The 57,315-nt window shown below is 72.5% G+C and carries 46 protein-coding genes and 6 pseudogenes (1 of these 52 running past the window's edge); 29 read left to right on the forward strand and 23 right to left on the reverse strand.

Going from position 1 to position 57,315, the window contains the following annotated elements; genetic code table 11:
- Positions 1 to 456: pseudogene (locus A6P39_RS11160) on the reverse strand (family 43 glycosylhydrolase); its annotated part reaches 428 nt to the left of the window's first position; the annotation flags it as partial.
- A 178-nt stretch (positions 457 to 634) separates the two neighbouring features.
- Between A6P39_RS11160 and mmuM the strand changes: the two are divergent.
- Complete coding sequence (gene mmuM, locus A6P39_RS11165; protein WP_067046123.1) at positions 635 to 1,564, forward strand: homocysteine S-methyltransferase; 930 nt, start codon at positions 635 to 637, stop codon at positions 1,562 to 1,564.
- Positions 1,565 to 2,001: 437 nt separating this feature from the next.
- On the opposite strand, the gene A6P39_RS11170 is transcribed toward mmuM, so the two are convergent.
- The 3 genes and pseudogenes from A6P39_RS11170 to A6P39_RS45485 form a co-directional block, all read right to left on the reverse strand.
- On the reverse strand, positions 2,002 to 3,591 hold the full coding sequence (locus tag A6P39_RS11170; RefSeq protein WP_199841042.1) for a carboxylesterase/lipase family protein: 1,590 nt from the start codon (positions 3,589 to 3,591) through the stop codon (positions 2,002 to 2,004).
- A 139-nt stretch (positions 3,592 to 3,730) separates the two neighbouring features.
- Entirely contained in the window at positions 3,731 to 4,981 is a 1,251-nt protein-coding gene (locus A6P39_RS11175) for an alginate lyase family protein (protein ID WP_067056153.1), read from the reverse strand.
- 26 nt (positions 4,982 to 5,007) lie between these two features.
- Positions 5,008 to 5,559: pseudogene (locus A6P39_RS45485) on the reverse strand (Ig family protein); the annotation flags it as partial.
- A 1,999-nt stretch (positions 5,560 to 7,558) separates the two neighbouring features.
- Here A6P39_RS45485 and A6P39_RS11185 point away from each other — a divergent pair.
- The 4 genes and pseudogenes from A6P39_RS11185 (at position 7,559) to A6P39_RS11200 (ending at position 10,857) form a co-directional block, all read left to right on the forward strand.
- Positions 7,559 to 8,575 (forward strand): hydroxyacid dehydrogenase, encoded by a 1,017-nt coding sequence (locus A6P39_RS11185; RefSeq protein ID WP_199841039.1) that lies wholly within the window; start codon positions 7,559 to 7,561, stop codon positions 8,573 to 8,575.
- A 127-nt stretch (positions 8,576 to 8,702) separates the two neighbouring features.
- Complete coding sequence (locus A6P39_RS11190) at positions 8,703 to 9,791, forward strand: LacI family DNA-binding transcriptional regulator (protein WP_067056068.1); 1,089 nt, start codon at positions 8,703 to 8,705, stop codon at positions 9,789 to 9,791.
- Positions 9,792 to 9,900: 109 nt separating this feature from the next.
- Positions 9,901 to 10,590: pseudogene (locus A6P39_RS11195) on the forward strand (substrate-binding domain-containing protein); the annotation flags it as partial.
- 63 nt (positions 10,591 to 10,653) lie between these two features.
- A complete protein-coding gene (locus A6P39_RS11200) occupies positions 10,654 to 10,857 on the forward strand; it encodes a hypothetical protein (RefSeq protein ID WP_067056072.1) in 204 nt (67 codons plus the stop codon).
- Between the two features lie 192 nt (positions 10,858 to 11,049).
- On the opposite strand, the gene A6P39_RS11205 is transcribed toward A6P39_RS11200, so the two are convergent.
- Both A6P39_RS11205 and A6P39_RS11210 read right to left on the reverse strand, forming a co-directional pair.
- The gene (locus tag A6P39_RS11205) at positions 11,050 to 11,316 is read right to left on the reverse strand and encodes a hypothetical protein (RefSeq protein WP_067056075.1); all 267 of its coding nucleotides are present in this window, start codon (positions 11,314 to 11,316) and stop codon (positions 11,050 to 11,052) included.
- A gap of 58 nt (positions 11,317 to 11,374) precedes the next feature.
- Positions 11,375 to 11,737 (reverse strand): annotated as a pseudogene (locus tag A6P39_RS11210) (isocitrate lyase/phosphoenolpyruvate mutase family protein); the annotation flags it as partial.
- Between the two features lie 225 nt (positions 11,738 to 11,962).
- Between A6P39_RS11210 and A6P39_RS11215 the strand changes: the two are divergent.
- Positions 11,963 to 12,595 carry a VOC family protein gene (locus A6P39_RS11215; protein WP_067056078.1) on the forward strand — a complete coding sequence of 211 codons (633 nt, stop codon included), beginning with the start codon at positions 11,963 to 11,965 and terminating at the stop codon, positions 12,593 to 12,595.
- A gap of 295 nt (positions 12,596 to 12,890) precedes the next feature.
- Positions 12,891 to 13,292, forward strand: a complete 402-nt coding sequence (locus tag A6P39_RS11220) for a VOC family protein (RefSeq protein WP_067056079.1) — start codon at positions 12,891 to 12,893, stop codon at positions 13,290 to 13,292.
- On the opposite strand, the gene A6P39_RS11225 is transcribed toward A6P39_RS11220, so the two are convergent.
- The gene (locus tag A6P39_RS11225) at positions 13,275 to 13,961 is read right to left on the reverse strand and encodes a helix-turn-helix domain-containing protein (protein ID WP_199841040.1); all 687 of its coding nucleotides are present in this window, start codon (positions 13,959 to 13,961) and stop codon (positions 13,275 to 13,277) included. The genes A6P39_RS11220 and A6P39_RS11225 overlap by 18 nt on opposite strands.
- A gap of 534 nt (positions 13,962 to 14,495) precedes the next feature.
- On the reverse strand, positions 14,496 to 15,674 hold the full coding sequence (locus tag A6P39_RS11230) for a YihY/virulence factor BrkB family protein (protein ID WP_067056082.1): 1,179 nt from the start codon (positions 15,672 to 15,674) through the stop codon (positions 14,496 to 14,498).
- A gap of 131 nt (positions 15,675 to 15,805) precedes the next feature.
- Here A6P39_RS11230 and A6P39_RS11235 point away from each other — a divergent pair, with 131 nt between their 5' ends.
- From A6P39_RS11235 to A6P39_RS11305, 15 genes are all read left to right on the forward strand, one after another.
- Positions 15,806 to 17,443, forward strand: a complete 1,638-nt coding sequence (locus A6P39_RS11235) for an acyl-CoA dehydrogenase family protein (protein ID WP_067056085.1) — start codon at positions 15,806 to 15,808, stop codon at positions 17,441 to 17,443.
- A gap of 310 nt (positions 17,444 to 17,753) precedes the next feature.
- Entirely contained in the window at positions 17,754 to 19,040 is a 1,287-nt protein-coding gene (locus A6P39_RS11240; RefSeq protein WP_199841043.1) for a GAF domain-containing protein, read from the forward strand.
- 177 nt (positions 19,041 to 19,217) lie between these two features.
- Positions 19,218 to 20,552 carry a hypothetical protein gene (locus tag A6P39_RS11245; protein WP_067056091.1) on the forward strand — a complete coding sequence of 445 codons (1,335 nt, stop codon included), beginning with the start codon at positions 19,218 to 19,220 and terminating at the stop codon, positions 20,550 to 20,552.
- A gap of 269 nt (positions 20,553 to 20,821) precedes the next feature.
- A complete protein-coding gene (locus A6P39_RS11250; protein ID WP_067056094.1) occupies positions 20,822 to 21,394 on the forward strand; it encodes a GNAT family N-acetyltransferase in 573 nt (190 codons plus the stop codon).
- A gap of 139 nt (positions 21,395 to 21,533) precedes the next feature.
- Complete coding sequence (locus tag A6P39_RS11255) at positions 21,534 to 21,617, forward strand: putative leader peptide (protein ID WP_309486338.1); 84 nt, start codon at positions 21,534 to 21,536, stop codon at positions 21,615 to 21,617.
- A gap of 125 nt (positions 21,618 to 21,742) precedes the next feature.
- Positions 21,743 to 23,440, forward strand: a complete 1,698-nt coding sequence (locus A6P39_RS11260; protein ID WP_067056097.1) for a nitrite/sulfite reductase — start codon at positions 21,743 to 21,745, stop codon at positions 23,438 to 23,440.
- Positions 23,437 to 23,619: a hypothetical protein gene (locus A6P39_RS11265; protein WP_067056099.1), complete on the forward strand. Its 183-nt coding sequence runs from the start codon at positions 23,437 to 23,439 to the stop codon at positions 23,617 to 23,619. Before A6P39_RS11260 ends, A6P39_RS11265 begins: the two co-directional genes overlap by 4 nt.
- Positions 23,616 to 24,335: a phosphoadenylyl-sulfate reductase gene (locus A6P39_RS11270; protein WP_067056102.1), complete on the forward strand. Its 720-nt coding sequence runs from the start codon at positions 23,616 to 23,618 to the stop codon at positions 24,333 to 24,335. Before A6P39_RS11265 ends, A6P39_RS11270 begins: the two co-directional genes overlap by 4 nt.
- Positions 24,336 to 24,418: 83 nt before the next feature.
- Complete coding sequence (cysC, locus tag A6P39_RS11275; protein WP_067056104.1) at positions 24,419 to 24,955, forward strand: adenylyl-sulfate kinase; 537 nt, start codon at positions 24,419 to 24,421, stop codon at positions 24,953 to 24,955.
- Positions 24,952 to 25,896 carry a sulfate adenylyltransferase subunit CysD gene (gene cysD, locus A6P39_RS11280; RefSeq protein ID WP_067056107.1) on the forward strand — a complete coding sequence of 315 codons (945 nt, stop codon included), beginning with the start codon at positions 24,952 to 24,954 and terminating at the stop codon, positions 25,894 to 25,896. Before cysC ends, cysD begins: the two co-directional genes overlap by 4 nt.
- 2 nt (positions 25,897 to 25,898) lie before the next feature.
- Positions 25,899 to 27,233, forward strand: coding sequence for a sulfate adenylyltransferase subunit 1 (locus A6P39_RS11285; RefSeq protein WP_067056110.1), 1,335 nt, complete (start codon positions 25,899 to 25,901; stop codon positions 27,231 to 27,233).
- A 223-nt stretch (positions 27,234 to 27,456) separates the two neighbouring features.
- Positions 27,457 to 28,566 (forward strand): aliphatic sulfonate ABC transporter substrate-binding protein, encoded by a 1,110-nt coding sequence (locus A6P39_RS11290; protein WP_067056113.1) that lies wholly within the window; start codon positions 27,457 to 27,459, stop codon positions 28,564 to 28,566.
- 12 nt (positions 28,567 to 28,578) lie between these two features.
- Complete coding sequence (locus A6P39_RS11295; RefSeq protein WP_199841041.1) at positions 28,579 to 29,382, forward strand: ABC transporter ATP-binding protein; 804 nt, start codon at positions 28,579 to 28,581, stop codon at positions 29,380 to 29,382.
- Positions 29,369 to 30,253, forward strand: a complete 885-nt coding sequence (locus A6P39_RS11300; protein ID WP_067056119.1) for an ABC transporter permease — start codon at positions 29,369 to 29,371, stop codon at positions 30,251 to 30,253. Before A6P39_RS11295 ends, A6P39_RS11300 begins: the two co-directional genes overlap by 14 nt.
- Position 30,254: 1 nt before the next feature.
- Complete coding sequence (locus A6P39_RS11305; protein ID WP_067056122.1) at positions 30,255 to 30,992, forward strand: sirohydrochlorin chelatase; 738 nt, start codon at positions 30,255 to 30,257, stop codon at positions 30,990 to 30,992.
- A gap of 58 nt (positions 30,993 to 31,050) precedes the next feature.
- Here the strand turns inward: A6P39_RS11305 and A6P39_RS11310 are convergent, their stop codons facing one another.
- The 4 genes from A6P39_RS11310 to A6P39_RS11325 all read right to left on the reverse strand — a co-directional run bounded on the left by A6P39_RS11310 (position 31,051) and on the right by A6P39_RS11325 (position 34,383).
- Positions 31,051 to 31,344 (reverse strand): hypothetical protein, encoded by a 294-nt coding sequence (locus A6P39_RS11310; protein ID WP_067056124.1) that lies wholly within the window; start codon positions 31,342 to 31,344, stop codon positions 31,051 to 31,053.
- A gap of 631 nt (positions 31,345 to 31,975) precedes the next feature.
- Positions 31,976 to 32,683, reverse strand: coding sequence for a mycothiol-dependent nitroreductase Rv2466c family protein (locus A6P39_RS11315; protein ID WP_067056127.1), 708 nt, complete (start codon positions 32,681 to 32,683; stop codon positions 31,976 to 31,978).
- A gap of 100 nt (positions 32,684 to 32,783) precedes the next feature.
- Positions 32,784 to 33,800, reverse strand: coding sequence for a ketopantoate reductase family protein (locus A6P39_RS11320; protein WP_067056130.1), 1,017 nt, complete (start codon positions 33,798 to 33,800; stop codon positions 32,784 to 32,786).
- A gap of 34 nt (positions 33,801 to 33,834) precedes the next feature.
- The gene (locus A6P39_RS11325) at positions 33,835 to 34,383 is read right to left on the reverse strand and encodes a DUF1697 domain-containing protein (RefSeq protein ID WP_067056133.1); all 549 of its coding nucleotides are present in this window, start codon (positions 34,381 to 34,383) and stop codon (positions 33,835 to 33,837) included.
- A 423-nt stretch (positions 34,384 to 34,806) separates the two neighbouring features.
- On the opposite strand from A6P39_RS11325, the gene A6P39_RS11330 reads away from it, so the two are divergent.
- Complete coding sequence (locus A6P39_RS11330; RefSeq protein WP_107304542.1) at positions 34,807 to 37,059, forward strand: MMPL family transporter; 2,253 nt, start codon at positions 34,807 to 34,809, stop codon at positions 37,057 to 37,059.
- A 207-nt stretch (positions 37,060 to 37,266) separates the two neighbouring features.
- On the opposite strand, the pseudogene mgt reads toward A6P39_RS11330, so the two are convergent.
- A pseudogene (gene mgt / locus A6P39_RS11335) lies at positions 37,267 to 38,521 on the reverse strand (macrolide-inactivating glycosyltransferase).
- 167 nt (positions 38,522 to 38,688) lie between these two features.
- On the opposite strand from mgt, the gene A6P39_RS11340 reads away from it, so the two are divergent.
- Positions 38,689 to 39,552 (forward strand): phosphotransferase enzyme family protein, encoded by an 864-nt coding sequence (locus A6P39_RS11340; RefSeq protein ID WP_067056139.1) that lies wholly within the window; start codon positions 38,689 to 38,691, stop codon positions 39,550 to 39,552.
- 61 nt (positions 39,553 to 39,613) lie between these two features.
- On the opposite strand, the gene A6P39_RS11345 is transcribed toward A6P39_RS11340, so the two are convergent.
- Entirely contained in the window at positions 39,614 to 40,363 is a 750-nt protein-coding gene (locus A6P39_RS11345; protein WP_067056141.1) for a 3'-5' exonuclease, read from the reverse strand.
- Between the two features lie 101 nt (positions 40,364 to 40,464).
- A complete protein-coding gene (locus A6P39_RS11350) occupies positions 40,465 to 41,703 on the reverse strand; it encodes an SAV2148 family HEPN domain-containing protein (RefSeq protein WP_079133834.1) in 1,239 nt (412 codons plus the stop codon).
- Between the two features lie 366 nt (positions 41,704 to 42,069).
- On the opposite strand from A6P39_RS11350, the gene glgX reads away from it, so the two are divergent.
- Entirely contained in the window at positions 42,070 to 44,190 is a 2,121-nt protein-coding gene (gene glgX / locus A6P39_RS11355; protein ID WP_275883844.1) for a glycogen debranching protein GlgX, read from the forward strand.
- Positions 44,191 to 44,380: 190 nt separating this feature from the next.
- On the opposite strand, the gene A6P39_RS11360 is transcribed toward glgX, so the two are convergent.
- Together A6P39_RS11360 and A6P39_RS11365 are read right to left on the reverse strand one after the other, a co-directional pair.
- Positions 44,381 to 44,674, reverse strand: coding sequence for a hypothetical protein (locus A6P39_RS11360; RefSeq protein WP_067047488.1), 294 nt, complete (start codon positions 44,672 to 44,674; stop codon positions 44,381 to 44,383).
- A gap of 5 nt (positions 44,675 to 44,679) precedes the next feature.
- Complete coding sequence (locus tag A6P39_RS11365; protein WP_067047491.1) at positions 44,680 to 44,880, reverse strand: hypothetical protein; 201 nt, start codon at positions 44,878 to 44,880, stop codon at positions 44,680 to 44,682.
- Between the two features lie 81 nt (positions 44,881 to 44,961).
- On the opposite strand from A6P39_RS11365, the gene treY reads away from it, so the two are divergent.
- The 3 genes and pseudogenes from treY to A6P39_RS11380 all read left to right on the forward strand — a co-directional run bounded on the left by treY (position 44,962) and on the right by A6P39_RS11380 (position 49,068).
- Positions 44,962 to 47,322, forward strand: coding sequence for a malto-oligosyltrehalose synthase (gene treY / locus A6P39_RS11370; protein WP_199840829.1), 2,361 nt, complete (start codon positions 44,962 to 44,964; stop codon positions 47,320 to 47,322).
- A gap of 166 nt (positions 47,323 to 47,488) precedes the next feature.
- Positions 47,489 to 47,680: pseudogene (locus A6P39_RS11375) on the forward strand (dihydrolipoyl dehydrogenase); the annotation flags it as partial.
- A gap of 137 nt (positions 47,681 to 47,817) precedes the next feature.
- Complete coding sequence (locus A6P39_RS11380) at positions 47,818 to 49,068, forward strand: M14 family zinc carboxypeptidase (RefSeq protein WP_067047499.1); 1,251 nt, start codon at positions 47,818 to 47,820, stop codon at positions 49,066 to 49,068.
- A gap of 71 nt (positions 49,069 to 49,139) precedes the next feature.
- Here A6P39_RS11380 and A6P39_RS11385 read toward each other — a convergent pair whose 3' ends face one another.
- Together A6P39_RS11385 and A6P39_RS11390 are read right to left on the reverse strand one after the other, a co-directional pair.
- A complete protein-coding gene (locus tag A6P39_RS11385; protein ID WP_067047502.1) occupies positions 49,140 to 49,553 on the reverse strand; it encodes an SSI family serine proteinase inhibitor in 414 nt (137 codons plus the stop codon).
- Between the two features lie 133 nt (positions 49,554 to 49,686).
- The gene (locus tag A6P39_RS11390; RefSeq protein ID WP_067047504.1) at positions 49,687 to 50,238 is read right to left on the reverse strand and encodes a DUF1707 and FHA domain-containing protein; all 552 of its coding nucleotides are present in this window, start codon (positions 50,236 to 50,238) and stop codon (positions 49,687 to 49,689) included.
- Positions 50,239 to 50,420: 182 nt separating this feature from the next.
- On the opposite strand from A6P39_RS11390, the gene treZ reads away from it, so the two are divergent.
- Positions 50,421 to 52,166: a malto-oligosyltrehalose trehalohydrolase gene (gene treZ / locus A6P39_RS11395; RefSeq protein WP_067047508.1), complete on the forward strand. Its 1,746-nt coding sequence runs from the start codon at positions 50,421 to 50,423 to the stop codon at positions 52,164 to 52,166.
- Between the two features lie 39 nt (positions 52,167 to 52,205).
- Here treZ and A6P39_RS11400 read toward each other — a convergent pair whose 3' ends face one another.
- From A6P39_RS11400 to phsA, 4 genes are all read right to left on the reverse strand, one after another.
- Positions 52,206 to 53,144 carry a phosphotransferase family protein gene (locus tag A6P39_RS11400; RefSeq protein WP_067047511.1) on the reverse strand — a complete coding sequence of 313 codons (939 nt, stop codon included), beginning with the start codon at positions 53,142 to 53,144 and terminating at the stop codon, positions 52,206 to 52,208.
- Between the two features lie 60 nt (positions 53,145 to 53,204).
- On the reverse strand, positions 53,205 to 54,332 hold the full coding sequence (locus tag A6P39_RS11405) for an aminopeptidase P family protein (protein WP_067047514.1): 1,128 nt from the start codon (positions 54,330 to 54,332) through the stop codon (positions 53,205 to 53,207).
- 277 nt (positions 54,333 to 54,609) lie between these two features.
- Positions 54,610 to 55,179 carry a PDZ domain-containing protein gene (locus tag A6P39_RS11410; RefSeq protein ID WP_067047517.1) on the reverse strand — a complete coding sequence of 190 codons (570 nt, stop codon included), beginning with the start codon at positions 55,177 to 55,179 and terminating at the stop codon, positions 54,610 to 54,612.
- Positions 55,180 to 55,325: 146 nt separating this feature from the next.
- Positions 55,326 to 57,164: an O-aminophenol oxidase PhsA gene (gene phsA / locus A6P39_RS11415; protein WP_199840840.1), complete on the reverse strand. Its 1,839-nt coding sequence runs from the start codon at positions 57,162 to 57,164 to the stop codon at positions 55,326 to 55,328.
- Positions 57,165 to 57,315: the final 151 nt, after the last annotated feature.

The raw sequence follows: 57,315 nt of genomic DNA on the forward strand, positions 1-57,315 counted from the left end.
GGTAGGTGTAGGCGCCGTCGATCGTGGAGGAGACGGCGACGGCGACGCGGGCCTGGGTGTAGTCGATGCCGTTCTCCTTGTGCATCCACATCACGAACTTGCCGGTGGCTGCGTTGTAGACGACCTTCGGGCGCTCGATGTAGGCGGTGGACAGTTCGGCGGCGGAGGACTGGGTGAGGACGTGGGCGCGGAACTCCCAGTTCTTGGGGTCGGTGGAGCGGTAGGCGTCGACGTACCGGAAGGTGTTGTCGCTGTTCCTGTCCTCGCCGAACCAGTAGTAGGCGGAGCCGGCCTTGATGGCCCCGCCGCCGTGCGCGTGCACGGGGTCGCCCGAAGTGTCCGTGAACTGCGTGCCGTTGGTGATCGTCTGCGGTGCCGCCTCGCGGGGCCGGCCGCCGTCAGGGCCGCGGCCAGCGCGCAGCACAGGGCGAGCAGGGCGGCGTACACGCGTGTCATCTCACGCACTCTCCTTCACGGTGTCGGCGACGGGCACACCGAAGTCCGGGGTGCCGTCGGGTTTCCGACACGAGGAGGGGAAAGCCCTTTCATCGGTGAGCCGGTGGTGCAGGTGGGCCGGTGGGCCGGTCGTGGAGGTGGCGGGCCATGCGGCAGCCGCGTCGACTAGCGTCGTGACATGACCAGCAGCAACACCTCTCCCCGCCTCGCCGATGCCCTCGCCGCCGGGACCGTCGTGCTCGACGGCGGCATGTCCAACCAGCTGGAGTCGGCCGGACACGACCTGAGTGACGAGCTGTGGTCGGCGCGGCTGCTCGCCGAGCGGCCGGAAGCGATCACCGAGGCGCACCTGGCCTACTTCCTGGCGGGCGCGGATGTCGCCATCACCGCCAGCTACCAGGCCACCTTCGAGGGGTTCGCCCGGCGCGGCGTCTCTCACGACGAGGCGGCGCGGCTGCTGGCACTGAGCGTGGATCTCGCGCGCAGGGCCGCCCGGCGGGCCGGGGATGCGGGCGTCGAGCGGCCGCTGTGGGTGGCGGCCTCGGTCGGGCCGTACGGGGCGATGCTCGCGGACGGCTCCGAGTACCGGGGGCGGTACGGGCTGAGTGTGGACGAGCTGGAGCGCTTCCACCGGCCGCGCATGGAGGTGCTGGCCGCGGCCGGCCCCGACGTCCTCGCGCTGGAGACGGTGCCGGACGCCGACGAGGGCGCCGCGCTGCTGACGGCGGTGCGCGGGCTGGGAGTGCCGGCGTGGCTGTCGTACACGGTCGACGGTATGCACACCCGTGCCGGTCAGCCCCTGGAGGAGGCGTTCGCCCTGGCCGCCGGCGTGGACGAGGTGATCGCGGTGGGCGTGAACTGCTGCGCACCACAGGACGTGGAGCCCGCGGTGGAGATCGCGGCGCGGGTCACCGGCAAGCCGGTCGTGGTGTATCCCAACAGCGGGGAGGCCTGGGACGCCCGTGCACGGGCCTGGACGGGACGGAGGAGATTCGGCGCCGGGCAGGTGAAGACGTGGCGGGACGCGGGTGCTCGGCTCATCGGGGGGTGCTGCCGGGTGGGGCCGGAGGCGATCGCGTCGATCAGGCAGGCGCTGGACACGGCCTGAACCCGTGCGCGGCCGGGGCCGCCCGGCGACCCCGCACCGGCACTGGCCCGCGTCCCCTGACGGACGCCAGTGCCCCAACAGGCAACGTTCGCCCCGTCGCGACGCCCGGCACGCTCCCCCAGCCTTCGGCCGGGAGGTGCCCCCACTCGCCGCACCGCCCGGAAGCCCAAGTACGTCCAGTACGAGGGCATCCGGCCGGCACACCGAGAGCACGCACCGGACGCCGCTCCTTGACGGGCAAACGTTGCCTGCCGGGGCACTAGCCTCCCGCACGGGAACCGGTTGCTGCCCTGTTGCCGCAGCTCCCGGACGGTGCGAAGGGGCGGGGACCGTAGACAGTCGGCCGGCGACTGCCGACCGTAGACGGTCCAGTTGTCGACCGACGGCCGCGGACGGTCGGCCGTGGAGGTCGACTGGCGACTGGCGGTCGTAGGCGGTCAATGCCGCCGCGTCCCCACCGACCGTCGCAGGCGTCGTATCGCCGCCGCCCACTCGGCTCCGGGGGCCCGGATTTCCGGGGTGGGGGCCGGTTGCGCGGTGGGGGCGGTCGACCAGAGGGCGATTTCCGCATCCCGGGGGCCGTATGCGGTATGCGGTTCACCGTCGCCGAAGATCCGGACCGGGTGGGACGTGTCCCAGGTCTGCCAGCCAGGGTCGCCGGTCGTCGCGAAGCGTACCCAGGCGGTGTGCATCGCCTCGCACAGTTCGTGCGGGGCGCCCTCGCCCGCCAGTTTCTTCGATTCGGGGGCGGCACCGGTGTCGAAGACGAAGCCCAGCTCCAGGGCGTGGCAGGCGCCGAGGCCGGGCAGGCGGGAGGGCCAGGCGAATTCGTAGAGGTGGGAGGTGTCGGGGCGGGCGTCGGCGAGGCGGTGCAGCGGGACGCGCAGCAGGTGGTCGGTGACCATCTGGCCGACGGTCTCGGCGGTGCCGGCGTCGGGGTGCAGGGCGCGGTAGCCGCGGGGCACCTCGTGTCCGGTGTGGCAGCGGGCCATGGCGCCGGCGAGGGCGACGGGGCCGAGGCGGTCGACGTGTTCCATGAGCCCGCCGGGCACGAGCCAGAGCCGGTATTCGTCGCGGGTCCAGCCCATGAGGAGGTCGACACCCTGGGCCGTGTCGCCGTCGATCAGGGCTTTGAGCGGGTCGCGGGGTACGAGGTCGCCGTCCACGACGATGCCGAACGCGGAGCCGCCCAGGACCGGGCTGCTGAGCCGGCCGGCCTCGGCCTGGGTGCGCAGCAGCAGGTTGCGGTCGACGGCGGCGAAGGCTTCGGCGGTGGCGGGGATCTTCAGCCGCATGGCCATGCGGCGCACCATCCGCCGTACCTTGTCGCGGTCGGAGGTCTCCGGTGATCCGCTCTGCAGCACCGCGCGCCGGATCAGTCCCCGGGTCGCGGGTGCGGCGAGCAGGGCGCCGGCGCTGATGGCGCCGGCCGACTGGCCGCACAGTGTGATGCGGTCGGGGTCGCCGCCGAAGGCGCCGATCGCGTCGTGCACCCAGTGCAGGGCGGCGAGTTGGTCGCGCAGGCCGGGGTTGGGGGGTGCGTCGGGGAACAGTCCGTAGCCCTCGACGCCGAGGCGGTAGTTGACGGAGACGCAGATGACGCCGTCGCGGGCGAAGCCGGTGCCGTCGTAGACGGGTATGGCGGAGGATCCTCTGGTCAGGGCGCCGCCGTGGAGCCAGACCAGGACGGGGAGTCGGGCGCCGGGGCCGGGCTCGGGGGTCCATATGTTGAGGTTGAGGCAGTCGTCGCCGGGGATGTCCGGGTCGGAGAGGTACTGGGCGAAGGCCTCGGAGTACGGGGGCTTCGGCGCGGTGGGTCCGAAGGTGCCGGCGTCGCGCACCCCCTCCCAGGGTTCGGGCGGCCGGGGCGGGCGGAACCGGTGGGGGCCGAAGGGCGGTGCCGCGTAGGGGATGCCCCGGAACACCGCGATGCCGTGCTCGTACCGGCCGCGTACGGTCCCGTACGGTGTTCTGACCACGGGTGCGGCCTCGGTACCGGCCTCGGGGTTCGCCTGGTCCGCCGTCATCGCCCACCAGTCCTTCGCCGCGCGCTCGTGCACCGTGCACCGTGCACCATCAGAGCACCACAGGTGCGTGCGGTATTCCGGTGCAGGGGCGCGCGGGAGGGCCGTTCGGGCTACGCCGGTACGGTGGATGACCGGGTGGTCACTTGGCGTACATCAGGGTGCCGAAGCCGAGCTGGTCGTAGCCGCCGCTGGTGGAGCCGTAGTCCCCGCCGCCGCCTTCGGGGGCGACGAGGTTGTAGTACATGGCGGAGATGTACTTGTCGTCGAGGTACAGGCGGCGGTTGTAGTGGAAGTGGAGCATCGCCCAGACGGGGCGGATCTGGCCGCGGGAGCCGGCGGCGATGACGGTCTGTGACTGCTGGGCGCAGTTCTGGCCGCTGCCCCAGGTGTAGGTGGTGTAGGGGACGTCCTGGCCGGTGTTGTACTTGGCGACGTACTGGGCGGCTTTCATGAAGCGGCGGTCGTCGTAGGAGTAGAGGTCGTCGCCCTGGTTCCAGGCCATCTCGCAGACGGCGCCCATCTGGCCCATGCCCATGACGGTGTGGCCCTGGTCGCGGCCGGACTCCTGCCATTGGCCGAGGGCGTAGCCGTCGGAGTCGGTGTACAGGTACGGCACGGCGTGGCCGATGGAGCCGTTTCCGGCGCCGGTCTTGAAGTAGGTGACGGCCTGGTCGTACGTGGCGGGGTCGTCGGTGAGGATGCCGGTGGCCATGATCGAGGCCATGTTGCACAGGTCCCAGTTCGCCCAGTAGTTGGTGATGCAGGCGTCGTTGTGGTGGGTCAGGAAGCTGTTGTTGAGCGGGTAGAAGACGTCGGTCATCATCTGCTGGAACGCGGCGAGGTCGAACCCGTCGTGGTCGCGCATGAGTTCCGCCGCGTTGGCGAATTCCCAACCGTAGATGCCGGCGGCGAGGAAGCGGTCGGCGTTGCCGGTGACCGTGGTGAGGGTGGACGACCAGGCGTTGAGGATTCTCGCGGCGCACTCGGCGTTGGCCTCGGTGCCGGCGATGTTCCAGCGCAGGGCGTTCTGGTAGGCGGCGGCGATGTCGTTGTACAGGATGCCGTAGTTCTCGCCGGTGCCGCCGCGGATGACGGTGGCCTGCGGGTTGGGTGTCCAGGTGGATGCGGAGTGGGGGTTGGCGGTCAGCCTGTTCCAGCCGGACAGCCAGGGGTCGGTGCCGGCGGCGACCCTGACTTTGGCGCGGTTGATGTCGCCGGCGTTGTGGAGCATGCCGGGGTGGGTGAAGGTGGCCGGGGCGGCGTCCGCGGTGGTGGCGGAGGTGGTGGCGCCGAGGGCGAAGGCGGCGGTGAGGCCGCCTGCGGTCTTGAGCAGACCGCGGCGGCTGACCTCGGTGTCCGGGAGACGGGTGTGGGGGGATGTGCGGCTCATCCGGTGCATCTCCGATCCTGGGGTGTCTACATGGGGGTGATGCTCACCTCGTCGAACTCGGTGGTGCTGTGGGCCAGGGCGTCCCGGGAGCAGACCACGAGGCCCGCGTGGTAGGGGGCGTCACCGAAGCCGGGGATGTCGCCCGCGGCGAGGGGGATCCAGGTGGCGCCGCCGTCGGTGGAGGCGTGCGCGGTGAAGCTGGTGCCGGTGCGTTGGAGCCGTAGCAGGCAGGGGGCGGTGACCGCCGCGCCCGTGAAGGCGGACTTCCCGGCGACGGTCGTGCGCAGCATGAGCTGGGCGCTGGTGCCGCCGGTGACGATGGCCCCGGCAGCCTGGTCGAACGGTGACAGGGACTTGGTCATGAGCAGCCCGGCCCGGTCGCCGCTCGCCCCGCCGCGGGTGACCAGCCGGGCGGTGATCTCGCAGTCACCGGTGACGGGCTGTCGTACGAACTGGCCGGTCATGCCCTGGTTGTTGACGTTCAGGTCGGTCCCGGCGCCCCGCATCACGAAGGTCCCGTCCTGGTGGGCGGTGCTGCCGGGTGTCTGTTCGGCGACCACGCCGAGCGTGCCGCTCGCCGAGGGTGGTGACGTAGCCGCCCTTGGGGTTGAGGACGATGACGTCCTCGATGCGGATGTTCTTGCTGCCTCCGCTGAGGATCGCGTGGTACGGGCTGGCGCAGAGGACTCCGCGGCCGGTGAGGGCGGCGTTTTCCACGTCCTTGAAGTGGACCTGGGCGGTCAGGACGGCACCGCCTGCCAGGTGGACGGTCTTGCCGCTGGGGACGGTGAGGACGTTGCCGGGCAGGGTGTGCACGCCGGGCCCGAAGTAGAGGACGTCGGGGTCGTCGGCTGCGGGCGGGTGGGGGTCGATGTGGTTGGTGATGAGGTGCAGGCAGTCGAAGATCTCGTCGTTGATCTGGATGAGGAGGTCATGGGGCTCGTCGAGGGTGAAGCGCAGGGTGTCGCCGCGGAGGCCGGGTTTGATCCCGAGGGCGTCGGGTCTGATCCGGGCCTTGGTGGTGCCGCCCTTGAGGTAGGTCACCTCGATCTCGACGGTGCCGCGGAAGTCGAAGTAGACCATTGAGGAGTTGTAGACCTTGCCGGAGCCGGTGGTGGGGTTGATCTCCTCGAACTGGGGTCGCCAGATGTCGAGGGTCTGCCAGTCACCGTCCGGTGCGGTGCGCACCTTGACCGTGAAGCTGGTGTTGGTGGGGAGGGTGGACGGGCGTGGGTGGGTGACCAGTCGGGGTGTGGTGCCGGCGCTGTCCGCCCGGGCCGTGCGGGCCGCGAGGCCTGACAGGCCGGCGGCGAGCACGGTGGCGCCGGCCGCCTGCAGGGCGGTGCGGCGGGAGGGGGACGGGTTCATGCGGGGCTCCTTGTGAGGGTGAAAGAGCGGTGCGGGCCGGTCGCTTGGGGCCGGTGCGGGCCGGTCGCTTGGGGCCGGTGCGGGCCGGTCGCTTGGGGCCGGTGCTGGACAGGCCGACAGCCGCGGTCAAGCTCGTCGCGGCGGGTTGGGCACGCCGTTGTGGCTGCCGTCGAAAGCGGGGGTCCGGCCGTTGTGGCTGCTGGCGAACGTGGTGCTCGACCATTGCGACTGCCGGCGAACGTGTAGCTCGACCGTTGCGTCTGCCGTCGAACGTGGTGGCTCGACCGTTGCGTCTGCCGCCGGACACGTGGTTCGGCGGCAGACGCCGGGTCGGGCGCGGGTGGTCTCCAGCCGTTCCTCGTGGTCTGTTCGGCCGGGTCCGGGGATCCGGGGAGATGCCGTCGGGCTCGACCCCGTCAAGGTGGCGGTCTCATCGCCGCCGACGCCGGTGGACGCCTGCACAGCCGACGGTCTCGCCGCCGCTGACACCGACGGACGCCTGCACAGCCGATGGTCTCGTCCCCGCTGACACCGACGGACGCCTGCACAACCGACGGTCTCGTCGCCGAGGCCGGTGGAAGCCTGCACAGTGCGGCCGCTCGGGGCCGCCCCTCCGGCCGCGGCACCGCCCGTCGAGGGGGCGGGAATCGGTGGCTCATGCGAGGCCCGGCCTGGGTGTACATGAACTACCCACTCCCTTCGGTGAGATGACGTACCCACGCCTGGGGCTGCGGGGTGCCGCTCCTTGATGTGCGAGATTTCGGCAATCGGTTTCTACGAGTGGTGCAGGGAGCTTCTTCCTGCGGGCACGGCGCGTCAAGAGGCGCGACGAACTTTCGAAAACCGTGTGGGTGCCGGGCCGGTGGCCACGCGGACCGTACGCTGCGGCTGGTCCCGGCAACCGGTTGCCGGGGCCAGGTGTTCCGTACGGCCGAGGTCGGCACCGGTCGTGACCAGGGGATCGAGCCGGTCCGGGAGCCTGCGCGGTGCGGCGGACACCAGCCGGTCCCCCGCGCCGTGCGGGACGGCCCCCCGTACGCAGCGGGTGCGGTCCTCTGCGACCAGCACGGACCGGCCCTGGGTCCGGCAGGATCCGGCCCCCCGCCTTGGCGATTGACCGTGCGTTCCCGGCAGTCATACGGTAGAAGGCGCTTTCTGAAAACGTTTCTACTTTCGTTCGTCACGCTCGTCACGTTCGTCAGGAGAGCCATGCCCCCCAGCGCCCAGCCGCCGCGGACCGTGTTCGCGATGGATCCGGTACACCTCCCGCTGCTCTTCCCCCCGCCGCTCATGACCCGGCTGGAACGCACGGCCGGCATCGACGCGGCGCTCGTCGTACGGGACTTCGCCGATCCGGCGGTGGCCGGCGCCCTGGCCCGGGCCGAGGTGCTGATCACCGGCTGGGGCTGCCCGCGCCTGGACGCCGGCGTGCTGGCCGCGGCCCCCGGGCTGCGTGCCGTCCTGCACGCCGCGGGGTCGGTCCGCTCCCTGGTCGGCGAGGCCCTGTGGAAACACGGCATCACCGTCTCCAGCGCGGTCACCGGCAACGCCGTGCCGGTGGCGGAGTACACGCTCGCGATGATCCTGCTCGCCGGCAAGGACGCCTTCGGCCACCGCGAGCGCTACCGCCGCACCCATACCCACCCGGGCCCCGCCGAGACGGCGGCCACCGGCAACCTCGGGCGCCGCGTCGGGGTGATCGGCGCCTCCCGCGTGGGGCGCCGGCTGATGGAGCTGCTGCGGCCGTTCGATCTCACGGTCCTGCTGCACGACCCCTACGTCGGCCCCGCCGACGCAGCCGCCCTCGGGGCCGAACTGCTTTCGCTGGACGACCTGTTGCGGCGCAGCGACATCGTCACCCTGCACGCCCCCGACATCCCCGAGACCCACCACATGCTCGACCGCGACCGGCTCGCCCTCCTGCGGGACGGCGGTGTGCTGATCAACACCGCGCGCGGGGCGCTGGTCGACCACGAGGCGCTGGCCGAGGAGCTGGTCTCCGGGCGCCTGCGCGCGGTCCTGGACGTCACCGAGCCCGAGCCGCTGCCCGCCGGCTCCCCGCTGTACCGGCTGCCCAACGTCTTTCTCACCCCGCACATCGCGGGCTCGCTCGGCAATGAGCTGGAGAGGCTGGGCACGATCGTGGTGGAGGAGCTGGAGCGGCTGGCCGCGGGCCTGCCGCTGCTGCACGAGGTGCGGCACGCGGACCTGCCCCGGGTCGCCTGATGGGCGTGGCGGGAGCGCCGTCCACAGGGCCACCGGACCAAAGCAGCGGTGGGATACGGCTTCCGCACCGGCGCGGGCGGGCCCCGGGCGGGCGGGAGAGGCGCCACGACGTCGAAGGAGTCCCACGGTGAGTCAGCGCAACGCGCCCAGTGGTGCCGGCCGGGCGACCATCCGCGACGTGGCGGAGCGCGCCGGTGTCTCCGTGGCGAGCGTCTCGCGGGTGCTGTCGGGCAACTACCCGGTGTCGGACGAGCTGCGCCGGCGGGTGATGAAGGTCGTCCGGGACCTGGACTACGTCACCAACGCCCACGCCCGCTCGCTGGCCGGCGGCGGCACACCGACGGTGGCGATCCTCATCAACAACATCACCGGCGCCGCGTTCGCCCACGTGGCCAAGGGTGTCGAGGGCGCGGCCACGCTGCGCGGCTGGCTGTCGCTGGTCGGCACGACCGGCGACGACCCCGAGCGGGAGCTGGCGCTGGTCAACCTCATGCGGCAGCAGGGCGTGGCCGCCGTGGTGCTGCTGGGCGGCGCGTACGACTACGACGAGTACCAGCTGCGCATGGCCCGCTTCGCCCGCTCCCTGGACGCGGCCGGTTCCCATCTCGTCCTCGTGGGCAGGCCGGCCCTGGAGGGCGAGGTGCCGGCCACCACGGTCGACTACGACAACGAGGGCGGCGCCTACGCCATGGCCAGCCACCTGCTGTCGGCCGGCCACCGGCGCGTCCTCGTGCTGCCCGGTCCGGCCGAACTCACCGCCGCGCAGGGCAGGTTGAGGGGTGCGCGGCGTGCCTTCGAGGCGTACGGCGTGCCGTTCGAGGAGTGTGCGGTCCGACACGGCCCGTACGACGACACGCACGGCTACGACGCGGTCGAGGCGGCCCTGCGCGAGACGCCGGGGTTCACCGCGGTGCTCGCCGGGACCGACGTGGTGGCCGCGGGCGCCATGCAGGCGCTGCGCGCGGCCGGGCTGCGCGTGCCGGAGGACGTCTCGATCGTGGGCTACGACGACATCCCGCTCGCCTCCCGGCTGACGCCCCAGCTGACCACGGTGCACGTGCCGTACGAGGAGATGGGCCGGGTGGCGCTGCGTGCGGTGGCCGACCGGCGCGAGGGCGGTGCGGGTCGCCGCAGGAGCGCCGACGGTGAGCACGTGGTGCTGGGCACCCATGTCGTCGTACGCAGTTCGGTGCGGCCGCCCGCTCCGCGCGGATAGTTCCGCGCTATTACGTAACCGGTTTCTTCCGCCTTCCGACGCCGTCGGTCTTTGCCCAGCGGTCTGCCGGTCCTTCGGCAGGCTGCGTCGGCAAGGCGCGCACCTGGTGACGGCGCGCGGCTCCTCGGGAGTGCTGTTCAACCTGGCGGAGCTGTCCCCGTCCCAGTACGCATGGCTGGACCACCATCGCATCCCCTACGTACTGATCGATCCCGCGCACGAGCCGCCGGCCGGTGTGGTGTCGGTCGGGGCGGCCAACTGGCAGGGCGGCGTGAGCGCGACCGAGCACCTGCTCGGGCTCGGCCACCGGCGGATCGCGGTGATCGCCGGGCGCCGGCGCGCGATGGCCGGCGGCGCCCGGGTGGCCGGCCACCGGTCCGCACTCGCCTCGGCCAGGGTGCGGTACCGCGCCGAGTACGTACGGCACGCAGGGTTCGACGAGGCCCTCGCCCGCCTGCGCACGCACGAGCTGCTGGACCTGCCCGAACCGCCGACCGCGGTGTTCGTGTGTTCGGACCGGATGGCCCTCGGGGTGTACGCGGCGCTCGCGGAGAGGGGCGTGAGGGTGCCGGACGACATCAGCGTCGTGGGCTTCGACGACCTGCCCGAGGCCCAGTGGGTGACGCCGGGTCTGACCACCGTGCGCCAGCCGCTCGGGGAGACGGCGGCGACCGCGCTGCGGCTGCTGGCGCGGATGATGCACGGCGAGCGCCCGGAGGGCACCCGCACCGAGCTGTCGACCCGGCTGGTCCCCCGCGGGAGCACCGCCGCGCCCCCCGTGGAGCGGCCAACTGCGTGACCCGGAACGCCCGTTCGGAGGCAGTGCGGTGACCGCGCCACACTCAAGATCGTTTGCCCGGGCATGATCATCACCACGCGCACCGCAGCGGCCCTGGCCGTGGCCGCAGTCGCTCTGGTCACCGCCTACGGCACGGCCCATGCCGCCTGCCGCACCCTTGCCCCCGGTCAGCACCGCACCGCCGTGGCCACGCCCGGCGACGACCACGACCCGAAGGAGGACGTCGAACTCGACGAGAACGGCCGCCCCGACCCCGACGAGGACTGAGGAACGGGCTTCGGCCCGATCCGGGCCGTGCCACGGCGCCGGCCGGGCACCTGCCGCACGAGGTGCCCGTCCGTCGTCGCCGCACGAGGTGCCCGTCCGTCGTCGCCGCACGAGGTGCCCGTCCGTCGTCGCCGCACGGTCGCACTGCAGTGACCGGATCCGGTCAGGTAACCGGCCGCCTCCCCCGGTCGCTCAGCCGTCCCAGACCTCCCTGTGGCCGTGGGCTGCGCCGACGAGGGCCTCGATCGCGTCCACGGCGCTGCCGTCGTGGTCGCTGCCGGCCGTACCCCTGCCGGTCTGGACATTGGCCGTGCGGTCGACCTCGAGCCAGGAGTCGGCGTGGGAGTTGTCGATCACGGTGATCAGGCTGTCGTTCGCGGCCGCGGGTACCGCGCCGGCGCCGAGCAGCGCCGCGGCGAGGACCGCCGCCCGCCCGAGCCGGGATGCGGTACCGCTCACACGCCCACGCCCTCGGGGGTGAGCCGCTCGCGGGCGATGTTGCGCTTCCAGCAGGCTGGTGGCGGTAGCGACGGGGCCGTTTCTGGTCCTCCAGGATCACACCGGAGGCACCGATGCGCTCCAGCCCCTCGACGACATGACAGGCGACCTCGGGGTCGACGTACCCGTCGTCGACGTCGACCAGCAGATGATGGTGCGGGAACGCGCCCCGCAGCCGCTGGACGAAGGCCACCATGTCGGGCCAGGCGATGAAGCCGATGTCCGGCAGCCCGTAGTACGACGCCGCGAATCCGAAGCCCGAGACGAACATGCCGTCGTAGTGCTTGGCCGCGATCGACGCCGAGTACATGTCGTACACACCGATCAGCGGCGTGGTCCCGGGCCCGGCGATGCGCTCGCGCAGCTGTTTACCGTAAGTCAACGTCCGGCTCCTCCTGTGGGTGGGTGACACGGAGCAAATGGGCTACCGCGCCTGACGCTCTTTACCAAAACAAGAGCGTCTCTAGAAATTCACATGACCATTCATGTACGCGAGCTTTACTCGCCCCAATGGAGGAACCGGTTCACCGCAGAAACGTTCCTGAGTCGCTCGCCTCCGGCTCAACCCGCTTGAAGCGCCGGGCCGGTGACCGTAGCCTCGCCGGGCATGAACGCCGTTCCCGCGCTCCTGGACCATCTCGTCCTCGCCACGCCCGATCTGGCCGCGACCGTCGCCGACTTCACCCGGCGCACCGGAGTGACCCCCGCGCCCGGCGGTGTCCACCTGGGGCTCGGCACCCGCAACCACCTGGTGGGGCTGGGCGGCCGGAGCTACCTGGAGATCCTCGGGCCCGACCCGGAGCAGCCGGAGCCGGCCGGGCCCCGGCCGTTCGGCGTCGACCTGCTGACCGGGCCACGCACCCTGACCTGGGCGATCAGCCCGCCCGACCTGGACACGGCGGTCACGGCGGCCCGCGCGCGGGGCTACGACCCCGGGCCCGTCCGCCCGATGAGCCGCCGCACCCCCGACGGGACCGTGCTGCGCTGGCGGCTGACCGACGGCGACTGCGCGCACCCCTCCGGTCTGGTGCCGTTCCTGATCGACTGGGGCGACTCGCGCCACCCGGCCGCCTCGGGCCTGCCCCTCACCCCGCTGCTGGAGGTGACGGCCACGGTGCCCGACCCGGAGGAAGTGCGCGGGCCGCTCGCGGCCCTGGGCACGGGCCTGACCCTCGCCGCGGGCCCGGCCGCGCTCTCCTTCACCCTGGACACCCCGAACGGCCCGGTCACCTTCGGCTGAGAAACAGCGGCCCGGGGACCAGGGAAAAGGGAGCGGGGCGGCGTCAGCGCGATCGGCTGGAGCAGGGGCAGGCAGCCGACGACCGCGCGCGGCAGGCAGTCGGCGACCGCGCGCAGGCTCGGAGCCCGGGGCTCAGGGCCCCGGGGCTCGGGGCTCGGGGCTCGGGGCTCGGGGCTCGGGGCTCGGGGCTCGGGGCTCGGGGCTCGGGGCTCGGGGCTCCGGGAGCCTCGAGGTCGCCGCCGGTGTGGCCGATTCCTTCAAGACCTGCCCTCCACCCCCCTCCTACCGTGACCTCATGACTGCACGATTCGCCGTGATCGGCGTGGTGGCCTCCGACCTGGCCGCCTCACTCGCCTTCTACCGCCGTCTCGGGCTGGCCTTCTCGCCCGGCGCCGAGGAACAGCCTCATGTCGAGGCCGAACTGCCCGGCGGACTGGTGCTCGCCCTGGACACCGAGGAGACCGTCCGCTCCTTCCACCCCGGCTGGCGGCCCCCCGAGGGCGGCGGACGCGTCGGGCTCGCCTTCCGGTGCGGCTCCCCCGCCGAGGTCGACGCCCTGTACGACGGTCTCGTGGCCGCCGGATACCACGGGGAGCTGAAGCCGTGGGACGCCTTCTGGGGGCAGCGGTACGCCACCGTCCACGACCCCGACGGCAACGGCGTCGACCTGTTCGCCCCGCTACCCGCCGCCGAGTAGCTCCCCGAGCGGCGCTCCCGCCAACTCCCGCACCTCGCGGGCGAGATGAGGCTGGTCCGCGTAGCCCGCGCGGGCCGCCGTCTCGGCGTACGGCAACCCGGAGCGGGCCAGCGCCAGCGCGCGCTGCAGGCGCAGGATCCGGGCCAGGGTCTTGGGGCCGTAGCCGAACGCGCCCAGGCACCGGCGGTGCAACGTGCGTGCGGCGACACCGAGTTCGACAGCCGTCGCGGACACCGAGCAGCCCTCGTCCAGACGCTCCACCAGCCGGCGCAGCAGCGGATCGGGGGCCGTCGCTCCCGCGGCCGTGTCCAGGGCGATGTCCTCCAGCGCCGTCGCCGGGTCGGGTGCCGCCTCCAGACGGTCGCACAGCCGGCGGACCCGGGCGGCGGGCCACAGGTCGGCCAACTCCGCACGCTGGTCGCGCAGTTCGTACGCCGGTACGCCGAGCAGGGCGGGCGCGGTGCCGGGGAAGAAGCGGATGCCCGCCCAGGTGCGGTCCGCGCCCTCGGGGTAATAGGGGCGGGTGTCGGGGCCCGCGACCAGCAGCCGGCCCTCGCTCCACAACAGGTCCATGCAGCCGTCCGGGAGGACACCCCGGCGCCCGGCCCCGGTCGGGGTCTTCGTCCACACGACAGCGCCGGCCAGCCGGGACGCCCGTTGCGTGTACACGGGGGCCAGCGTACGTCGCGCCGTGGTGCACCGCGTACGACCGGTCGACGGCGGTCGGTCCGGAGATGCGGGTCCGGCCGGGAACCGCAGTCGGCTGGACAATGCCGGGTCACCTCGGCGCTGACAGCCGGCCCGCACGACACCGGTCCGTCTCGGCGGTAGCGGCCGGGCGGGTACCCGAGGCGGGCGTCCGAGTCGAGGCGGGCGCCGGTGTGAGAGCCGGCCTGGAGGGCCCCGGTCAACAGGGCTGTCACCAGTCCACAGGGCCGACGGACCACCGGTCACCGATCCGCAACACCACCGGCCACCGGACCGCAGAACAGCCGGTCGCCGGTCGACCGTCGCCAGTCGCCAGTCGCCAGTCGCCCATCGTCCGTGATCGTCGACAGTCGTCCGTCGTCCGTCGTCCGTCGACAGTCGTCCTCCGCCAATCACGGGTCGCCGGTCGGCAGCCGCCGGTCGGCAGTCGGCAGTCGGCAGTCGGCAGTCGGCAGTCGGCAGTCGCCAGTACGCAGAACCGTGCCGCTCCGCCGCTCACTGAGCCTGCGGTGGTGTGCTCCCGTGGTCCTCGTGGGTGTCTGCGTCGGCATGGTGTGCGGGGTGGTGGTGCGGGTTCTTCGCGTGGGTGCGCAGGCGGGCCGTGACGTCTTCCGGGGGCAGGAAGCGGGACCAGCGCTCGGGGAACTCGGAGGGCATGTCCAGGTCGTCGGGGTCTGCTTCGCGGGCCGCAGCCGTCCGGGCGACGTACTCGGCGACCTGTGCCTCGCGCATCCGCTCGTTCGCCTCGCGGGCCGCGGCCGTGGCGGCGGCCGGCCAGACCCGGTCGATGGCCGCGTTCACTGCCGCGCCGACGAGGACGGCGAAGGCGGACACACCGATCCACAGCAGGACGGCGACGGACGCGGCGAGGGAGCCGTAGATCGTGGCGCCCTCGATGGTGTGCACGAGGTAGATGCGGAGCAGGAAGCTGCCGAGGACCCACATGGCGAGGGCGACGAGGGCGCCGGGGACGTCCTCGATCCACGGGGAGCGGACCGGCACGGACACGTGGTACAGGGTCGTCAGGAAGGCGATGGACAGGACGATGACGACCGGCCAGTACAGGACCTGGACCAGCGTCGCCGACCAGGGCACCACCCGCACCACCGCGTCCGGGCCCGCCACCATCAGCGGCAGCGCCACCGAACCGATCAGCAGCGCCACGATGAACAGCAGGAACGACATCATCCGCGTCTTGACGATGCCGCGGACGCCGTCGAGGCCGTACATGACGGTGATGGTGTCGATGAAGACGTTCACCGCGCGGGAGCCGGACCACAGGGCGAAGACGAAGCCGATCGAGATGACGTCGGGCCGGCCCTTCATCACGTCGTGCAGGATCGGCTCGGTGATCTCGTTCACACCCTTGTCGGACAGGACCGTCCGGGAGGCGTCGAGGATGTTGGTCTCGAGGCTGCTGATGGTGTGGGCACCGGTCCAGGTGTCGACGTACGCGAGCAGCCCGATGAGGCAGAGCAGCAGTGGTGGCACGGACAGCAGCGTGAAGAACGCCGCCTCGGCCGCCAGGCCCAGGATGCGGTACTCCATGCAGGAGTTGACGGTGTCCTTGAGCAGCAGCCAGGCCGTCCTGCGCTTGGAGACGTTCCGGTAGAGGGCTCTGGCCCGGTGGAGGCGACCGGCGGGCCGCGCGGGGGGTTCACTTGCTGGCTGCACGACCCAACGGTATCCGCAGCACCGCACCGTCCTCACCTTCCGGGGCGGGTGAGCGGGTCCGGTGCCCCGTCCCGCGCCGCTGTGCCACGCTGGAGGCCATCACCACCTCCGTCCCGGGTAGGTTCGCAATCATGGCAGGCAGCTCCACCCACACCGTGACGAACCAGCCGCCCCCGCTGGTCGGCTACGACCTCTTCACCGCCGACCGGGCGCTCGTGGACGCCGTCGAGCGGTACACCGTTCCGGGTGTGCTGGACGAGGTGCGCGCGGAGCTGTCCGCGCTGGGCCGCTCGGCCGGCTCAGCGCAGGTGCAGGAGTGGGGGGCGCGGGCGAACGAGAACCCGCCGCGGTTGCGCACCCACGACCGTTATGGTCACCGGATCGACGAGGTCGACTTCGACCCGGCCTGGCACCGGCTGCTGGGCAAGGGGGTCGGGGCGGGGCTGACCGCGGCCTGGGCGCGGCCCTGCGGGCATGTGCGCCGGGCGGCCGGGTTCCTGATCTGGACGCAGGCCGAGGCGGGCAACTGCTGTCCGCTGTCGATGACGCACGCGGCCGTGCCCGCGCTGCGGGCCGACCCGGAGCTGGCGGCGCAGTGGGAGCCGCGGCTGACGTCGACGATCTACGACCGCGCGCTGCGGCCCGCCGGACAGAAGCCCGGCGCCCTCTTCGGCATGGCCATGACGGAGAAGCAGGGCGGCAGCGACGTACGGGCGAACAGGACCGAGGCCCGGCCGCTCGCCGAGGCCGGCACGTACACGCTGACCGGGCACAAGTGGTTCTGCTCGGCGCCGATGTCCGACGGCTTCCTGGTGCTCGCCCAGGCGCCCGGCGGCCTCACCTGCTTCCTCGTCCCGCGTGTCCTCGCGGACGGCTCTCGCAACGTGTTCCTGCTCCAGCGGCTGAAGGACAAGCTGGGCAACCGGTCCAACGCCTCGGCCGAGGTCGAGTTCGACCGGACCTGGGCGCGCCGGGTGGGCGAGGAGGGGCGCGGGGTGCGGACCATCATCGAGATGGTCACCGCGACGCGGCTGGACTGCGCGCTCGGCTCGGCGGGCCTGATGCGGCAGGCGGTGGCGCAGGCCGTGCACCATTGCGCCTACCGGGAGGCGTTCGGCGGAAGACTGATCGACAAGCCGCTGATGCGCAACGTCCTCGCCGATCTCGCGCTGGAGTCCGAGGCCGCGACGGCGCTCGCGCTGCGGCTGGCGGCCGCCTACGACGACGGCGGCGAGCGGGAACGCGCCTTCCTGCGGCTCGCGGTGCCGGCCGCGAAGTACTGGATCACCAAGCGCTGTGCGCCCGTTGTGGTGGAGGCCGCGGAGTGCCTCGGCGGCAACGGCTACGTCGAGGAGTCCGGGCTGCCCCGGCTGGTACGGGAGTCGCCGCTGAACTCCGTGTGGGAGGGCGCCGGGAACGTCCAGGCGCTGGACGTGCTCCGGGCGTTGCAGCGCGGGCCCGGAGCGCTGGACGCCTGCCTGACCGAGATCGGGCAGGCGCACGGTGCCGACCACCGCCTGGACCGGGCGGTGAAGGACCTGTTCACCGAGCTGGCCGACCTTGACGGCATCGAGGGCCGCGCCCGCCGCCTGGTGGAGCGGCTCGCGCTGGTCCTCCAGGGCGCCCTGCTGGTCCGGCACGCCCCGCCGCAGGTCGCGGACGCGTTCTGCGCCTCCCGCCTGGGCGGGGATCACGGCGCGTCCTACGGCACCCTGCCGACGGGCCTGGACCTGGAAGCGGTGGTGGAACGCGCGCGCCCTGTGCTCTGAGACAGGGGGGCGGCCCCGCCGGCTCGGGGGCGCGGGGCTGTGCGGATCGGCCGGGCCCCCGGAAGGGACGGGGTGGTGCTGCGCCGACACGGCACCACCCCGGGGGGTCAAGTCTCGGCCAGTCCCGATAAGTTCACCAGGGTTGCAGGGGGTTGCAACTTGTTTGGCCTCACGTGTGCGGAGTGTGTACCTCCGCCCGGTCCGGAGCGGCAGTATGTGAGGCACAGCCGGGCCGGAAACCGCCGCCGGTGCGGCTTGACAAGTATGTTCGAAGCCCTTTTCCGGGAGGACCCCAGTGGCGAACCCGCCGATGAACGTGGCGCGCCTGGCCGCCGTGGACGCGGCGCAGGCGGCACGGGTGCTGAGCGAGGTGCGCGCGGCCACGCTCGCCGGTCAGCGTGCGCGGATCGCGCCGCGGCCGGTGATCGAGCAGTCCTGGGGGCGCATGCTGCGCAGCGGCGTGGATCCCGATCACGACTTCAGGTCGGGTCTGCTCCCGTCGGACGAGGTGCGGCGCCGGCGTGAGGAGTCACCGCTGCGCCATGTCCTGCCCGTGCTGCGCGAGGGTCTGCTTTCGGTCGCGGACGTGGCCCAGCACATCATGGTCGTCGCGGACGCCGACGGCCGCGTGCTGTGGCGGGAGGGTGCCGCGCCGGTGCTGCGCAAGGCCGACGGTCTGGGGTTCGAACTCGGCGCGGACTGGCGGGAAGAAGTCGTCGGTACCAACGGGGTGGGGACCCCGGCGGTCGTACGCCGGCCCGTACAGGTCTTCGCCGCCGAGCACTTCGTCCGCTCGCACGCCTCGTGGACCTGTACGGGCGCCCCGATCACCGATCCCAGGGACGGCCGGCTGATCGGTGTCGTGGACGTCAGCGGCCCGCTGGAGACGATGCATCCGGCGACCCTGGCCTGGGTGGACGCGGTGGCCAAGCTCGCCGAGGCGCGTCTGAGGGAGTTGCATGTGGACTCGCTCGAGCGGCTGCGGTCGGTGGCGGCGCCGGTGCTGGCCCGGCTGGAGGGGCGGGCACTGGCGGTGGACCGGGACGGCTGGTCGGCGGCCGTGTCCGGGATGCCGTACGTACGGCGGGTCGCGTTGCCCAAGTCGCTCTCGCCGGGCCTGAGATGGCTGCCGTCGCTGGGGTCGTGCGCGGTGGAGCCGCTGGCCGGGGGCTGGTTGCTGCGGGCGACGGAGGAAGTGCCGGGCGGGGCCGCCCGGGTCGTGCTGGACCTGGCCAGGGCGGCCCGCAGCACCCTGACGGTGACCGGTTCGGCGGGTTCCTGGACGCGTGAACTCAGTCCCCGCCACGCGGAGTTGATCTTCCTGCTCGCCGAGCACCGTTCGGGCCGGGGTGCGGCAGCGCTCGCCGGGGATCTGTTCGGGGATCCCTCACGCACGGTGACGGTTCGGGCCGAGATGTCGCGGATCCGACGGTATCTCGGGGAGCTTCTGCAACACCGGCCGTATCGTTTCTGCGACGATGTGGAGATCGAGGTGCTGCTCCCCGACGACCCCCGTGACCTGCTGATTTCCTCGACGGCACCGGCGATCGCGCGCCGTCGGACGGTTTCGCACGGCGACGGGAGCGGCACGGCCTGACGGTGTCTTCCGCGTATTTGCGGGGTCTTCGCCCTGCGCGGGCCGTTACTGCCGTAGCATCCCCTGAGGGCCTCCCCAGCCGTGCCACGGGTCAACATCCGGATCATCAGGCGCAGTTGGCCCGCCTCGGCCCGCTGGGCCGTCCGGAGGCGACGGAGCCCTGGAAGAGGGGACGAGATGAAGCATCGCGGCAGACACCGGCGGCGCAGACGGGGCGCCGCACTACGCGCGGTCCTGGCCGGGACCGCACTGGCCCTCACCGCGACCGCCACCCTGATCAGCGTCTCGCAGGCGGACGTCACCGACAGCCCCGGCGCGCTCAAGCCCCTCTCCTCCCCGGCGGACACCGGCCGGCTGCGGCTCCAGGAGCAGCTGGTCCCCACCCGCACGCTCGACCGGCTGTCCGCGGCGATGGGCGGCACGGTCGGCGTGGACGACGTACTGGCGAGCGCCGACCACGCGATGCGCGCGGGCGACGACTGCTCCTCCGCCGACCACGCATCCCTGCCCGTCGACCCGGCCGCCACCCGCGCCTACTGCTGGGACCCGGCGGACACCACCGCCACCGCCTGGCGGCCCGCCTCGGTCACCGGCTCCGGGGACGCCGCCGACGACGGCGCCTTGGGCACGCACCGGGTGCTGCTCGCCGGCTGGACCCACAGCACCACCGCCGGCCGAGTTGCCGAGCGCGGTCTCGCCCGGGTCGCGTTCGTGAACGCCGACGACCTCGCCCACCTCGCCTACCGCTGGGTGCTGCTGGTGGTGCCGGGCGACGGCGGCCGCGACTACCGGGGCCTGGTCTCCGGGGTTTCGGGGATGGTCTGGTACCAGGACAAGCTGCTGGTCACCGCCAGGGAGGGCAGCGCCGACGCGCTCTACGTCTACGACCTGCACCGCATCCAGCGCACCACGGTCGACGGGCCCGCGATCGGCAGGGTGTCCGGCGGATGGTCCGCGGACGGCTATCAGTACGTGATGCCCGCGGTCGGCTCGTACCGCTTCACCGCCGGCCGCTGCGCCCCCTCCGCGGCGCCCTGCCCCGGCGCGCTCGCCCTGGACCGCAGCAGCACGCCGGGCAGCCTGGTGGCCGCCGAGTGGACCGCGCCCGGCGGCGACCTGAAGGCCCGGTTGTGGCGGTACGCGTTCAGCACCGCCCCCGGGCGCGGCGGGCTGCTCGCCACGGACGCCGCAGGACAGGTGAGTGCGGTGGAGGAGTACCGGACCCGGGCCACCGGGATCCGGGGCGTGCTGTCGTACCGGGAGGCCGGTGCGGACCATCCGTCCTGGTATGTGGGACATCTGCCCGGCTCGCGGGACGGGCACGGCAGTCTGTGGCGGCAGGACGGCACCGGGGCGAAGGCGGCCCATTGCGGGGCGGACACCTCGCACCGCTGCTGGGCCGAGGCGGCGGGCTCGCTGTCGTACTGGCGGCAGACCGGCGAGGTGTGGTCGCTGTCGGACCGCATGCTGTTCGCGCTGCCGCTGACCGAACTCGACCACTCGCTGAACTGAGCCCCGCCACCGGAGCCGGACCGCTCCGCTCGCCGGACCGAGCCCGCCACCGAGCCAAGCCGTAGCCGGACCACTTTCCGAGCCGAGCCGCCACCCGGACCACTCACTGGACCGAACCGCCGCCACCCGGACCGCTCGCTGGACCGAACCGCCGCCTGCCGGACCGCTTCCTGGACCAGCCGCCGCCCCGGACCGGACCGTTCCCCGGACCGGGCCCGGGGTGGTCCGGGCGATCGACAGATTCGCGCCGGGATGGTTCTCTGGCCCGCATGAGCAGCGTCCCTGTCACCACCTGGTCCCTGGAGCAGACGTCCCCGGCCGACCTCCTGCCCGCCGCCGCGCCCGAGGGCGACGTACGGATCGTGCGCGCCGAGGTCCCCTCCCCCGAGTTCAGCCGTTTCCTCTACGCCTCGGTCGGCGGCGACATCCACTGGACCGACCGGCTGGGCTGGACGTACGCCCGGTGGCAGGAGCACCTGGAGCGGCCCGGTGTGGAGACCTGGGTGGCCTACGACCAGGGCACCCCGGCCGGCTATGCGGAGCTGGAGGCGCAGGACGAGGGCGCCGTGGAGATCGTCTACTTCGGTCTGGTCCCCGCCTTCCGCGGCCGGCGCATCGGCGGGCATCTGCTCTCGTACGGCGCGGCCCGCGCCTGGGACCTGGCCGAGCGGTGGCCGGGACGGGCCCCGACGAAGCGCGTGTGGCTGCACACGTGCAGCAAGGACGGCGAGTTCGCCATGGACAACTACCAGCGGCGGGGTTTCCGGCTGTTCGACACCAAGGTGGAGCTGGAGCCGGACACGGCGGCGCCCGGTCCGTGGCCCGGGGCGTACCCCGCCTGATACCCCGCCCGACCTGGCGGGACAAGCCTTCGGACAGCGCATGTGAGCGACGACACCCTTGTTTCACATTTCGAGACCAGGATGTCCGAATGCTGGATAAAGCTGGACTGTGTCCAGAACGCCGTGACACGCTTCCGCCATGTCTGGAACTGGAATTGCCTTGGTGAGTCGGCGGCACGTCGATCTCGGCCGCATGTCCAGCGCCATCTGTCCGGCGAGCTGAGCCCACCAGCACCGCCGCACTCCCCGCACCTGATTTCTGCCGCGCAATGATGCGCAACCATGCCCGCGTGCGCTCGTATGCGCAGGTCAGAGCAGCATTCCGCCTGTCCCGAAGGACGTAGAACCATGGCCGCCACCCCACAGAACCCCGCCGCATCCGCGCCCCGCCGCAAGGTGAGTCGTCACCGTGGTGAAGGTCAGTGGGCCGCGGGGCACTTCACCCCGCTCAACGGCAACGAGCAGGTCAAGAAGGACGACGACGGTCTCAATGTGCGGACACGCATTGAGACGATCTACTCCAAGCGCGGTTTCGACTCGATCGACCCCAGCGACCTGCGCGGACGCATGCGCTGGTGGGGTCTGTACACCCAGCGCAAGCCCGGGATCGACGGCGGCAAGACCGCGGTCCTGGAACCGGAGGAGCTGGACGACTCGTACTTCATGCTGCGCGTGCGCATCGACGGCGGTGCGCTCACCACGCGGCAGCTGCGGGTGATCGGCGAGATCTCGCAGGAGTTCGCGCGCGGCACCGCGGACATCACCGACCGGCAGAACGTCCAGTACCACTGGATCCAGATCGAGAACGTGCCCGAGATCTGGGAACGGCTGGAGGCCGTGGGCCTGTCCACCGTCACCGCCTGCGGTGACACCCCGCGTGTGATGATCGGCTCCCCGGTGGCGGGCATCGCCGAGGACGAGATCATCGACGGCACGCCGGCGCTGGAGGAGATAAAGCGCCGGGTCCTGAACAACAAGGCGTACTCGAACCTCCCCCGCAAGTTCAAGACGGCCATCTCGGGTTCGCCGCTGCTGGACGTGGTGCACGAGATCAACGACGTGGCGTTCGTCGGGGTGCGGCACCCCGAGCACGGCCCGGGCTTCGACGTGTGGGTCGGCGGCGGCCTGTCCACCAACCCCAAGCTGGGGGTGCGGCTCGGCGCCTGGGTGCCCGTCGACGAGGTGCCGGACGTCTACGAGGGCGTCATCTCGATCTTCCGTGACTACGGCTACCGCCGGCTGCGCAACCGCGCCCGGCTGAAGTTCCTCGTCGCCGACTGGGGCGCGGAGAAGTTCCGTCAGGTGCTCCAGGACGAGTACCTGAAGCGCGAGCTGGCCGACGGGCCCGCTCCCGAGCAGCCCGTGCAGCAGTGGCGCGACCACATCGGTGTGCACCGGCAGAAGGACGGCCGGTTCTACGTCGGCTTCGCCCCGCGGGTCGGCCGGGTCGACGGCGCCACGCTCACGAAGATCGCCGACCTCGCCGAGGCGCACGGTTCCGGCCGGGTGCGCACCACCGTCGAGCAGAAGATGATCGTCCTCGACGTCGCGCAGGACAAGGTCGACTCGCTGGTCGAGGGCCTGGAGGCGCTGGACCTGACCGCGCGGCCGTCCACCTTCCGGCGCGGCACCATGGCCTGCACCGGCATCGAGTTCTGCAAGCTCGCCATCGTCGAGACCAAGCAGCGCGGCTCCCAGCTGATCGACGAACTCGAGCGCCGGCTGCCGGACTTCGACGAGCCGATCACCATCAACCTCAACGGCTGCCCGAACGCCTGTGCCCGTATCCAGGTCGCCGACATCGGCCTGAAGGGCCAACTGGTCCTCGACGACCAGGGCGAGCAGGTCGAGGGCTACCAGGTGCACCTCGGCGGCGCCCTCGGCCTCGAGGCCGGCTTCGGCCGCAAGGTGCGCGGTCTGAAGGTCACCTCGCAGGAGCTGCCCGACTACATCGAGCGGGTCCTCAAGCGCTTCCAGGCGGAGCGCGAGGACGGCGAGCGGTTCGCCGCCTGGGCTTCCCGGGCCTCTGAGGAGGCTCTGTCGTGAGCGAGCGTGCCGCGCCCTTCTACTGCCCCTACTGCGGTGAGGAGGACCTGCGTCCGGGCGAGCAGGGTCACGGCGCCTGGGAATGCGGGGCGTGCAACCGCGCATTCCAGCTGAAGTTCCTCGGGCTGCTCGCCCGGGGGCTGCAGCGAGCCGACAACGGAGGGGATGAGCGGATATGACGACGGCTCAGGAACAGCGTACGGCCGAGGAGCTGAAGGCGCTCGCCGAGCAGGCGGGCCGTGAGCTGGAGGACGCCTCCGCCCTGGAGATCCTGAAGTGGGCGGTGGACACCTTCGGCACGAAGTTCTGCGTCACCTCCTCCATGGAGGACGCCGTGGTCGCCCATCTCGCCTCGCGCGTGCGCGAGGGCGGGGCCGCCGTGGACGTCGTCTTCCTCGACACCGGCTACCACTTCCCGGAGACCATCGGCACCCGGGACGCCGTCGAGGCGGTGATGGACGTCAACGTCATCACCCTCACGCCGAAGCAGACGGTCGCCGAACAGGACGCGGAGTACGGCCCCCGGCTGCACGACCGCGACCCCGACCTGTGCTGCGCCCTGCGCAAGGTCAAGCCGCTCGAAGAGGGCCTGAAGGGCTATCAGGCCTGGGCGACCGGGCTGCGCCGCGACGAGTCCCCGACCCGGGCGAACACCCCGGTCGTCGGCTGGGACGAGAAGCGGCAGAAGGTCAAGATCTCCCCGATCGCCCGCTGGACGCAGGACGACGTGGACGCCTACGTCGCCGAACACGGCGTCCTCACCAACCCGTTGCTGATGGACGGCTACGCCTCCATCGGCTGTGCCCCGTGCACCCGCCGGGTCCTCGAGGGCGAGGACGCGCGGGCCGGCCGCTGGGCGGGCCGCGCCAAGACCGAGTGCGGGCTGCACGGATGACGACGAACACAGCCGCTCACACGGCGGCCGCGGCTACGGCTGCTGCTGTGACGGAAGCGACCAATGCGACCCAGGAGAACCACGTGACGAGCGGAGCCACCGTCTGGCTCACGGGTCTGCCGAGCGCCGGCAAGACCACCATCGCGTACGAGCTGGCCGGCCGGCTGCGCGGCGAGGGCCACCGCGTCGAGGTGCTCGACGGTGACGAGATCCGCGAGTTCATCTCGGCGGGTCTCGGCTTCAGCCGCGAGGACCGGCACACCAACGTGCAGCGCATCGGCTTCGTCGCCGAACTGCTCGCCCGCAACGGCGTCAAGGCGCTGGTGCCGGTGATCGCGCCGTACGCGGACAGCCGCAGCGCGGTGCGCGAGCGGCACGCGCAGAACGCCACGCCGTACCTGGAGATCCACGTGGCGACGCCCGTCGAGGTGTGCAGCGTCCGCGATGTGAAGGGGCTGTACGCCAAGCAGGCCGCGGGCGAGCTGACCGGACTCACCGGGGTCGACGACCCGTACGAGGAGCCCCGGACCCCGGACCTGCGCATCGAGTCCCACAACCAGACCGTGCAGGAGTCCGCGGCGTCCGTGTACGCCCTGCTGAGCGAGAGGGGACTGGCATGACCACCGTCGCCGAGTCCGCGACCGGCGGCGAGGGTACGGACAGCCCGTACGCCCTGTCGCACCTGGACGCGCTGGAGTCCGAGGCCGTGCACATCTTCCGTGAGGTGGCGGGCGAGTTCGAGAACCCGGTGATCCTGTTCTCCGGGGGCAAGGACTCCATCGTCATGCTGCACCTGGCGCTGAAGGCGTTCGCGCCGTCCGCGGTCCCCTTCTCGCTGCTGCATGTGGACACGGGACACAACTTCCCCGAAGTCCTTGACTACCGGGACCGTGTGGTGGCCGCCCATGGGCTGCGCCTGCATGTGGCCTCCGTCCAGGACTACATCGACCGGGGTGTGCTCAGGGAACGTCCCGACGGCACCCGCAACCCGCTGCAGACGCTGCCGCTGACGGAGAAGATCCAGAGCGAGAGGTTCGACGCCGTCTTCGGCGGCGGCCGCCGTGACGAGGAGAAGGCCCGCGCCAAGGAGCGGGTGTTCTCGCTGCGCGACGAGTTCTCCCAGTGGGACCCGCGCCGCCAGCGCCCCGAGCTGTGGAACCTGTACAACGGCCGGCACGCCCCGGGCGAGCACGTCCGTGTCTTCCCGCTGTCGAACTGGACCGAGCTGGACGTGTGGCAGTACATCGCCCGCGAGGACATCGAGCTGCCGCAGATCTACTTCGCGCACGAGCGTGAGGTGTTCGCCCGCGGCGGCATGTGGCTGACCGCCGGCGAGTGGGGCGGCCCCAAGGACGGCGAGAGCGTGGAGAAGCGGCTCGTGCGCTACCGCACGGTCGGTGACATGTCCTGCACGGGCGCGGTGGACTCCGAGGCCACCACGCTGGACGCCGTGATCGCCGAGATCGCCGCCTCCCGGCTCACCGAGCGGGGCGCGAGCCGTGCCGACGACAAGCTGTCCGAGGCCGCGATGGAAGACCGCAAGCGCGAGGGGTACTTCTAGCCATGAGCACGACCACGACCGAGGCGCTCTCGGCCACCACGCTGCTGCGGTTCGCCACCGCCGGCTCCGTCGACGACGGCAAGTCCACGCTCGTCGGGCGGCTGCTGCACGACTCCAAGTCGGTCCTGGCCGACCAACTGGAGGCCGTGGAGCGCGCCTCGGCGAGCCGCGGGCAGGAGGCACCCGACCTCGCGCTGCTCACCGACGGCCTGCGCGCCGAGCGGGAGCAGGGCATCACCATCGACGTGGCCTACCGCTACTTCGCCACGCCCCGGCGCCGGTTCATCCTGGCCGACACGCCGGGCCATGTGCAGTACACCCGCAACATGGTCACGGGCGCCTCCACGGCCGAGCTGACCGTGATCCTGGTCGACGCCCGCAACGGCGTGGTCGAGCAGACCCGCCGGCACGCGGCCATCGCCGCGCTGCTGCGTGTCCCGCACGTGGTCCTCGCGGTCAACAAGATGGACCTCGTCGCCTACGAGGAGCGGGCCTTCGCCGCGATCGCCGAGGAGTTCACGGCGTACGCGACCGAGCTGGGCGTCCCCGAGGTCACCGCGATCCCGATCTCGGCGCTCGCCGGTGACAACGTGGTGGAGCCGTCCGCGAACATGGACTGGTACGGCGGCCCGACCGTCCTGGAGCACCTGGAGACGGTGCCGGTCAGCCACGACCTGACGCACTGCCACGCCCGGCTGCCCGTGCAGTACGTGATCCGGCCGCAGACCGCCGAGCACCCCGACTACCGGGGCTACGCGGGCCAGATCGCGGCCGGCACCTTCCGCGTCGGTGAGCCGGTCACGATCCTGCCGTCGGGCCGGACCACGAAGATCTCCGGCATCGACCTGCTGGGCGAGCCGGTCGACGTGGCATGGACGACGCAGTCGGTGACGATCCTGCTCGAGGACGACGTCGACGTCTCGCGCGGCGATCTGATCGTGCCGACGAAGGACGCGCCGGCCACCACCCAGGACGTGGAGGCGACCGTGTGCCACGTGGCCGACGCCCCGCTGACCGTCGGGCACCGCGTGCTGCTCAAGCACGGCACCCGCACGGTCAAGGCGATCGTGAAGGACATCCCGTCCCGGCTCACGCTGGCCGACCTGTCCCTGCACCCGCACCCAGGGCAGCTCGTCGCCAACGACATCGGCCGGGTGAAGATCCGTACCGCCGAGCCGCTGCCGGTCGACTCCTACGCCGACTCGCGGCGCACCGGCTCGTTCATCCTGATCGACCCCGCCGACGGCACCACGCTCACCGCGGGCATGGTCGGCGAGTCGTTCGCCGCCCCCGAGCCGGTCAAGGACGCGGCCGACGACGACGGCTGGGACTTCTGAGCATGAACCCGACCGATGTCTATTCGACGTTCGCGAAGGAGGGCGGCCGCATCGGCAGCGGCGCCCTCGGCAGCGGGCAGGGCGGAGTGGCCCGATGTGTGTGCTGACGTACGCGCACCGCTTGCGCGCCCTCACCCCCCACCGCAGTAGACGAAGACCTGCCGACCTCCCGGCCACGACCTGAAAGACCGTGACCGCCGGGCCAACGAGAGGAAGACCTCCCGTGCCTGCCATCCGCTCCAAGCTTGTGCGTCGCGGGGTAGCCGCGCTCGCCGCGCTCCCGCTGCTCACTCTCGCCGCCTGCGGTTACGGTTCCCACGCCAAGAACGACGACACCGCCAAGATCGCCTCCGGGGCCAAGAAGATCGACGGCCTCGACACCGTGAAGATCGGTTACTTCGGCAACCTGACGCACGCCACCGCGCTGGTCGGCCGTCAGCGGGGCATCTTCCAGAAGGAGCTGGGCGCCACCAAGGCGGACTACGCGACCTTCAACGCCGGTCCCTCCGAGATCGAGGCCCTGAACTCCGGCTCCATCGACATCGGCTGGATCGGGCCCTCCCCCGCGATCAACGGCTACACCAAGTCGAACGGCAAGAGCCTGAGGATCATCGGTGGTTCGGCGTCCGGCGGGGTGAAGCTGGTCGTGAACGCGAAGAAGATCACGTCCCTCAAGGACGTCAAGGGCAAGAAGATCGCCACCCCGCAGCTGGGCAACACCCAGGACGTGGCGTTCCTCAACTGGGCGGCCGAGCAGGGCTGGAAGATCGACCCGCAGAGCGGCAAGGGCGATGTCACGGTCGTCCGCAGCGACAACAAGGTGACCCCGGACGCCTTCAAGGCGGGCTCCGTCGACGGCGCCTGGGTGCCGGAGCCGACCGCGTCCAAGCTGGTCGCCGAGGGCGGCAAGGTACTGCTCGACGAGTCCTCCCTGTGGCCGGACAAGAAGTTCGTCATCACGAACATCATCGTGCGCCAGGCCTTCCTCAAGGAGCACCCGAAGGCCGTCGAGGCCGTGCTGAAGGCCTCCGTCGAGACCAACAAGTGGATCAACGCCAACCCCGGCCAGGCGAAGGCCGCGGCGAACAAGCAGCTGGCCGACGACTCCGGCAAGGCGCTGCCCGCGAAGGTCCTGGACCCGGCGTGGAAGTCCATCCAGTTCACCGACGACCCGCTGGCCGCCACCTTGAACACCGAGGCGCAGCACGCGGTCAAGGCCGGCCTGCTGGCGAAGCCGGACCTGAAGGGGATCTACGACCTGACGATCCTCGACAAGGTCCTCAAGGCCGAGGGTGCGAGCCCGGTCGACGCCGCCGGTCTCGGCACCAGCTGACGCCCCTTCCCGATGACTTCCCAGGAGGTGACGACCATGGCCACGACCCTTGCCGAGGCCGCCCCGTCGGTCGAGTACGCCGCACGCCTCGAACACGTCTCGAAGTCCTATCCGGGACCGGGCGGGCAGCAGCTCGTCCTGGACGACATCAGCCTCGATGTCGCGCCCGGCGAGTTCGTCACCCTCCTGGGGGCCTCGGGCTGCGGCAAGTCCACCCTGCTGAACCTGGTGGCCGGCCTCGATGGGCCGACCGCCGGGTCCATCACCACGGACGGCCGTCCGGCGCTGATGTTCCAGGAGCACGCCCTGTTCCCGTGGCTGACCGCGGGCAAGAACATCGAACTCGCCCTGAAACTCAGGGGGGTTGCCAAGTCCGAGCGGCGCGGCAAGGCCGAGGAGCTGCTCGAGCTCGTCCGGCTGCAGGGCGCGTACGGCAAGCGCGTGCACGAGCTGTCCGGCGGTATGCGCCAGCGCGTGGCGATGGCCCGCGCGCTCGCGCAGGAGAGCAACCTGCTGCTGATGGACGAGCCGTTCGCGGCCCTGGACGCCATCACCCGGGACGTGCTGCACGACGAGCTGACCCGTATCTGGTCCGAGACCGGGCTGTCGGTGCTGTTCGTGACGCACAACGTGCGCGAGGCGGTGCGGCTCGCGCAGCGGGTCGTGCTGCTGTCCTCCCGTCCGGGCCGGGTGGCCCGGACGTGGGAGGTCGGCATTGCGCAGCCGCGGCGCATCGAGGACGCGCCCGTGGCGGAACTGTCCCTCGAGATCACCGAAGTACTGCGTGGGGAGATCCGCCGCCATGGCCAGCACTGAGACGACGAGCGCTCCCGGGACGGGGAGCGTGGAGGCGGGCCTCGACGCCCTGGAGACCGCGCAGCAGGGCCGTACGCCGTTCCGCAAGACCTTCGTCGACAAGATCGTGCCGCCGATCACCGCGATCGTCGTGGTGCTGGTGATCTGGCAGGGCCTGATAACCCTGAAGATCGTCGACGATCCGACCAAGCTGCCCACGCCGGGCGCGGTCTGGCACGCCTTCCGCAACGACTGGCTGCAGGGCAAACTGCTCGGCTACATCTGGACGTCCGTCTCGCGCGGTCTGCTCGGCTTCTGCTTCGCGCTGGTCATCGGCACCCCGCTGGGTCTGCTGGTGGCGCGGGTGAAGTTCGTGCGCGCGGCCATCGGCCCGATCCTGTCCGGACTGCAGTCGCTGCCCTCCGTGGCGTGGGTGCCGCCGGCCGTGATCTGGCTGGGCCTGAACAACTCGATGATGTACGCGGTGATCCTGCTCGGTGCGGTTCCGTCCATCGCCAACGGCCTGGTGTCCGGCGTCGACCAGGTGCCGCCGCTGTTCCTGCGGGCGGGCCGCACGCTGGGCGCCACCGGCCTGAAGGGCACCTGGCACGTCACCCTGCCCGCCGCCCTGCCCGGCTATGTGGCGGGCATGAAGCAGGGCTGGGCGTTCTCCTGGCGCTCCCTGATGGCCGCGGAGATCATCGCCAACTTCCCCGACCTCGGCACCGGCCTCGGCCAGCTGCTGGAGAACGCCCGCACCGCCAGCGACATGGCCATGGTCTTCGAGGCGATCCTGCTCATCCTGTTCGTCGGCATCGCCATCGACCTGCTCATCTTCAGCCCGCTGGAGCGGTGGGTGCTGCGCAGCCGCGGCCTGCTGGTGAAGGGCTGACATGCGCGCCCCGGTCCTTGTCGTCATCGCCCACGGCAGCCGCGATCCGCGGCACGCGGCGACCGTGCACGCCCTCGTGGAGCGGGTGCGGTCGCTGCGGCCCGGGCTGCGCGTGGAGACCGGGTTCCTGGACTTCAACGTCCCGTCCGTGCACGGGGTGCTGGAGTCACTCGCGGCTGAGGGCGTGCGGGACGTCGTCGCCCTGCCGCTGCTGCTGACCCGCGCCTTCCATGCCAAGGCGGACATCCCCGCCGTGCTGCGGGAGGCGCCGGCGCGGCTGCGGATCCGGCAGGCGGAGGTGCTCGGTCCGTCCCCGCTGCTGCTGTCCGCGCTGGAGCGGCGGCTGTACGAGGCGGGGCTGGCCCCCGCCGACAAGCCCTCGACCGGGGTCGTGCTGGCCTCGGCGGGGTCCTCCGACCCGGAGGCGATCGCAGTGATCGCAAGAATCGCGCGGGAGTGGTGGCACACCGGTTGGTGCGCCGTGCGGCCTGCGTTCGCCTCCGCATCCCTGCCGCGCACCGAGGACGCCGTGGCCGAGCTGCGCGCGCTCGGCTGCGCGCGGGTCGCCGTCGCGCCGTACGTCCTGGCCCCCGGCTTTCTGCCGGACCGCATCACGCGGGGCGCGGCCGGGGCGGACGTACGGGCGGACGTGCTGGGACCTGCGCCCGAGGTGGCGCGGGTACTGCTGGAGCGCTACGACGCGGCCCGCCGGCCGGCGCTGGCGGCGCTGGGCGCCTGAGCGCACCGGTGCGCCGCGGAGGGTGTCCGGGGCCTGCCGACGGTGACGCTCCGGCCGGTCACAGGTCGAGGGCGTGCAGGAGCTGCCGGGTGAAGGTGAGGCTGCCGGTGCCGGCGCCCGCCACGATGGCGACCTCCTCCAGCGCGGTGCGGATCTTGCCCCGGTTGGGCGGCAGCCCGTCCTCGGTGGACTCCTCCAGCTGGCGGTGGACGGTCTCGCCGTGCACGACGAGCGCCGGGTACTCGGCCCCCAGCGCCTCGATGAGCCGGTCCGCGACGGCCATGAGGGTCTCCAGGTCCGGCGGGCCGCTGTCGATGCCCATGCGGCCGTGGTCACCGAAGTACGTGCTCATGTCCTGTCCTCGCTTCTGGCTCGAAAGGAGCCATGGGGGCTGGGGGGTGGGGTGCGGGACCGCTGACGTTACCGACCTCGCGGGGGCGCGGGTGCGGCCGTGCGGAGCGGCTGCGGGTCGCTGTGGGGCGGTTGGGGGCCCGGGCGGTCGCGATGGCGCGGAGTGGGCCGAAAATCGCCACCCATGCGGGTGATCGGCATCCGTTGACCAGGCCCCGCGGGCGCGAGCCACGCGGGCGTACGGCGCGCAGGCGTACGGCGCGGGCGCGCGCACGCGGGCGGGTGCCAGGGCTCGGGCGCGGGGCGGCCGGCCAGGCGCCGGGGCACCGTGCCCGCGCGGTGGGGCCTCAGCCCCGCCCGCGCCCTGCCTGTCCCGCTCATGCGTCCCCCTCGTCCCCCTGTACGGCCCGTCCGTGCTGTCGACCCTAGGGACAAGCGGAGGACTTTGTCGCGAGGTTCGGCGAGCCGGGCCGCCGGAGGGCGGCGGCGTGGTACAAGGCCACCGGGTCCGGCGCTCCCCTGTGACGTCGGACCCGGTGGCTCTTCGTTCTGCGCCGGGCGCGGCCGGTGTGTCACTGGGAGAACGAACTCCCGGCGCCACAGGGGCGCTTATCAGCCAATCCGGCCGCCGGTCAGTCGAAGCGGAGGGCGCCGGTGCGGGTGCGCTTGAGTTCGAAGAAGTCGGGATGACGGGCCAACACCCGGAAGCTGTCGAAGAGTTCGGCCGCCTCGGCACCGCGCGGCACGGCGCGCAGGACCGGCCCGAACCACACCGTGCCGTCGACGTGGAGGGTGGGGGTGCCGACATAGCCGCCCGTCTCCGGTTCGGCCCCGGCCGTGTGGCTGCGGCGTACGGCGTCGTCGTACGCCGGGTCGTGGGCGGCGGCCGCCAGCCCTGCGGGGAGCCCCAGTTCGGCCAGCGACTCGGCGATCACCTCGTCGAAGTCCTTGACGCCGCGTTCGTGGATCCGAGTGCCGAGCGCGGTGTAGAGGTCGCGCAGCACGCCCTCGCCGTGCTGTTCCGCCGCGGCCACGGCGACCCGTACCGGGCCGATCGAACGGTCCACCAAGTCCCGGTACCAGTCCGGGAGTTCGTTGCCGATGTTGTGCAGGTACAGGCTCATCGCCCGGAACCGGAGGTCGAGCGGGCGCAGCCGCTCGACCTCCAGCAGCCAGCGGGAGGTGATCCAGGCGAAGGGGCAGGCCGGGTCGAAGAAGAAGTCGACCCGGGTACGGCCGGCTTCCACGAAGGCGGAGGCGGACGCGGAGGGATCGGTGGAAGCAGAAACGGAAGCAGAGGTGGCGGTGGCAGGGGCAGCGGCAGAGGAACTGTGCGTCATGGCGATGACGCTAGTCGGACACCGGTACAGGATCCCGGCCCACTTGCTTCCTCTTTTTCTGGGCCAATCGGCTGGGCTTCCGGGCCGGTCCACGGGACACTCAGCCGGTCCGCCGCGCCACCGCGTCGGCCCTGCGCACCAGTTCCCCGACCGGCATCGACCCGGCGGCCCGGCCCTCGCGGGCGAACCGGTTCGCGAGCGACTGGAGGAGTTCGTTCAGCGGGGTGGCCACGCCGTGCAGCCGGCCGAGCAGGGCGATCTCGCCGTTGAGGTAGTCCGCCTCGATGGTGCCGGTGCCGCGGGCCAGGGACTGCCAGGAGGAGCCGCCGCCGCGCGGGGCACCGTCCAGCGGCACCAGGGTCACCTTGTCGCCGCGTGCCGCGCGCTGCTCCCCGGCGTCCGCGTGCGCGATACCGGCGGCGTCGAGCACGGCCTCGCCCTCGGCGCGTACGCGCGCGAGCAGGGCGTGCGCGGCGTCGTCGGCGGCGGGTCCGCACAGCGCCTCGAAGGCGGTGCCGAGGTTCCAGAGCAGCTTGGCGTACTGCCAGCGGGCCACGTCCGGCACGACCGGTGCCTCGAAGCGGGCGCCGGCCAGGTCGGCGGCGATCCGGCGGGCGGTGTCGTCGGTGCCGTGCGGCAGCCGGCCGAGGTGCAGGATGCCGGTGAGCGGGCTGCCCGCGGCGGAGACGACGCCGGGCTCCACGAAGGTCGAGGGCAGCCAGACGCAGACGCCGTACACGCGCCGGAAGCGGCGCAGTGCCAGCCGTCCGCTCTCCACGCCGTTCTGCAGGCAGACGAGCGGCAGCCGCTCCGCCGCCGTACCGCCGCCCGTCACGGGCAGCTCCGCCCAGGTCTGCAGCGCGGACACGGTGTCCTGGGTCTTCACGGCGAGGACGAGGACGTCGTCGGCGCGCAGCTCGCCGAGCGGACCGGGCCCGTCGACGGCGGGCAGCCGGTACGTCAACTCCCCTTCCGGAACCCGCAGTCGCAGACCGTGTCCGGCCAGAGCCGCCAAGTGCTTGCCGCGGGCCACGAGAACGACCTCACGTCCGGCCTGGGCGAGACGTCCGCCGACGGTCCCGCCGACCGCTCCCGCCCCGATGATGACGTAGCGCATGGGTCGAGCTTCGCACACGCGTGCCCGCGCCCCGTCACTGCTCCTCAGCCGTCAACTCCACCAGTTTGAGCACCGTGTTCCAGTTCCGGCTCGTGGCGATCAGTCCCTTGGCCGGCTGCCGGCCCAGTGTCTCGGCGAGCTTGGAGCGGCCGACGCCGTCCGGGGCGTAGAGGTACAGGCAGCGGTCGCCGAGGCGGAACTCCTCGGGCAGGTGGGCGGATCGGTCGATGCCGGCATAACGGTCCGGGGTGACGGGTGCGGAGAAGTACGTGACGTGCAGTTGCCTGGCCTGCAGGTCGGCGGCCGGGAACGGGCAGGCCTCGGCCACGGCCCGCAGATACGCGTGGTCGCGCACGAGCACGTCGACCGGGAAGCCGAAGCGCTCCTCGATCGCCCGGCTCAGCTCCGCCGCCAGCGACTCCTCGTCCCCTCGGCCGGTGCTGAAGACGGCCTGGCCGCTTTGCAGATAGGTCCGTACGCCGGTGTGACCGAGGCCGGTCAGCAGGGTCCGCAGCTCGGCCATGGGCACCTTCTTGGCGCCGCCGACATTGATTCCGCGCAACAGCGCCGCGTAGGTCGTCATCCCGCCAGCCTAGAAGGGCCGTCGTGCCCCGTGGGGGCGGGCACGACGGCCGGGCCCGCGCAGGGCGGGCTGCGCGAAACTCTGTCCGATGGGCGGGGGCCGGATCAACCTCTCCACGCAGCTGTGACTTGTTCAACAAGCTTTTGTAATCACAAACTGGCGCGCTGGCGGCGGAACGGACATCCCTCGTCCCGGCGGAAGGCCCCGACCGTAGACCGTGGCCTCGCGGCCACCCCGAGGCGTGTCCCCGAGATGCCCCGATAGGTGTAAGGGGCCGTCGTCCTCCCCAGTGCGGAGAGGCGGGACGCGCACTTCACCGGGCAGTACGACGAGACGTCTTTACCCGGCCCATACAGTCGATACGGAGCAAGGGCACAGGTGGCGGCAGGGGGCCGCCACCGCACACGAGGGGGCAGACCCGTCATGGGGAACACACAGGTGCGGGTGCGGGGGCTGGCCGCCCGCGCGGGCGGCTGGAGCGCCCGGCACCGCTGGGCGGCCGTCGGCATATGGGTGCTGTTCGTCGTTCTGGCACTGGGACTCGGCTCGGCGGCGGGCCGGGTCGACGTGAACGAGGGCGACCAGCTCAAGGGCGAGACGCACACCGCCGCGCGGATCATCGACGACGCGGGCATCAAGCAGCCGGCCGGCGAGACCGTCCTGATCCAGTCGAAGGACAGTGGCCAGACGGCGACCGGCGGCGACTTCCGGGCGGCCGTCACCGAGGTGGTGAGGGCCGTCGGAGCAACCGGCAAGGTCACCGGCGTGACCTCCCCGTACACCACGCACACCATCTCCCGGGACGGCCGCAGCGCGCTGGTGCAGTTCGACATGCGGGGCGACGCCAAGACGGCCGTCGACCGGGTCGAGCCGGTGCTGGACGCCGTCGCCGGGGTGCAGAAGCGGCACAGCGGTCTGCGGATCGAGGAGATCGGCGCCGCCAGCATGCAGAAGCAGTACAAGGACGCGTTCGGCGACGATTTCAAGCAGGCGGAGTACTCGGCGGTGCCGGTGGCCCTCGGCATCCTGCTGATCGCGTTCGGCGCGCTGGTGGCCGCGCTGCTGCCGGTCGGGCTCGCGGTCACCGCCATCATGGCGACGATGGGCCTGATGGGCGTGGTCAGTCATCTGCAGCCGATGAGCGACACCGCCAACTCCGTGATGCTGCTGGTCGGTATGGCCGTCGGCGTCGACTACTGCCTGTTCTACCTGCGCCGTGAGCGCGAGGAGCGGGCCGCCGGGCGCGACGCGGCCACCGCGCTCAGGATCGCCGCCGCCACCAGCGGCCGGGCGGTCATCGTCTCCGGGGTCACGGTGTGCGTGGCGATGGCGGGCATGCTGTTCACCGGGCTCGCCGAGTTCGAGGCCATGGGCCTGGCCTCGCTGATGGTGGTCGCGGTCGCCATGGTCGGGTCGGTCACCGTACTGCCCGCGCTCCTTTCGCTGCTCGGCGAGCGCGTGGAGAAGGGCCGGATCCCGTTCCTCGCCCGTCGGCGCCGCCGGCACGGCGCGGGCGAGGGCAGCCGGTTCTGGTCGGCCGTCCTGCGCGCCGTACTGGCCAGGCCGCTGGTCTCGGTCGCCGTGGCGGCCGGCACACTGCTGGCGATCGCAGCGCCCGCGCTCGGCATGAAGACCCAGCAGCTCACCCTGGACCAGGAGTTCGGCAAGTCGCTGCCCATCGTGCAGACCTACGACCGCGTCAACGACGCCTTCCCCGGCGGCAGCGAGCCGGCCCAGGTCGTCGTCAAGGCCAAGGACATCGGCGCCCCCGAAGTACGGCAGGCGCTGGCCGACTTCAAGCAGCGGGCGATCACCTCGGGTGCCTCACGCGGCCCGGTCGACATCCGGGTGTACGGCACGCGGAACGTGGCCCTGGTCTCCGTACCGCTGGTCGGCGGCTCCGACATGGACAAGGCGGTCGCGAGCCTCGGCATCCTGCGCGACGAGGTACGGCCCGCGACGCTCGGCAAGGTCGACGGCCTGCAGGCGCCGGTCACCGGACAGGTCGCCGGCAACCACGACTTCAACGACCAGCTGCTCGGTTCCGTCGCCCCGGTCTTCGCGTTCGTGGTCGCCTTCGCCTTCCTGCTGATGCTGCTGTCGTTCCGCTCACTGACCGTCGCGATCACCTCGATCGTGCTCAACCTGCTGTCGGTGGGCGCGGCCTACGGCATCCTCGTCGCGGTCTTCCAGCACGGCTGGGGTGCCTCGCTGGTCGGCGCGCAGGGCGTCGGCGCGATCGTGACCTGGCTGCCGTTGTTCCTGTTCGTGATCCTGTTCGGGCTGTCGATGGACTACCACGTGTTCGTCGTCTCCCGCATCCGCGAGGCCCGCACGCGCGGCCTGGACACGCGGGACGCGATCCGGCACGGCGTGGTCACCACGGCCGGCGTCGTCACCAGTGCCGCGGTCATCATGGTCGCCGTGTTCGCGATCTTCGGCACGCTGTCGATGCAGTCCATGAAGCAGATGGGCGTGGGCCTGGCCGCGGCGGTCCTCATCGACGCCACCGTCATCCGCGGGGTACTGCTGCCGGCCGTGATGGCGCTGCTCGGCGAGCGCAACTGGTACCTGCCGAAGTGGCTGCACCGGCTGCCCGACCTCACCCACGACGAGCCGCAGCAGCCGCCCGCCACGCACCCCGCACGCGAGCAGGACGAGCGCCTGCCGGTCTGATCCCGCACCACCGACGCGGGCCGGCCTGATACCGGCCCGCCGACGGGGGTTCGCCTGATACCGGATCCCGTCGGCGGGCCGTCAGATGCCGGTCCATTGAGGGACGTTCGCCTGATACCGGTCCGCCGACGGGGGACCGCCCGATCTCGTTTCAGTCAAGGGGGTCCGTCGGCACCGGGGTGTCGGCGGGCCCTCTGTCGGCTCTTCTCACTCGCGGCCGTGCCGGGGCAGCTCCGCCTCGATGAGGTCCGCCGCCCGGCGGGTGCCGCCCTCCTCGGCCATACCGGTCCGGATCGTCTTCAGGCGGCGGGCCACCTCGGGGTCGTCCACCAGGGCGAGGGCGGTCTCGCGGAGACGGTCGGCGGTGGCCTCCTCGGTGTCCAGCCGGCGGGCGACGCCGAGGCCCTCGAGCATGTCGGCGTTGCCGAACTGGTCGACGGCCTGCGGTACGGCGATCATCGGTGTGGCGGTGGCGAGGCCCTCCTGGCTGCCACCCGCGCCCGCGTGGGTGACGAACAGGTCGGCCTGCTGCAGGATCGCCAACTGCGGCACCCAGCTGTGAACTTCGACGTTGCCGGGTACGTCGCCCAACTCGGCGGCGGACACATGGCGGCCGACCTGGAGGACCAGATGCCATCCGGGCAGGTCCCCGAAGGCGCGGACACACTCGCGGTAGAACCCGGGCTGCTTGGTGAAGGCCGAACCCAGGGACACCAGCGCGACCTTGTCGGCACCGGCCGGCCGCTGCCAGCCGCCCTGATCGGCACGGTCGCCCTGACAGGCACCGACAAAGGTGTGGACGCTCTCGTCGACCCGGTCGGCGTGCGGCTGGAGGGCCTTGGGAATGAGCACGATCGAGCGGGTCGGGCCGATGAAGGAGTCCCATCGTCCGGTGATCCCGTTCTCGGCCAGCCAGGACGCGAACCGTGCCTCGTAGGCCTGCCCGCGTTCGGTCTTCCTCGGCTCGGCCCACATCGGCTCGAACACCTCCTCCTCGTACCCCTCCCAGGCGACGAGGTTCGGCGAGAGGGAGACCGCCGGGACTCCCCAGCGGTGGGCCAGCACACGGGCCGGGTAGGAGGCGATGTCGTGCAGGACGAGGTCGGGCTCGTCGCCGGTGTACGCCTCGATGAGCTGCGGCAGCGCCTGGATCGCGTCGGCCAGGAACGGCTCCACGTTGTCCAGCAGCGTGCTCCCCCACGCCTCCGGGTCCGCGTCGGGTCCGGGCAGCGTGGAGGTGTACGGCACGGGCCGGGCACCCGTGGCCGCCACCTTGTCGGCGAACACCGGCGGAATGGCGTACGTGACCCGGTGACCCCGGGCGACGAGTTCGCGGATCACCTCCAGGCTGGGGTTCACATGGCCGTGCGCGGCGATGGAGAACATGGCGATGTGGGAGCGAGTGGTCATGGCGTCCACCGTAGACGAGACGAGACGTCTCGTTCAAAGTGATATTCCGCAGCGCCCAGCGGCGGACCCACGCTGAACAGCAGGACGGGGATCAGGGCCGGCAGGGCGAGGAACCGGTTGAGGTCCATGCCTCGTCACGGACCCTCGCACACCGCCCGACCTGTGCGAATGCGAGACTGGCGGCGGGCAGATCCGAGCGCACGGAGGCACGGAGGCACGATGGACGAGGCACGGGCACGGGACGTACTGGCCGCGGCGGGAGTGCTGCCGGGACCGGCCGGCAACGCCCGGCTCCTCGCCCTCGGCGAGAACGCGGTGTTCGCCGCCGGTGACCTGGTGGTGAAGGTGGGGCGCGACGCCGAACTGCTGGAGCGGGCCCGGCGCGAGCTGGACATCGCCGGCTGGCTGGCCGGAGCGGGCGTGCCGGCGGTACGGGCGGCCGAGCCGAGACCGCGGCTGGTCGAAGGGCACCCGGTGACCGTGTGGCACCGGCTGCCGGAGCCGGTACGGCCCGCCGAGCCGCGCGATCTGGCGGAGCTGCTGCGGCTGGTGCACGCACTGCCCTCCCCTCCTTTCACATTGCCGCCCCGCGAGCTGCTGGGTGGCGTCGAGCGCTGGCTGCGGCTCGCGGGCGACGCGATCGACCCCGAGGACGCGGCCTGCCTCCGTGAGCGCCGGGACGGTTTCGCGGCGGCCGCGGCCGCGCTGACGCCCCATCTGCAGCCGGGGCCCATCCATGGCGACGCGCTGCCCCGCAATGTGCACATTGGGCCGGACGGGCCGGTCCTCGTCGACCTCGAGACCTTCTCGGCGGATCTGCGCGAGCACGACCTGGTGGTGATGGCCCTCTCCCGCGACCGGTACGGTCTGCCCGCCGAGGCGTACGACTCCTTCACCGAGGCCTACGGGTGGGACGTGCGCGAGTGGGCGGGCTGTGCGGTGCTGCGCGGCGCGCGGGAGACGGCCAGCTGCGCCTGGGTGGCCCAGCATGCGCCGAGCAATCCGAAGGCCCTGGCCGAGTTCCGGCGCCGGGTGGCGTCGTTGCGGGACGGGGACGAGACGGTGCGGTGGTATCCCTTCTGAGGGGCTCCACCGGCTTGTTCTGTGCTTGGCCCCGCCGCCCCGGCGGTACGACCGCCCGCGGCTATGCGGATCTGGCGCCCGCGGTCTGCGCGGACCCGTCCCCCGCCGGCTCCCGCATGGGCCACGTGCCGTCGACCACCGCCCCCGTGTCCCCCTTGCGGCGCAGGAACGCCTGGAAGTCCGCCGCCCAGTCCGCGTACCACTGGATCTGGCGGTGGTGCAGCTCCGCCGGGCTCAGGGACGCGATCTTCGGGTGGCGGTCGGCTATCGCGCCGGCCAGGCGCGCCGCGGCAAGGGCGTCCGACGCGGCGTCGTGGGCCGTCTCGAGGACCACGCCGTACTCGGCGCAGACCGCTTCCAGGTTCCGCTTGCCGCGGCGGTAGCGCTCGGCCCAGCGGTCGATCGTGTACGGGTCGACGACCGGGGCGGGCGGGGCGCCGCCCAGCCGGTCGGAGAGGGACGGCAGGCCGTGCCGGCGCAGCTCGGCGGAGAGCAGGGTGAGGTCGAAGGCCGCGTTGTAGGCGACGACCGGGACGCCCGCCTTCCAGTACCCGGTGAGGGTCTCGGCCAGGGCGTCGGCCACCTGGTCGGCGGGCCGGCCCTCGGCCGTCGCGCGTTCGGTGCTGATGCCGTGCACCGCGACCGCGTCCGCCGGGATCTCCACGCCCGGGTCGGCCAGCCATTCCCTGCGCCCCACGGGCTCGGCGGCCCTGACCTCTATCACCGCGCCGGTGACGATACGCGCCTCGTGCGGATCCGTGCCGGTCGTCTCCAGGTCGAAGCCGATCAGCAGCTCACGGTGCCAGCCCATGGCGGCCCCCCTTCTCGGTGGTGCTGTCCCCCAGTGGCCTCCACCCTCGCACGCGGCACTGACAATCCGAGGACGGCATTCCGCTTGCCTGGAGGGACAGTTCAGGACACGGGGCGCGAATCGGCCCAAGTCAGCTCGAATTCCTCACGATATGTCGGGAAAAGCCCGACTTCGCTCGCATCGTGCGACTTGACCAGCTTGTTGCCGTTGCGCAGCACCAGCACCGGCGATTCCATCCCCCGCGCACCACGCAGATAGGACTGGACCACGGCGATGCCGTCGGCGCCGTCGCCGTCCACCAGGTAGGCGGTGAAGCGGGGCGTCTCGTCGTACACCTGGATCTCGAAGGCTCCCGGGTCGCGCAGCCGGGAGCGCACCCGGCGCATGTGCAGGATGTTCATCTCGACCGAGCGGCTCAGCTCGCCCCGTTTCATGCCCAGTTCCCGCTCACGGCGCTTGACCGCGCTGGAGGCCGGGTTGAGGAACAGCAGCCGTACCCGGCAGCCGGACTCGGCCAGGCGCATCAGGCGGCGGCCGGAGAAGTTCTGCACCAGCAGGTTGAGGCCGATGCCGATGGCGTCGAGGCGCCGGGCACCGGCGAAGAGGTCCTCGGCCGGGAACTGGCGCATGAGCCGCACCCGGTCGGGGTGGACGGCGACCACGTCGGCGTACCGGTCGCCGACCAGGTCCTCGACCGCGTCGACGGGCAGCCGGCGCGCGGAGGGGACGTCACCGCCCGCGCCGAGCATCTCCAGGAGTCGCGCCGAGGCCCGCTCGGCCTGGCTGAGGACCGCCTCGGACAGGGCGCGGTTGCGGGAGACGACGTTGCGGGTCACCTCCAGCTCGTCCAGGGCCAGCTCGAGATCGCGTCGCTCGTCGAAGTACGGTTCGAAGCACGGCCAGTGCTGCACCATCAGCTCGCGCAGCTGGGGCAGTGTCAGGAAGCTGAGCACGTTGTCGTCGGCCGGGTCGAGCAAGTAGCCCTTGCGGCGGCTCACTTCGCGTACGGCGACCGCGCGCTGCACCCACTCCTGCCCGGCCGGGCCGGCCGCGGCGACCACCCAGTCGTCCCCGTGGACGGGTTCGTAGATGGGGCGCAGGACGGCGGCCACGACCGTGCGCAGCCGCTGCTCGACGAGGTTCAGCCAGATGTAGGCCCGGCCGGCCCGCTGGGCGCGGGTGCGCACCTCGCGCCAGGCGTCGGCGTCCCAGTCCAGCTCCGGCCCGATGGACCCCGCGTCCATCGGCCGGGCCAGGGACACCGCGCCGGGCGGGACGTCTGTGGAGTTCCCCTCGTGACCCTCGTCACCAGGGGGCAGCTCCAGCCCTCCCGAGCCCACCCGTGCACCGCCTTCCGCCCCCGGGGCCTTCACTGTCTCAACGATCAAGGAAGGGTACTCCGGGAGCGGTCGGCGGTGCAGCAGGATGGACAGGTCGGTTGTCCAACTGTTTTCCTCAACTCGGCCCGTGTCCGCGGCGGTTTCGCGTGGCCGGATCACGCGGAGTGAGCGGATTCATAGCGCCCGCGGTCCATGGGGTGCCGGCCGGTTCCCGCCGACGGTCCGTCAGGGCTGGTGAGCGGCGCCTCGGCAGGTGCCGGCTGGAGGCGGGGACCGCTCCCGGGGCCGGGGAGGTTTCGTCACTTTCGGGAGACTCGGTGGCCGAGGCGGCCCCGGGCGGGCGGCGCACCTGTCAGAGTCGTCTCCATGCAGGTCTGGCCTGGAGAGGCGTATCCGCTCGGCGCCACCTACGACGGCGCCGGAACCAACTTCGCGGTCTTCACGGAGGCCGCGGACCGAGTAGAGCTGTGTCTGCTGCACGACGACGGCTCGGAGACGGCGGTGGAACTGCGCGAGAGCGACGCGTTCGTGCGGCACGCGTACGTGCCGGGCGTGATGCCGGGGCAGCGCTACGGATTCCGGGTGCACGGTCCGTACGACCCCGCGCGCGGACTGCGCTGCAACTCCGCGAAGCTGCTGCTCGACCCGTACGCGAAGGCGGTCAGCGGCTCGGTCCGGTGGGGCGAGGAGGTGTACGGCTACCACTTCGGCGCCCCGGAACGGCGCAACGACCTGGACTCGGCGCCGCACACCATGACGTCGGTGGTGATCAACCCGTACTTCGACTGGGCCGACGACCGGCCGCCGCGCACCGAGTACCACCACACGGTCATCTACGAGGCCCACGTCAAGGGTCTCACCATGCGTCACCCGGAGCTGCCGGAGGAGCTGCGCGGCACGTACGCGGCGCTCGCGCACCCCGTCATCATCGAGCACCTGACCGAGCTGGGCGTCACGGCCCTGGAGCTGATGCCCGTCCACCAGTTCGTCAACGACCACCGGCTGGTCGACCTGGGCCTGAACAACTACTGGGGCTACAACACCATCGGCTTCTTCGCCCCGCACAACGCGTACGCCTCCTGGGGCGACCGCGGCCAGCAGGTCCTGGAGTTCAAGTCGGCGGTCCGGGCGCTGCACGAGGCCGGGATCGAGGTCATCCTGGACGTCGTCTACAACCACACGGCCGAGGGCAACCATCTGGGTCCGACGCTGTCCTTCAAGGGCATCGACAACCCGTCGTACTACCGGCTCGCCGATGATCCGCGCTACTACACGGACACGACGGGCACCGGGAACTCGCTGCTCATGCGGTCCCCGCACGTGCTCCAGCTGATCATGGACTCGCTGCGGTACTGGGTCACCGAGATGCACGTCGACGGTTTCCGCTTCGATCTCGCGGCCACCCTGGCCCGGCAGTTCCACGAGGTGGACCGGCTGTCGTCGTTCTTCGACCTGGTGCAGCAGGACCCGGTGGTCTCGCAGGTCAAGCTGATCGCCGAGCCGTGGGACGTGGGCGAGGGCGGCTACCAGGTGGGCAACTTCCCGCCGTTGTGGACGGAGTGGAACGGCAAGTACCGCGACACGGTACGGGACCTGTGGCGGGGCGAGCCGCGCACGCTCGCGGAGTTCGCCTCCCGGCTGACCGGCTCCTCCGACCTGTACCAGGACGACGGCCGCCGCCCGCTCGCCTCGATCAACTTCGTCACCTGCCACGACGGCTTCACCCTGCACGACCTCGTCTCGTACGACCACAAGCACAACCAGGCCAACGGCGAGAACAACCGGGACGGCGAGAGCCACAACCGGTCGTGGAACTGCGGGGCGGAGGGCGAGAGCGACGACCCGGACGTGCTCGCGCTGCGCGGCCGGCAGATGCGCAACTTCGTCGCCACGCTGATGCTGTCGCAGGGGGTGCCGATGATCAGCCACGGCGACGAGTTCGCCCGCACCCAGCGCGGCAACAACAACGCCTACTGCCAGGACAACGAGCTGGCGTGGGTGCAGTGGCCCGACGCCGCGAGCGAGGCGGGCGGCGAGCTGCTGGAGTTCACGCGCGCGATGGTGTGGCTGCGGCGGGACCACCCGGTGCTGCGGCGGCGGCGCTTCTTCCACGGGCGGCCGGTGGAGGGCACGCACGACGCGCTGTCCGACATCGCCTGGTTCACCCCGGAGGGCGGCGAGATGACCCAGCGGGACTGGGACTCCGCGCGGGCGTCCGCGCTGACGGTGTTCCTCAACGGCAACGCCATCTCCGAGCCCGGCCCGCGCGGGGAACGCGTCACGGACGACTCGTTCCTGCTGATGTTCAACGCCTCCCCCGGGCCGCTGGAGTTCCTGGTGCCGGTCGACCACGGCCGGCAGTGGCAGGTCGTGGTCGACACGGCCCACGCGGACGGGGTGCCGCCGGGAGGCGGGGCGAAGGTCGGCGCGGGCGACCGGATCACCCTGCCGGACCGCAGCCTGACGGTGCTCCAGCGGCCGGCCTAGTGCCCCGGCAGGCAACGTTTGCCCGTCAAGGAGCGGCGTCCGGTGCGTGCTCTCGGTGTGCCGGCCGGATGCCCTCGTACTGGACGTACTTGGGCTTCCGGGGCGATGCGGCGATTGGGGGCACCTCCCGGCCGAAGGCTGGGGGAGCGTGCCGGGCGTCGCGACGGGGCGAACGTTGCCTGTTGGGGCACTAGCCTCTGTCGCCCCGGGACGCCGTTCGGGCCGGATCGTCCGGCACGCGCGCGTGCGGGGCGTGTCCGGCCCGTGCGGCGTGCGTCGTCGTGCGGGCCGTCAGGGCGATGACGAAGGTGAGCGCGGCTGCCGTGCTCACCACCGCGAAGGCGGCGCGGGGGCCGTAGGACTCGGTGAGGCGGCCGGTCACGGCGACCGAGAGGGCCTGGCCGCCGACCAGGGCGCTGGTGGCGACCGCCATCGCCTCGGCGAGCCTGGTGGGCGGCACCGCGCGTTCGGTGAGCCCGAACACCGTGATCAGGTGCGGCGCGTAGGCGGTCCCGCGGCGGACAGCGAGTCGCTCGTCCGGGCGACGAGCAGCACGCTGCCGAACTGGACGGTCGCCGTCGGCAGCCGCCCCAGGAACGACACGCACGGCAGCAGCGGCCCGGTGAGCGCGATCACCTGGCGGTAGGTGTCCCGCGTGCGGTGCCGGTCCGGCTTCCCCGTTGTCCCCATCGCCCGAACGTAGGTACGCGCGCGTGAGTGCGTGCAGGGACCGATGACACGAAACCGGGCGGGCTGGGTACGTAGGATTCCATGACGTCTGCGCGACCCGGACCGGGGGTGCCCACGGCCACCTACCGGCTGCAGCTCCAGCCCGCGTTCCCGTTCGCCGCCGCCGCGGCGGCGGTGCCGTACCTGGCGTCGCTCGGCGTCTCGCACGTGCATCTGTCCCCCGTCCTCGAGGCCGTGCCCGGTTCCACACACGGCTACGACGTCGTGGACCACGCGCGCGTGCGCGAGGAACTGGGCGGCGAGGAGGGACTGCGGGCGCTGGCGCGCACCGCGCGGGAGCACGGTCTGGGCCTGGTGGCGGACATCGTGCCGAACCACATGGCGATGGCGCCCCGGCACAACCACGCCCTGTGGGAGGTGCTGCGCGAGGGGCCCGCCTCGCCGTACGCGCGCTGGTTCGACATCGACTGGGAGGCGCAGGGCGGGCGGGTGCTGCTGCCGGTGCTCGGCGGACCGGTCGGCGCGCAGCGCGAGCAGCTGGTGGCCGACGGCGACGTGCTGCGCTACCACGAGCACGCGTTCCCGCTCCGCGCGGGCACCGGGCAGCTGCCGCTGCCGGAGCTGCTGGACGCCCAGTGGTACCGCCTGGTGTGGTGGCGGCTGGCCCGCACCGAGCTGAACTACCGGCGTTTCTTCAGCATCTCGGAGCTGATCGGGGTGCGCGTGGAGGATCCGGCGGTGTTCGACGCCACCCATGCCAAGATCCTCCAGCTGCTGGCGGAGGGCGTGCTGGACGGGCTGCGGGTCGACCATCCCGACGGGCTCGCCGACCCCGACGGCTATCTCGCGCGGCTGCACGAGGCGAGCGGCGGGCGCTGGACGGTGGTGGAGAAGATCCTCGCCGACGGCGAGCGCCTGCCGCCGTCCTGGCCCGTCGCGGGCACCACCGGGTACGACGCCCTGCGCCAGGTCGACGGCCTGTTCACGGACGGGGCCGGTGCCGGTGAACTCCTCGCGGCCTACCGGCGGTTCGCGGCCCCGCAGACCGACCGGGGCGGGGACTGGACGGCCACGGTGCGCCGGGCCGCCTACAAGGTGCTCACGCACGAGCTGGCCGCCGAGACGGACCGGCTCACCCGGGTGGCCACCGGGCTGTGCGCGTCATCGCCGGACCTCGGGCTGCGGGACCGGGCACCCTGGGCGCTGCGCACCGCCCTGGTGGAGCTGCTGGTGCGGATGCGGGTGTACCGGCCGTACGCCTCCGGCGACGCCGCTGCCGTCGTCACCGAGGAGGCCGCGCGGGAGGCCCGGCACGCCTTCCTCGTGCCCGAGGAGGCCGGGGCGGTGGACGTCGTACGGCGGCTGCTGGTGGAGACGCCCGCGGCGGCGTCCGGCCCGGCGGCCGGGGAGTTGCGCGCCCGGTTCGCGCAGACCGCGTCGGCGCTGCGCGCCAAGTCGGTGGAGGACACGGCGTTCTACCGCTATGTGCCCTTGCTGTCGGCGGCCGAGGTGGGCGGCGATCCCGGGCGGCCGGGAGTGTCCCCGCAGGACTTCCACGCGTACTGCGCGCGCGTGCAGCGCGACTGGCCGGCCACCGGCACGGTCGTCTCCACGCACGACACCAAGCGCAGCGCCGACGTCCGCGCGGCGCTGGCCGTGCTGACCGAATGCCCCGCGCGGTGGACGAGGCTGCTCGCCGAGGTGACGCTGCCGGAGGAGGGCGTGCCGGACGGGCAGCTGGCGTGGGCGGCCTGGCAGACGGTGTTCGGGCTGGGGCCCGTCGGCGAGGAGCGGGTCCAGGAGGCGCTGCTGAAGCATGTGCGCGAGGCGGGCCTGTACACCAGCTGGACGGAGCAGGAGCCGCCGTACGAGGAGGCGGTGGCCGCGTTCGTCGCCGCCGGGCCGTGCGGGCCGTCCGGCGGGCGTGTGGCGGCGTTCCGCAAGGCGCTGGAGCCGCACGTCCGGGCCAACGTCCTCGGCACGGCACTGGTCCATCTGACGATGCCCGGGGTACCGGACGTGTACCAGGGCACGGAGGGCGAGTACCGGGCACTGGTGGACCCGGACAACCGGCGGCCGGTGGCGTTCCCGCCCGAGGCGCCCGGCGAGAAGGACGCTCTGACGGCGGCGGCGCTGCGGCTGCGCGCCCGGCGGCCCGCCGCCTTCGGTACGACGGCGACGTACACCCCGCTGCCCGCCGACGGTCCGGCGGCCGGGCACTGCGTGGCCTTCGCCCGCTCGGGCGAGGTGGTCACGGTGGTGACCCGGCTCTCCCTGCGCCTCGCGGAGGCGGGTGGCTGGCGCGAGACCCGGCTGGCGCTGCCGCCCGGCAGGTGGGTCGATGTGCTCACACCGGGACGGGAGTTCACCGGCCACGCGCGCGTGGCGGACCTTTTCGAGCGGCTGCCGGTGGCGTTGCTGGAGCGGCTGGGCGAGGAGTGAGAGGCACCCGTGCGGCTCAGCGGGGGTGTGGGGCGGGGTGCGCGGGGCCCGGGGCCGGCCAGGTGGTGCGCAGGAGGTCCACGAAGGCCTCGGCGGCACCGGTGGGCGGCACGCGCGCGTAGACGGCCAGCGGGCGTTTCCGAGGAAGCACTCGCCGTGCACGACGGGTTCGCCGGTGCTCGGCGTGCATCTGGTCGGCCCGCACGTGTCGGAGATGATCGCCGAGAGCCGGCTGATCGTCGGCTGGGACGCCGGGCCCGCGGACGTGGCCCGGCATGTGCACGCGCATCCGACGCTGTCGGAGGCGGTGGGCGAGGTGTTCCTGACGCTCGCGGGACGCGGCCTGCACCAGCAGTGAGCCCACGGCACACAGTGCCCGGCCCGCGTCCCGGCGACTGCGTCCGGGCGCCCCCGGGAGCCTCCCCCGCCGCATGCTTGACAGTTCACCCATCCCGTGCGGGACTGGGAGGGCGAAGCCGGGCGGACGAGTCGGGGGTGAGTTTCCTGCCGGAGCTGCGCTATCCCAGCGTTCCCGAACTGGTCGCCTCCGCACAGGCGTTGGCCGCTCAGGAACCTGGTCTGTGCGCGCTCAGGCAGGTGGGCGTCTCGCGCGCGGGAAGACCCCTGCATCTGCTGTCGGTGGGGCACGCCCGGCGGGCGGTGCTGGTCGTGGCCGGCGCGCACGCCAACGAACCGACGGGGGGCTCCACCCTGCGGATGCTGGCCGAACGCGTCCTGGCCGAGCGGGAGCTTCGGGCGGACACGTCCTGGCACTTCCTGCTGTGCGCCGATCCGGACGGCGCGAGTCTGCATGTGACCCCCGCGCCGCGCAGCCTGCTCGACTACCACCTCGGCTTCTACCGGCCGACGGGCGCGGAGCAGCCGGAGTGGTCACCGTCGGTGCTGCCGCCGGACCGGCTGCCGCCCGAGACACGGGCGCTGACCGGGGTGATCGACGAGCTGCGCCCGTACCTGCAGGTGACGCTGCACGGTACCGATCTGGGCGGCAGCTGGGTGCAGTTGACCAGGGACGTGCCGGGGCTCGCCGAGCCGTTCGCCAAGTCCGCGGCACAACTGCACATCCCGGTGGAGACGGGCGCCTCGGACGCCGCCGGCTGGCCGGCCGCCGGCCCCGGGGTGCATGTCATGCCCGGTCCGGAGACGGGCGTCGCCTACCCGAGCATGCCGGACGACGCCCGGCACAGCACGTGGTACCACGTGCACCGGTACGGCGGTCTGACGGCCGTCGTGGAGGTGCCGATGTGGGCCAGTGACCTGGTGGACGACCGGGCGCAGCACCCGGCGCCGGCGGCGGCGATGCGGCGCCTTGCGCGGCGGCTGACCGGGGACGCGCGGGAGGTGGAGCGGATACTGGCCGAGGCGCAGCCCCGGCTGGACGGCGTCGACGGACCGCTGCTGCGGGCCGCGCGCTGGGTGCTGGGGCTGATCCCGGGGCTGGCCGACGACTGGATCCACACCCCGCCGGCCGGCACGACGATGGCGTACGTCGGCAGCGTGGACGCCTTCGGGCGGCGGCTGCCGCTGCGCGCGGCGGCGATGCTGCTGCGGGTGCTGCGGGAGACCGACGACCGGGCGGCGCCGCGGCTGGAACAGCTCGTCGCCGACTGGTGCGACGCCTTCGCGGTGCGCTTCCGGGCCCGCTGGGTGCCGTTGGAGCACCAGGTGGAGCATCAGTCCCGGACGGTGCTGGTGGCGGCGCAGCAGGCCCGGGAGCGGGCCCGGTGAGCCGCACGGGTCCGCGCCGGAGCGCGCCGGGCCGCGCCGCCGCCCTCCGGTGGCCGCCCCGGTCAGGTGGGTCAGGTGTCCAGGGCGAACACCGCTCCCGTGCGCGCGTTCATGACGCAGGTGTTGGTGTAGGTCTGGCGGAAGTCGACCGGCCGGCCGTTCCACCGCCCGCGCGCGTGGGCGGTCACCGGGGCGTAGAGGGCGGGGCAGAAGATGCTCTTGGGCGGGATGCGGGAGATGTCCCCGTCGGCGGCGTCGAGTTCGGCACAGGCCTCGGCCGCCCGTGCGTGGCCCTGCGGCGGGTCGCACAGCAGCACGGTGCCCCGCGCGGCACCGGGCCCGGCATCGCCCTTGGTGAGGGTCAGGTGGAGCCAGTTGCCCAAATGGCGGTCGCGGGGTGCCGCGTGGGCCGGGCCCGCGGCGAGGAGCCCGGCGGCCGCCAGCACGGCTCCGGCCACCGCTGTCGCTCTGGTGAGGTACGTCATGCCCCCAGCATCGGCACACCGGCCCGCGCTTTGCAGTCCGGCGCGTCCGGCTCACCCGAACGGGACAGCACGCGCGCGCGGCAGAGCGCCTGTTCGAACACCGCCGGCCGCCCCGCCGCCCCCGTGCGCCGTCTCAGCTCACGGCGAGCCGGAACCCCATGCGGCCGAACGCGACCGAATCACCCTCGCGGACGACGACCGCGCCCGTCACCCGGCGGCCGTTGACAGTGGTGCCGTTGGTGGAGCCGAGGTCCCTGAGGATCCACATGCCGCCCTGGCGGGACAGCTCGGCGTGCACACGCGAGACGGTCTCGTGGTTCAGGCGCAGCCCGTTCGCGGGGTCGCGGCCTATGCGCAGCGGGTGGGTCTGCCCCGGATGCGGCAGCAGCAGCTTGGGCAGCCGCTCGGCCTGCCAGGCACGGCGCAGCCGTACGGTGAACCCGGAGACGGCCTCGACGGTGCCGAGGACCGCGCGGGACAGGCGCCTGTCGCGGGGCAGGTCGGCGACGAGGGCGGCCAGTTCGTCGGCGTGGCGGGCGGCGAGCGCCAGCTCCATACGGCGCACGAAGGTGTCGTGCGACAGCCGGCCCTTGGCGACGCCGTCGCGGAGCACCTGAAGCGCCTGGTCGCGCTCCGCGTCGGACAGCCGCGCGGGGTACGTGGAGAACTCGAAGGACGACGTCACGCAGGTGATTGTCGGTCAGTGAACCCCGGGTGTCCAGAAAACGGGACATCGCCGCTCACGCGCGCGTGGGTTCCGCGACACCCGCCGGGGAAGGCCGAATTCGAGAGCGTATTGATCGTCCGGACGGCACGATGGGGGGCCGCGGGACATCATCACGGTGAGCAGACGAAGGGGAACCGTCCGTGCAGTTCGAGGTGTGGGCACCGCAGGCAGACCGAGTGACACTCCATTGCGAGGGGGCCACGCGCGCGTTGGCGCGCGATCCCGACCGCGCGGGATGGTGGACGGGGGAGGCGGAGGCGGCCGACGGCGCCCGGTACGGGTTCGCGCTGGACGACGGTCCCGTACTGCCCGACCCCCGATCGCGCCGCCAGCCGGACGGACCGGACGGACCGAGCGCGGTCGTGGACCACGGGCGGTACGCGTGGCGGGCGCGTTGGCAGGGACGCGGGCTGCCGGGCGCCGTGCTCTACGAGCTGCACGTGGGGACGTACACCCCCGAGGGCACTTTGGACGCGGCCGCCGCACGTCTGGAGCACCTGGTCGAACTGGGCGTCACCCACGTGGAGTTGATGCCGCTGTGCCCCTTCCCGGGACGGCACGGCTGGGGGTACGAGGGGGTGTCGCTGTGGGCGGTGCACGAGCCGTACGGCGGCCCCGAGGCGCTGAAGCGCTTTGTCGACCGGTCGCACGAACTCGGTCTCGCAGTCGTCCTGGACGTCGTGCACAACCACTTGGGCCCGTCCGGCAATCACCTGCCCGCGTTCGGGCCGTACTTCACCGACGCGCACCACACGCCGTGGGGATCGGCGGTGAACCTGGACGCGCCGGGCTCGGACGAGGTGCGCGCGTTCCTCGTCGGCAGCGCGCTGGCGTGGCTGCGGGATTACCGGATCGACGGGCTGCGCCTGGACGCGGTGCACGCGCTGCACGACACGCGCGCGTACCCGTTCCTGGAGGAGCTGTCGGCGGCCGTGGACGCGCTCGCCGAGGAGCTGGGCCGGCCGCTGGCGCTGATCGCCGAGTCCGACCTGAACGACCCGCGGTACATCACCGCGCGCGCGGAGCACGGCCTCGGGCTGCACGCGCAGTGGAACGACGACTTCCACCATGCCCTGCACACCACGCTGACCGGTGAGACGCAGGGCTACTACGCGGACTTCGCGCGCGCCCCGTTCGCGGCGCTCGCCAAGACGCTGACCGGCGGCTACTTCCACGACGGGACGTACTCGAGTTTCCGCGGCCGGCACCACGGCCGCCCGCTGGACCGCGCGCGCGTGGCCGCGCACCGCCTGCTCGGCTACAGCCAGACCCATGACCAGGTCGGCAACCGCGCCCAGGGCGACCGGCTCTGCGCCCGCCTCTCCCCCGGTCTGCTGGCCTGCGCCGCGGCGCTCACGCTGGCCTCTCCGTTCACGCCGATGCTGTTCATGGGCGAGGAGTGGGCGGCGGGCACGCCCTGGCAGTTCTTCACCGACCACACCGATCCGGAGCTGGCCGAGGCGGTACGGCGGGGCAGGCGCCGGGAGTTCGCGGCGCACGGCTGGGCCGAGGAGGACGTACCGGACCCGCAGGACCCGGCGACGCGGGACCGCTCCGTACTGGACTGGTCGGAGCCGGAGCGCGAGCCTCACGCGCGCGTGCTGGCCTGGTACCGGCGGCTGATCGCGCTGCGCCGCGAGCAGCCGGACCTCACCGACCCCGACCTCGCCGACACGAAGGTGGCGTACGACGAGGAGGCCCGCTGGCTCGCCTTCCGGCGCGGCGACGTACGGGTGGCGCTGAACCTGGGCAAGGCCCCCGCGGCGATCCCCCTCGGCACCGGCCGGGTCGAGGTCCTCGCGGCCTGGGAACCGGTCGAGAGCCCGGGCCCGAACGGCCTGCTTCACCTGCCCGGCGAATCCTGCGTGGTACTGGTCCAGCCCTGAGCGGGCGAAGCGGGCGGGGTCCGGATCAGGACGCACCCTCTACAGCTCCGAGTCGTCCTCCTTGAGGTCCGTCACCCGTTCCAGCAGGATCGGCTCCCAGGCGCGGCGCAGCTGGGTGCGCAGGAGGGGCAGGGGACTGTCGCCGCGGCCGTCCAGGCGGTCGGTGAGGCGGATGACGGTGTCACAGCGGGCCAGCCACAGGCCGCGCAGGCAGGGGCGGGCGCCGTAGCCGGCCAGCGTGGCCGCGCGGACCGCGGCGCCGGAGCCGACCGCGGTGACGAGCCCGGCGATGTCCTCGGCGGGGTCGCCCACCGCCGCGTCCGTCCAGTCGAGGACGCCGCGCACCCTGCCGTCGGCGCTGACCACCAGATGTTCGCCCCTGAGGTCGTGGTGGACCAGCACAGCGGTGCCGGCCTGAGCGGCGAGTTGGGCCGCGCCGGGCGGGGTGAGCTGGTAAAGGCGCGTGGCGTCGAACTCGTCGACGGCGGCGAGGCGTTCGGCCGCGTGCACGGCCATGCGGCGCAGCGCCTCCAGGGAGCGCGGGGCGCTGCGCGGCACCCCGAGCGTCTCGGTCTGCCGCACCGGCACCGCGCGCAGCCCGGTGAGCAGCCCGGCCAGGTCGGCCTCGCCGACGGCCGAGACGTCGTGCTGCTCTGCGGTGCCGCCGGGGATCAGGGTGTCGAGCGTGCAGCTGAGGCCCGGTGCCCACTCGCCGTGCGCGACACTGACTGGGACGGCGACCGGGACGTGCGGCCGTACCAGGTCGCGCAGACGCAGTTCGCGGCGCTGGCGCACGGAGGAGTCACGGTCGGGGGCGAGCCGCAGCACATGGCGGGTGCCGACCCACCAGGTGAAGTGCCTCCCGCCCTCCGTGACGGGCCGGACGTCGGGTCCCGCGCCGCCGGCCGCACTCTCTTTGAGCAGCGAGCGGACCAGTCGGCGGACGGTGTCCGCGGTGGGTGTCGGTGCCTGGGTCATGGATCGCGCCGTAGCCGTTCGGGGAGGGGACGGGGGCGAGGAGGATCTCCCGGGGCCGGATCAGCCCACGACGACCATCTCGCGGGTCGTGTTGTTGAAACGACGGCCGCCCTCCTCGGTCACCGTGACGATGTCCTCGATGCGCACCCCGAAGCGGCCGGGCAGATAGATGCCGGGCTCCACCGAGAAGCACATCCCCGGCACGAGGGGCTGCTCCTCGCCCTCGATCATGTACGGCGGCTCGTGCGTGGTGACCCCGATGCCGTGCCCGGTGCGGTGGATGAAGTGCGCGCCGTACCCGGCATCGCTGATCACCGCGCGGGCGGCGCGGTCGACCTCCTGGCAGGCGACGCCCGGCCGTACGGCGGCGAAACCGGCTTCCTGGGCGGCGCGCACGATGTCGTGGACGCGGCGCTCCTCCTCGGTGGGCTCGCCCACGTGCACCGTGCGGGTGGTGTCGGAGCCGTAGCCGTCCTTCAGGCCGCCGAAGTCGAGGACGACCATGTCGCCGACCTGGATGACGCGGTCGCCGACCTCGTGGTGCGGGTTGGCGCCGTTGGGGCCGGAGCCGACGATCGTGAAGTCGACCTGAGAGTGGCCGAAGCGGCGCAGCAGGCCGGCGAGGTCGTGGCCGACGTCGGACTCGCGGCGGCCGGCGAAGGGAACCTTCCGGATCTCCTCGAACGTTGCGTCTGCAGCGGCTCCGGCCGCCGCGAGGAGTTCCAGTTCCGCCGCGTCCTTGACGGCGCGCAGCATGGGGAGGGCATCGGTGAGAGAGGCGTAGGAGGTGTCGGGCAGGGCCCGCTGAAGGCCCAGCAGGTGCATCGCCCAGGTGTTGTCGCTGATGCCGAACCGGCCGCGGCCGTCGAGGAGGGCGGCGGTGATGGCGTAGGGGTCCTTGCCGTCGGTCCAGTCGCGCAGGGTGAGCGTGGCCGCGCCGGCCGCGTGCTCGGCGTCCGGTGCCTCCAGGGTCGGTACGACGAGCACGGGGCCGTGCCCCGGGGTGAGGACCAGTACGGTGAGCCGTTCGGTGACGGCGGTGGGGGTGTAGCCGGTGAGCCAGACCATGTCCGGTCCCGGCGCCACGAGAAGCCCCGCGAGACCGGCGTCGGCCGCGGAGCGCGCGGCGCGCTCCATACGGGCCCGGTAGTCGGCGGCGGTGAAGAGCGGGGGCGTACTACCGGTCATCCGGTCCTCCGAGCGCGGGTGAGGGATGGGGCGATGGCTTCTTCTGCAGCATCCTGCCCGGCCGGCCAGGGCCGCGCGAGCCGGTCGCCGGTGCTCCCCGCGGGGCGCGGTCGCGGCGGACGGGGCTCGGCATGGGGCCATCATGGCGCGCGGTTCGGGCGGCGACCAGTGGGTTTCCCGGGGTGGGCGAGCCGGCGGTGGCCGTGATGGGTTGCCCGGGTGTCCGAGGCGGGCGGCCCGGCGTGGTCGAGTGGTGCGGGCTTGCCCCGGGTGCCGGTCAGGTCACCACTCCCGGTACCACCGTCAACTGCTGGAAGCCCCCGCTGCGGTGACGCACGGTGAGGAGCACCGCCTGGCCCGGCCGGGCTCGGGCGACGGCCCGGGCGAGTTCGGCGGCCGTGTCGACGCGCGCGGAGCCGAACTGGAGCAGGACGTCCCCGCGGACGAGTCCGGCCGCGTAACCGGGTCCGGGCACGTGCACGCCCACGACCAGCGCACCCACCTTCTCGGAGTCCACGGCCTCCACGCCCAGGGTCGCCCCGGGCGGTGCCGGAACCGGGCTCGGGGTGGCGACGGGGGCGCCCCTGGGCGAAGGGGCCGAGGACGGGACCTGGTGCCGTAGTTCGGCGAGCTTGCTCATGCCGATCACCGTGGCGCCGACCGTGCCGACACCAACGCCGGACAGCACCAGCAGGGTGCCGGTGCACAGGCAGAACAGCAGGGTCCGCAGCCCGCGTCCGCGCCGGCGCGCGGCATGCGGGCGGCGGGCGGGGCCGGGGCCCGGGCCGGCGCCCTCCCGCGGGTCCTGTCCGGGCATGGGCTTGGGACGCAACGCAGTCTGTTCCATGGTTCGCTCGCCTCCGGCTGGTGCTCTACCCGGGGCACCGGGCCGCGACGAGACACGAACGAGTGAGACTGGCCGGAGGCCGGCACGGGGTAGCCATGCGTCGCAGCCCTCTCAGCCCACGCACCCCCGCACCCCCGCACCCTGGCTCAGCCCATGTGTCCCTCGTGGCCGCCGTGTCCGGCGCCGTGGTCGAACTTCATGGCCTCGGCCGGCATGACCACGAAGGGCCGCATCATGCCCATGTCCTCGTGCTCCAGCAGGTGGCAGTGGTACATGAAGCGGCCGTACGCCCCGTCGAAGCGGCCCATGACCCGCAGCATCTGGCTGCCCGGAACCCGGAAGACGTCCTTGTTGCCCTGCTCGTTGGGTGCGAGCGGGATCGTCCGGCCGGCGTCGTGGCGCAGCGGTGTACGGGTGCCGCCGATGGCCGGGTCGAAGCCCGAGACGTCGTAGGCGTCCCGGCCGAGCAGCTGGAAGTCGGCCAGGTGGATGTGCATGGGGTGGACGATGGGCGCGAGGTTGAGGAAGCTCCACTGCTCGTAGCCGCCCTCGGCGATGGTGAAGCCGAGTGCGTCGTTGAACGTCCGAGAGGTGCGCCGGTACGTCTTCGTGCTGCCGTCCGGCCCGGTGACCTGCACGATGCCGTCGGCCGGGAGCTGGAGCCCGCTCGTGTCCTCGACCTCGGTCAGCTCCCAGATCTCCGGGTGGCCGCCCGCGCCCTTGGTGGCGGGCGGGGTGAGCAGGACCAGGCGGTGGCCGTGCGGGAGGTCGTGGGTCAGGCGGCGGAAGGAGCCCGAGAGCACCTCGGGCAGTTCGAAGGTGTCCTCCTCCTCGCACGACTCGCCGATCCGGAACTCCATCACCGCCGGGTAGCGCACGTTGCCGACCGGGTCGGGCACGCCCGCCGGCTGGTTCGGGCCCCTGTTCACCAGCCGCAGGGTACGGCCGGCCAGGGTGCGGAAGTCGACCAGCAGGTCGAAGCGCTCGGCCGGCGCGGCGGTCAGCGTCGGCAGGCCCCCCTCGAAGTCGATCGGCACCGGGCGGGGCAGCAGCCCGCCGTCGCTGCCGATCTGGTGGACGACGCCCGGCACCGGCTTGCCGTGCTCGTCGATCAGGACCAGCTCGAAGATGCGCGCGTTGGAGGCGTTGACCAGCCGGAAGCGGTACCAGGCGGGGTCCACCTCGGCGTACGGCCAGATGCGGCCGTTGACCGTGGTGTACGGGCCGGTGAAGGGAACGGAGACCGGCTTTCCGGTCTCCGGGTTGCTCTGCTGGACGATCACCGTCTTGTGCAGCAGCCGGCCGTTGACGCGGCCGTCCTCGTCCGTGTCGAGGTTGCGGTCGGCGAGCAGCAGGGGTACCTCCCGCTTTCCGGACGGCAGGTGGAGGGCGTCCTCCTCGTCGTCCCGCAGGAGGTAGGTGCCGTACAGGCCCGTCATCACGTTCCACCGGGTGATGTTCATGGCGTGGTCGTGGTACCACCACTGCACCGCCTGGTGGTCGTTGGGGTACTCCGACAGCTGGGCGTCGCCGTGGCCGACGGCGTTGTCCGCCCAGCCGTCGTTGCCGCCGCCGGTCTGGGCGCCGTGCAGATGGGTCACCGTCCAGGCGGGCAGGGCGGCGACGTCCTTGTCGGGCTCGACGCCCTCGCGGCCCGGCACGGTGCTGGGCGGCGGGGTGCCGGGCGGGCCGGCGGGCACCTCGACGGAGATGACCGGGTACTCGCTGTCCTTCGGTATGCGGTTGGTCCAGGCGATGCGGACGCGCTCGGCGCGCCGCACCTCGATGGTCGGGCCCGGCACATGTCCGTCGTAGCCCCACATCAGGGTCGGCGGCAGCTGCGGGTGGAGGCGCACCCAGGCCGGGCGCACGGCGATCTCGGTCTCGCGCAGGACGTCGTCCGCGGCGGGCCGCAGGACCGGCGGAACGGTCAACGGCGCGACGTACGGCGTCAGTTCACCCGGCTCCGGAGCCTGCTGCCGCATGGTCCCCCCGGCGAGCTTCTCCAACGCCTCGATGATCTCGGTCAAGTTCGAACACCCCCGTGTGTCCTTGACTCGTGTTGTTCCCCTTACCTCCCAAGACTCCACAGAGCGCGCAAAAGTTCCCTGAATGCCCTGTTCCGTACGCGAAGAT

The organism is Streptomyces sp. FXJ1.172 (assembly GCF_001636945.3).
Classification (GTDB): Bacteria; Actinomycetota; Actinomycetes; order Streptomycetales; family Streptomycetaceae; genus Streptomyces.

Coding starts and splice junctions, on each gene's coding strand:
- A6P39_RS11400 (WP_067047511.1), bottom strand. CDS start 53,144: ATGACCCAGGCACCGACACCCACCGCGGACACCGTCCGCCGACTGGTC.
- A6P39_RS11310 (WP_067056124.1), bottom strand. CDS start 31,344: ATGAGCACGTACTTCGGTGACCACGGCCGCATGGGCATCGACAGCGGC.
- A6P39_RS11215 (WP_067056078.1), top strand. CDS start 11,963: ATGAACGCCGTTCCCGCGCTCCTGGACCATCTCGTCCTCGCCACGCCC.
- A6P39_RS11295 (WP_199841041.1), top strand. CDS start 28,579: ATGACTTCCCAGGAGGTGACGACCATGGCCACGACCCTTGCCGAGGCC.
- A6P39_RS11365 (WP_067047491.1), bottom strand. CDS start 44,880: ATGGGGACAACGGGGAAGCCGGACCGGCACCGCACGCGGGACACCTAC.
- phsA (WP_199840840.1), bottom strand. CDS start 57,164: ATGCGGCAGCAGGCTCCGGAGCCGGGTGAACTGACGCCGTACGTCGCG.
- A6P39_RS11250 (WP_067056094.1), top strand. CDS start 20,822: ATGAGCAGCGTCCCTGTCACCACCTGGTCCCTGGAGCAGACGTCCCCG.
- A6P39_RS11300 (WP_067056119.1), top strand. CDS start 29,369: ATGGCCAGCACTGAGACGACGAGCGCTCCCGGGACGGGGAGCGTGGAG.
- A6P39_RS11320 (WP_067056130.1), bottom strand. CDS start 33,800: ATGCGCTACGTCATCATCGGGGCGGGAGCGGTCGGCGGGACCGTCGGC.
- A6P39_RS11220 (WP_067056079.1), top strand. CDS start 12,891: ATGACTGCACGATTCGCCGTGATCGGCGTGGTGGCCTCCGACCTGGCC.
- A6P39_RS11200 (WP_067056072.1), top strand. CDS start 10,654: ATGATCATCACCACGCGCACCGCAGCGGCCCTGGCCGTGGCCGCAGTC.
- A6P39_RS11345 (WP_067056141.1), bottom strand. CDS start 40,363: ATGGGCTGGCACCGTGAGCTGCTGATCGGCTTCGACCTGGAGACGACC.
- mmuM (WP_067046123.1), top strand. CDS start 635: ATGACCAGCAGCAACACCTCTCCCCGCCTCGCCGATGCCCTCGCCGCC.
- glgX (WP_275883844.1), top strand. CDS start 42,070: ATGCAGGTCTGGCCTGGAGAGGCGTATCCGCTCGGCGCCACCTACGAC.
- A6P39_RS11235 (WP_067056085.1), top strand. CDS start 15,806: ATGGCAGGCAGCTCCACCCACACCGTGACGAACCAGCCGCCCCCGCTG.
- A6P39_RS11410 (WP_067047517.1), bottom strand. CDS start 55,179: ATGGAACAGACTGCGTTGCGTCCCAAGCCCATGCCCGGACAGGACCCG.
- A6P39_RS11175 (WP_067056153.1), bottom strand. CDS start 4,981: ATGAGCCGCACATCCCCCCACACCCGTCTCCCGGACACCGAGGTCAGC.
- A6P39_RS11325 (WP_067056133.1), bottom strand. CDS start 34,383: ATGACGACCTACGCGGCGCTGTTGCGCGGAATCAATGTCGGCGGCGCC.
- A6P39_RS11255 (WP_309486338.1), top strand. CDS start 21,534: ATGTCTGGAACTGGAATTGCCTTGGTGAGTCGGCGGCACGTCGATCTC.
- A6P39_RS11240 (WP_199841043.1), top strand. CDS start 17,754: ATGAACGTGGCGCGCCTGGCCGCCGTGGACGCGGCGCAGGCGGCACGG.
- A6P39_RS11270 (WP_067056102.1), top strand. CDS start 23,616: ATGACGACGGCTCAGGAACAGCGTACGGCCGAGGAGCTGAAGGCGCTC.
- A6P39_RS11330 (WP_107304542.1), top strand. CDS start 34,807: ATGGGGAACACACAGGTGCGGGTGCGGGGGCTGGCCGCCCGCGCGGGC.
- A6P39_RS11385 (WP_067047502.1), bottom strand. CDS start 49,553: ATGACGTACCTCACCAGAGCGACAGCGGTGGCCGGAGCCGTGCTGGCG.
- A6P39_RS11315 (WP_067056127.1), bottom strand. CDS start 32,683: ATGACGCACAGTTCCTCTGCCGCTGCCCCTGCCACCGCCACCTCTGCT.
- A6P39_RS11285 (WP_067056110.1), top strand. CDS start 25,899: ATGAGCACGACCACGACCGAGGCGCTCTCGGCCACCACGCTGCTGCGG.
- cysD (WP_067056107.1), top strand. CDS start 24,952: ATGACCACCGTCGCCGAGTCCGCGACCGGCGGCGAGGGTACGGACAGC.
- A6P39_RS11340 (WP_067056139.1), top strand. CDS start 38,689: ATGGACGAGGCACGGGCACGGGACGTACTGGCCGCGGCGGGAGTGCTG.
- A6P39_RS11170 (WP_199841042.1), bottom strand. CDS start 3,591: ATGACGGCGGACCAGGCGAACCCCGAGGCCGGTACCGAGGCCGCACCC.
- A6P39_RS11305 (WP_067056122.1), top strand. CDS start 30,255: ATGCGCGCCCCGGTCCTTGTCGTCATCGCCCACGGCAGCCGCGATCCG.
- A6P39_RS11185 (WP_199841039.1), top strand. CDS start 7,559: ATGCCCCCCAGCGCCCAGCCGCCGCGGACCGTGTTCGCGATGGATCCG.
- A6P39_RS11245 (WP_067056091.1), top strand. CDS start 19,218: ATGAAGCATCGCGGCAGACACCGGCGGCGCAGACGGGGCGCCGCACTA.
- treY (WP_199840829.1), top strand. CDS start 44,962: ATGACGTCTGCGCGACCCGGACCGGGGGTGCCCACGGCCACCTACCGG.
- A6P39_RS11405 (WP_067047514.1), bottom strand. CDS start 54,332: ATGACCGGTAGTACGCCCCCGCTCTTCACCGCCGCCGACTACCGGGCC.
- A6P39_RS11260 (WP_067056097.1), top strand. CDS start 21,743: ATGGCCGCCACCCCACAGAACCCCGCCGCATCCGCGCCCCGCCGCAAG.